Origin of the sequence: Streptomyces monomycini (assembly GCF_022271435.1) — a bacterium.
Classification (GTDB): domain Bacteria; phylum Actinomycetota; class Actinomycetes; order Streptomycetales; family Streptomycetaceae; genus Streptomyces; species Streptomyces monomycini.
This window is the reverse complement of sequence record NZ_JAFIQY010000041.1, coordinates 1-56,099: the sequence shown is the minus strand read 5'-3', so window position 1 is coordinate 56,099 and position 56,099 is coordinate 1. Positions and strand designations below refer to the sequence as shown.

General features: G+C 71.8%; 53 protein-coding genes and 2 pseudogenes (1 of these 55 running past the window's edge). 15 read left to right on the top strand and 40 right to left on the bottom strand.

Annotation, left to right across the window (positions count from 1 at the left end):
- Together JXZ78_RS32685 and JXZ78_RS32680 are read right to left on the bottom strand one after the other, a co-directional pair.
- Positions 1 to 537, bottom strand: the 5' portion of a protein-coding gene (locus tag JXZ78_RS32685) for a hypothetical protein (protein WP_030020953.1). 558 nt of this gene lie to the left of the window's left edge; the window shows 537 of its 1,095 coding nt (coding positions 1-537); its start codon is at positions 535 to 537; the stop codon falls past the left edge of the window.
- 25 nt (positions 538 to 562) lie between these two features.
- The gene (locus tag JXZ78_RS32680) at positions 563 to 823 is read right to left on the bottom strand and encodes a hypothetical protein (protein WP_238783518.1); all 261 of its coding nucleotides are present in this window, start codon (positions 821 to 823) and stop codon (positions 563 to 565) included.
- A gap of 145 nt (positions 824 to 968) precedes the next feature.
- Between JXZ78_RS32680 and JXZ78_RS32675 the strand changes: the two are divergent.
- A pseudogene (locus JXZ78_RS32675) lies at positions 969 to 1,433 on the top strand (PPOX class F420-dependent oxidoreductase); the annotation flags it as partial.
- A 261-nt stretch (positions 1,434 to 1,694) separates the two neighbouring features.
- Here the strand turns inward: JXZ78_RS32675 and JXZ78_RS32670 are convergent.
- Entirely contained in the window at positions 1,695 to 2,420 is a 726-nt protein-coding gene (locus JXZ78_RS32670; protein ID WP_030020950.1) for an SDR family NAD(P)-dependent oxidoreductase, read from the bottom strand.
- 81 nt (positions 2,421 to 2,501) lie between these two features.
- Between JXZ78_RS32670 and JXZ78_RS32665 the strand changes: the two genes are divergently transcribed.
- Positions 2,502 to 3,041: a MarR family winged helix-turn-helix transcriptional regulator gene (locus JXZ78_RS32665; protein ID WP_030020949.1), complete on the top strand. Its 540-nt coding sequence runs from the start codon at positions 2,502 to 2,504 to the stop codon at positions 3,039 to 3,041.
- A gap of 287 nt (positions 3,042 to 3,328) precedes the next feature.
- Entirely contained in the window at positions 3,329 to 4,300 is a 972-nt protein-coding gene (locus tag JXZ78_RS32660) for a serine hydrolase (RefSeq protein WP_238783517.1), read from the top strand.
- Positions 4,301 to 4,425: 125 nt separating this feature from the next.
- Here the strand turns inward: JXZ78_RS32660 and JXZ78_RS32655 are convergent, their stop codons facing one another.
- The 3 genes from JXZ78_RS32655 to JXZ78_RS32645 all read right to left on the bottom strand — a co-directional run bounded on the left by JXZ78_RS32655 (position 4,426) and on the right by JXZ78_RS32645 (position 11,602).
- The gene (locus JXZ78_RS32655) at positions 4,426 to 5,886 is read right to left on the bottom strand and encodes a glutamate synthase subunit beta (protein WP_030020947.1); all 1,461 of its coding nucleotides are present in this window, start codon (positions 5,884 to 5,886) and stop codon (positions 4,426 to 4,428) included.
- Positions 5,879 to 10,528 (bottom strand): glutamate synthase large subunit, encoded by a 4,650-nt coding sequence (gene gltB, locus JXZ78_RS32650; protein ID WP_050502593.1) that lies wholly within the window; start codon positions 10,526 to 10,528, stop codon positions 5,879 to 5,881. The genes JXZ78_RS32655 and gltB overlap by 8 nt, the downstream gene beginning before the upstream one ends.
- Positions 10,529 to 10,870: 342 nt before the next feature.
- Positions 10,871 to 11,602, bottom strand: a complete 732-nt coding sequence (locus JXZ78_RS32645) for a VIT1/CCC1 transporter family protein (RefSeq protein ID WP_030020945.1) — start codon at positions 11,600 to 11,602, stop codon at positions 10,871 to 10,873.
- 446 nt (positions 11,603 to 12,048) lie between these two features.
- Between JXZ78_RS32645 and JXZ78_RS32640 the strand changes: the two genes are divergently transcribed.
- Positions 12,049 to 12,987: an aminoglycoside phosphotransferase family protein gene (locus tag JXZ78_RS32640; RefSeq protein WP_078624342.1), complete on the top strand. Its 939-nt coding sequence runs from the start codon at positions 12,049 to 12,051 to the stop codon at positions 12,985 to 12,987.
- Positions 12,988 to 13,286: 299 nt separating this feature from the next.
- Positions 13,287 to 13,640: a beta/gamma crystallin domain-containing protein gene (locus tag JXZ78_RS32635; protein ID WP_030020943.1), complete on the top strand. Its 354-nt coding sequence runs from the start codon at positions 13,287 to 13,289 to the stop codon at positions 13,638 to 13,640.
- Between the two features lie 214 nt (positions 13,641 to 13,854).
- Here the strand turns inward: JXZ78_RS32635 and lgt are convergent, their stop codons facing one another.
- The 11 genes from lgt to hisI all read right to left on the bottom strand — a co-directional run bounded on the left by lgt (position 13,855) and on the right by hisI (position 24,159).
- Positions 13,855 to 14,898 (bottom strand): prolipoprotein diacylglyceryl transferase, encoded by a 1,044-nt coding sequence (lgt, locus tag JXZ78_RS32630; RefSeq protein ID WP_030020942.1) that lies wholly within the window; start codon positions 14,896 to 14,898, stop codon positions 13,855 to 13,857.
- Between the two features lie 203 nt (positions 14,899 to 15,101).
- A complete protein-coding gene (locus JXZ78_RS32620) occupies positions 15,102 to 16,223 on the bottom strand; it encodes a DsbA family protein (protein WP_033038192.1) in 1,122 nt (373 codons plus the stop codon).
- Positions 16,224 to 16,463: 240 nt separating this feature from the next.
- A complete protein-coding gene (trpA, locus tag JXZ78_RS32615; RefSeq protein ID WP_030020940.1) occupies positions 16,464 to 17,282 on the bottom strand; it encodes a tryptophan synthase subunit alpha in 819 nt (272 codons plus the stop codon).
- Positions 17,282 to 18,586, bottom strand: a complete 1,305-nt coding sequence (gene trpB, locus JXZ78_RS32610; protein ID WP_030020939.1) for a tryptophan synthase subunit beta — start codon at positions 18,584 to 18,586, stop codon at positions 17,282 to 17,284. The genes trpA and trpB overlap by 1 nt, the downstream gene beginning before the upstream one ends.
- Positions 18,587 to 18,937: 351 nt before the next feature.
- Complete coding sequence (gene trpM, locus JXZ78_RS40880; RefSeq protein WP_033038190.1) at positions 18,938 to 19,159, bottom strand: tryptophan biosynthesis modulator TrpM; 222 nt, start codon at positions 19,157 to 19,159, stop codon at positions 18,938 to 18,940.
- A 9-nt stretch (positions 19,160 to 19,168) separates the two neighbouring features.
- Positions 19,169 to 19,978 (bottom strand): indole-3-glycerol phosphate synthase TrpC, encoded by an 810-nt coding sequence (gene trpC / locus JXZ78_RS32605; RefSeq protein ID WP_030020938.1) that lies wholly within the window; start codon positions 19,976 to 19,978, stop codon positions 19,169 to 19,171.
- 318 nt (positions 19,979 to 20,296) lie between these two features.
- Positions 20,297 to 20,659: a DUF2752 domain-containing protein gene (locus tag JXZ78_RS32600; protein WP_078624347.1), complete on the bottom strand. Its 363-nt coding sequence runs from the start codon at positions 20,657 to 20,659 to the stop codon at positions 20,297 to 20,299.
- 429 nt (positions 20,660 to 21,088) lie between these two features.
- A complete protein-coding gene (locus JXZ78_RS32595) occupies positions 21,089 to 21,334 on the bottom strand; it encodes an HGxxPAAW family protein (RefSeq protein ID WP_030020936.1) in 246 nt (81 codons plus the stop codon).
- An 86-nt stretch (positions 21,335 to 21,420) separates the two neighbouring features.
- Positions 21,421 to 22,083: a TIGR02234 family membrane protein gene (locus JXZ78_RS32590; RefSeq protein WP_030020935.1), complete on the bottom strand. Its 663-nt coding sequence runs from the start codon at positions 22,081 to 22,083 to the stop codon at positions 21,421 to 21,423.
- A 176-nt stretch (positions 22,084 to 22,259) separates the two neighbouring features.
- Positions 22,260 to 23,783: an anthranilate synthase component I gene (locus JXZ78_RS32585; protein ID WP_030020934.1), complete on the bottom strand. Its 1,524-nt coding sequence runs from the start codon at positions 23,781 to 23,783 to the stop codon at positions 22,260 to 22,262.
- Positions 23,784 to 23,793: 10 nt separating this feature from the next.
- The gene (gene hisI / locus JXZ78_RS32580; RefSeq protein WP_030020933.1) at positions 23,794 to 24,159 is read right to left on the bottom strand and encodes a phosphoribosyl-AMP cyclohydrolase; all 366 of its coding nucleotides are present in this window, start codon (positions 24,157 to 24,159) and stop codon (positions 23,794 to 23,796) included.
- Between the two features lie 321 nt (positions 24,160 to 24,480).
- On the opposite strand from hisI, the gene JXZ78_RS32575 reads away from it, so the two are divergent.
- Positions 24,481 to 25,113, top strand: a complete 633-nt coding sequence (locus tag JXZ78_RS32575; RefSeq protein WP_030020932.1) for a TIGR03085 family metal-binding protein — start codon at positions 24,481 to 24,483, stop codon at positions 25,111 to 25,113.
- 44 nt (positions 25,114 to 25,157) lie between these two features.
- Here the strand turns inward: JXZ78_RS32575 and JXZ78_RS32570 are convergent, their stop codons facing one another.
- The 6 genes from JXZ78_RS32570 to JXZ78_RS32545 form a co-directional block, all read right to left on the bottom strand.
- On the bottom strand, positions 25,158 to 26,414 hold the full coding sequence (locus JXZ78_RS32570) for an ATP-grasp domain-containing protein (protein WP_030020931.1): 1,257 nt from the start codon (positions 26,412 to 26,414) through the stop codon (positions 25,158 to 25,160).
- Positions 26,395 to 27,330 carry an EamA family transporter gene (locus tag JXZ78_RS32565; RefSeq protein WP_050502591.1) on the bottom strand — a complete coding sequence of 312 codons (936 nt, stop codon included), beginning with the start codon at positions 27,328 to 27,330 and terminating at the stop codon, positions 26,395 to 26,397. The genes JXZ78_RS32570 and JXZ78_RS32565 overlap by 20 nt, the downstream gene beginning before the upstream one ends.
- A 9-nt stretch (positions 27,331 to 27,339) precedes the next feature.
- On the bottom strand, positions 27,340 to 28,038 hold the full coding sequence (locus JXZ78_RS32560) for a YggS family pyridoxal phosphate-dependent enzyme (protein WP_030020930.1): 699 nt from the start codon (positions 28,036 to 28,038) through the stop codon (positions 27,340 to 27,342).
- On the bottom strand, positions 28,035 to 29,003 hold the full coding sequence (locus tag JXZ78_RS32555) for a PLP-dependent cysteine synthase family protein (protein WP_030020929.1): 969 nt from the start codon (positions 29,001 to 29,003) through the stop codon (positions 28,035 to 28,037). Before JXZ78_RS32555 ends, JXZ78_RS32560 begins: the two co-directional genes overlap by 4 nt.
- A gap of 105 nt (positions 29,004 to 29,108) precedes the next feature.
- Entirely contained in the window at positions 29,109 to 29,675 is a 567-nt protein-coding gene (locus JXZ78_RS32550) for a phosphoribosyltransferase family protein (protein ID WP_030020928.1), read from the bottom strand.
- 274 nt (positions 29,676 to 29,949) lie between these two features.
- Entirely contained in the window at positions 29,950 to 30,852 is a 903-nt protein-coding gene (locus tag JXZ78_RS32545; protein ID WP_030020927.1) for a LysR family transcriptional regulator, read from the bottom strand.
- A gap of 95 nt (positions 30,853 to 30,947) precedes the next feature.
- Here JXZ78_RS32545 and JXZ78_RS32540 point away from each other — a divergent pair, with 95 nt between their 5' ends.
- Genes JXZ78_RS32540 through JXZ78_RS32530 form a run of 3 tightly spaced genes read left to right on the top strand, consistent with a single transcriptional unit; the run spans position 30,948 to position 34,346 of the window.
- Entirely contained in the window at positions 30,948 to 31,652 is a 705-nt protein-coding gene (locus JXZ78_RS32540; RefSeq protein WP_030020926.1) for a succinate dehydrogenase cytochrome b subunit, read from the top strand.
- A gap of 1 nt (position 31,653) precedes the next feature.
- Positions 31,654 to 33,603 (top strand): fumarate reductase/succinate dehydrogenase flavoprotein subunit, encoded by a 1,950-nt coding sequence (locus tag JXZ78_RS32535; protein ID WP_030020925.1) that lies wholly within the window; start codon positions 31,654 to 31,656, stop codon positions 33,601 to 33,603.
- On the top strand, positions 33,600 to 34,346 hold the full coding sequence (locus JXZ78_RS32530; RefSeq protein ID WP_030020924.1) for a succinate dehydrogenase/fumarate reductase iron-sulfur subunit: 747 nt from the start codon (positions 33,600 to 33,602) through the stop codon (positions 34,344 to 34,346). The genes JXZ78_RS32535 and JXZ78_RS32530 overlap by 4 nt, the downstream gene beginning before the upstream one ends.
- A gap of 16 nt (positions 34,347 to 34,362) precedes the next feature.
- Here JXZ78_RS32530 and JXZ78_RS32525 read toward each other — a convergent pair whose 3' ends face one another.
- The 10 genes from JXZ78_RS32525 to hisD form a co-directional block, all read right to left on the bottom strand.
- On the bottom strand, positions 34,363 to 35,130 hold the full coding sequence (locus JXZ78_RS32525) for a M23 family metallopeptidase (RefSeq protein ID WP_208870164.1): 768 nt from the start codon (positions 35,128 to 35,130) through the stop codon (positions 34,363 to 34,365).
- A gap of 168 nt (positions 35,131 to 35,298) precedes the next feature.
- Entirely contained in the window at positions 35,299 to 35,508 is a 210-nt protein-coding gene (locus JXZ78_RS32520) for a hypothetical protein (RefSeq protein ID WP_033038183.1), read from the bottom strand.
- A 100-nt stretch (positions 35,509 to 35,608) separates the two neighbouring features.
- Positions 35,609 to 36,364: an imidazole glycerol phosphate synthase subunit HisF gene (gene hisF, locus JXZ78_RS32515; RefSeq protein ID WP_030020922.1), complete on the bottom strand. Its 756-nt coding sequence runs from the start codon at positions 36,362 to 36,364 to the stop codon at positions 35,609 to 35,611.
- Complete coding sequence (locus JXZ78_RS32510) at positions 36,361 to 36,756, bottom strand: RidA family protein (RefSeq protein ID WP_030020921.1); 396 nt, start codon at positions 36,754 to 36,756, stop codon at positions 36,361 to 36,363. The genes hisF and JXZ78_RS32510 overlap by 4 nt, the downstream gene beginning before the upstream one ends.
- A complete protein-coding gene (gene priA, locus JXZ78_RS32505) occupies positions 36,753 to 37,478 on the bottom strand; it encodes a bifunctional 1-(5-phosphoribosyl)-5-((5-phosphoribosylamino)methylideneamino)imidazole-4-carboxamide isomerase/phosphoribosylanthranilate isomerase PriA (RefSeq protein WP_030020920.1) in 726 nt (241 codons plus the stop codon). The genes JXZ78_RS32510 and priA overlap by 4 nt, the downstream gene beginning before the upstream one ends.
- Before the next feature lie 11 nt (positions 37,479 to 37,489).
- A complete protein-coding gene (hisH, locus tag JXZ78_RS32500) occupies positions 37,490 to 38,143 on the bottom strand; it encodes an imidazole glycerol phosphate synthase subunit HisH (protein WP_030020919.1) in 654 nt (217 codons plus the stop codon).
- Positions 38,134 to 38,298 (bottom strand): CG2302 family histidine operon protein, encoded by a 165-nt coding sequence (locus tag JXZ78_RS32495; RefSeq protein ID WP_030020918.1) that lies wholly within the window; start codon positions 38,296 to 38,298, stop codon positions 38,134 to 38,136. Before JXZ78_RS32495 ends, hisH begins: the two co-directional genes overlap by 10 nt.
- A complete protein-coding gene (gene hisB / locus JXZ78_RS32490; RefSeq protein ID WP_030020917.1) occupies positions 38,295 to 38,888 on the bottom strand; it encodes an imidazoleglycerol-phosphate dehydratase HisB in 594 nt (197 codons plus the stop codon). Before hisB ends, JXZ78_RS32495 begins: the two co-directional genes overlap by 4 nt.
- On the bottom strand, positions 38,885 to 40,000 hold the full coding sequence (locus tag JXZ78_RS32485; RefSeq protein WP_030020916.1) for a histidinol-phosphate transaminase: 1,116 nt from the start codon (positions 39,998 to 40,000) through the stop codon (positions 38,885 to 38,887). The genes hisB and JXZ78_RS32485 overlap by 4 nt, the downstream gene beginning before the upstream one ends.
- A gap of 8 nt (positions 40,001 to 40,008) precedes the next feature.
- Complete coding sequence (gene hisD, locus JXZ78_RS32480; RefSeq protein WP_030020915.1) at positions 40,009 to 41,331, bottom strand: histidinol dehydrogenase; 1,323 nt, start codon at positions 41,329 to 41,331, stop codon at positions 40,009 to 40,011.
- Between the two features lie 329 nt (positions 41,332 to 41,660).
- Here hisD and JXZ78_RS32475 point away from each other — a divergent pair, with 329 nt between their 5' ends.
- From JXZ78_RS32475 to JXZ78_RS41325, 4 genes are all read left to right on the top strand, one after another.
- On the top strand, positions 41,661 to 43,265 hold the full coding sequence (locus JXZ78_RS32475) for a hypothetical protein (RefSeq protein WP_030020914.1): 1,605 nt from the start codon (positions 41,661 to 41,663) through the stop codon (positions 43,263 to 43,265).
- A 256-nt stretch (positions 43,266 to 43,521) separates the two neighbouring features.
- The gene (locus JXZ78_RS32470; RefSeq protein WP_030020913.1) at positions 43,522 to 44,343 is read left to right on the top strand and encodes an LON peptidase substrate-binding domain-containing protein; all 822 of its coding nucleotides are present in this window, start codon (positions 43,522 to 43,524) and stop codon (positions 44,341 to 44,343) included.
- 74 nt (positions 44,344 to 44,417) lie between these two features.
- Positions 44,418 to 44,948, top strand: a complete 531-nt coding sequence (ybaK, locus tag JXZ78_RS32465) for a Cys-tRNA(Pro) deacylase (RefSeq protein WP_030020912.1) — start codon at positions 44,418 to 44,420, stop codon at positions 44,946 to 44,948.
- A gap of 300 nt (positions 44,949 to 45,248) precedes the next feature.
- Positions 45,249 to 45,323: a hypothetical protein gene (locus tag JXZ78_RS41325; protein WP_465270599.1), complete on the top strand. Its 75-nt coding sequence runs from the start codon at positions 45,249 to 45,251 to the stop codon at positions 45,321 to 45,323.
- A gap of 39 nt (positions 45,324 to 45,362) precedes the next feature.
- Here JXZ78_RS41325 and JXZ78_RS32460 read toward each other — a convergent pair whose 3' ends face one another.
- The 4 genes from JXZ78_RS32460 to JXZ78_RS32445 form a co-directional block, all read right to left on the bottom strand.
- Positions 45,363 to 46,070 (bottom strand): hypothetical protein, encoded by a 708-nt coding sequence (locus JXZ78_RS32460; protein WP_033038200.1) that lies wholly within the window; start codon positions 46,068 to 46,070, stop codon positions 45,363 to 45,365.
- A 134-nt stretch (positions 46,071 to 46,204) separates the two neighbouring features.
- A complete protein-coding gene (locus JXZ78_RS32455; RefSeq protein ID WP_050502602.1) occupies positions 46,205 to 46,951 on the bottom strand; it encodes an ABC transporter permease in 747 nt (248 codons plus the stop codon).
- A 173-nt stretch (positions 46,952 to 47,124) separates the two neighbouring features.
- The gene (locus JXZ78_RS32450) at positions 47,125 to 48,132 is read right to left on the bottom strand and encodes an ABC transporter ATP-binding protein (protein ID WP_238783520.1); all 1,008 of its coding nucleotides are present in this window, start codon (positions 48,130 to 48,132) and stop codon (positions 47,125 to 47,127) included.
- 268 nt (positions 48,133 to 48,400) lie between these two features.
- Entirely contained in the window at positions 48,401 to 49,741 is a 1,341-nt protein-coding gene (locus JXZ78_RS32445; protein ID WP_030020906.1) for an NYN domain-containing protein, read from the bottom strand.
- Between the two features lie 273 nt (positions 49,742 to 50,014).
- Here JXZ78_RS32445 and JXZ78_RS32440 point away from each other — a divergent pair, with 273 nt between their 5' ends.
- On the top strand, positions 50,015 to 50,191 hold the full coding sequence (locus JXZ78_RS32440; RefSeq protein WP_167745434.1) for a hypothetical protein: 177 nt from the start codon (positions 50,015 to 50,017) through the stop codon (positions 50,189 to 50,191).
- 92 nt (positions 50,192 to 50,283) lie between these two features.
- Here JXZ78_RS32440 and JXZ78_RS32435 read toward each other — a convergent pair whose 3' ends face one another.
- Positions 50,284 to 50,529, bottom strand: coding sequence for a hypothetical protein (locus JXZ78_RS32435; RefSeq protein WP_157851616.1), 246 nt, complete (start codon positions 50,527 to 50,529; stop codon positions 50,284 to 50,286).
- A gap of 176 nt (positions 50,530 to 50,705) precedes the next feature.
- Positions 50,706 to 54,248 (bottom strand): DNA polymerase III subunit alpha, encoded by a 3,543-nt coding sequence (dnaE, locus tag JXZ78_RS32430; RefSeq protein ID WP_030020904.1) that lies wholly within the window; start codon positions 54,246 to 54,248, stop codon positions 50,706 to 50,708.
- A gap of 334 nt (positions 54,249 to 54,582) precedes the next feature.
- Between dnaE and JXZ78_RS32425 the strand changes: the two genes are divergently transcribed.
- Positions 54,583 to 55,926, top strand: a complete 1,344-nt coding sequence (locus JXZ78_RS32425; protein ID WP_030020903.1) for a DUF2252 domain-containing protein — start codon at positions 54,583 to 54,585, stop codon at positions 55,924 to 55,926.
- Between the two features lie 56 nt (positions 55,927 to 55,982).
- On the opposite strand, the pseudogene JXZ78_RS32420 reads toward JXZ78_RS32425, so the two are convergent.
- Positions 55,983 to 56,099, bottom strand: a pseudogene (locus tag JXZ78_RS32420) (IS5/IS1182 family transposase); the annotation flags it as partial.

The window sequence follows — 56,099 nt, the reverse complement described above, 5'->3', positions numbered from 1 at the left end:
CAGGTCGATGAAGAACCCGACGCGCAGCACCACCTCGTCGTCGATGAGCTGGAGGATCCGCTCCAGGGCCCGGTCGCGCAGGTGGCCGACGAAGCGTCCCATCGTCAGGTGGTCGCCGCGTTCGGCGAGGGCGACGGCGATACGGACCACGAGGTCCTCGTCCAGCCGGTCGACGATCCCGGCGATCCGGCGGGGGTCCAGATGGCCGCAGGACTCGGCGGTGAAGGCGACCGGCAGCTTCTCGATGATGTCGGCGGCGCGGCCGGGGTCCAGCCGCCCGGCCACGGAGGCGGCCAGCCGCGGCCCGAGCGCCTTCTGCGAGATCGCGGCGGCGACACCGGCCGGTACGAGCTTGGTGGCGGCGGCGATCCGGTCGAGCATGTCCGGTACGTCGTCGAAGAGCGTGTCGACGGTACGGGCGCGGAGCTGCCGTACGTCCTCGGCAGGCAGGCCGTGCAGGAACTCCAGCTGTTCCGGCAGGACATCGAGCAGCTGGGCGATCTTCTGTGCCTCGGCGCGATTGCTGAGCGTGTCCATGGGGACCACCGTCCGGTCGGCTGGGTCAGCGGAACAGGATGCGGCGCACGGGGCCGCGGGCGAGGGCGGGCACCAGCTTCAGGGCCTCTTCGGCCGCGTCGTTGAGGCCGGCCGCGCGGCTCTCCTTACGGGCGCGCAACGCGCGCGTCAGCACGCCGAGGTCTTCGGGTGCAACAGCAGCGAGGCCGGGCGGCGCCGGGGCGCCGAGTGCTTCGGCCAGGGCCCGGAACGCGTCACTGTCCCCGCCCGCGCCGGTCCGTGCGTCGGTGCTCGAACCTGTACCCACCAGTCCTCCCGGGGTGCGGCTACGACGGCTGCCCAGCAGCGTCGTTCCCGGCTGACTTTTAGTCAATAGCGCGGACACGACGGACCGCGCCGCTCCCCGGGACGTCGCCCCCTTCGAGCGCACTCCACGGCCTAGGCTCGCCGGTATGAGCCCTTCCATCGCCACCAACACCCGCGTGGACCTCGACGGCCTGCTGGAGTTCGTACGTCCCCGGCACCGGGCGGTCCTGCTCACCCGGCGCTCCGACGGCACGCCCCAGGCATCGCCGCTGACCTGCGGCGTCGACGACTCCGGGCGGCTGGTGATGGCGACGTACCCGGAGCGCGCCAAGGTCCGCAACGCCCGCCGGGCGCCGTCGGTGAGCGTGCTCGTGCTGTCCGACGAGTGGAACGGTCCCTGGGTGCAGGTCGACGGCGAGGCGGAGGTCCTGGACGCGCCGGACTCGGTCGAGCCGCTGGTCGAGTACTACCGCAACGTCGCGGGCGAGCACCCGGACTGGCACGAGTACCGCGCCGCGATGATCACGCAGGGCAAGTCGCTGATCCGGGTGACGCCACTGCGGTGGGGGCCGATCGCCACGGGCGGCTTCCCGCCCCGGCTCGCCGAAGAGGAGGACCGGACCGGGGAGGGCCGGCCCGAGGGAGACCGAGCCGGGGAGAGCCGGCCCGAGGGAGACCGACCCGGGGAGAGTCGGCCCGAGGGAGACCGACCCGGGGAGGGCCGTCCCGAGGAGTCGGACTAGCCCCCACGGGCCGCCCCCTCCTTGCCCTCTCGCCCTCTCCCCTCGGCCTCTCCCGGAGAGGCCTTCTCCCCTTCTCCCCCGGCCTCTCCCCCTCGCCCCGTCCGCCCCGGCAGCCCCCGCGACCGCCCCTCACCGCGTCCTGTACGCGCCCCCGTTGACGTTGAGTACCTGCCCCGTGATGTGCCGCGCCCCCTCGGACGCCAGGAACGCGACCGCCGCCGCGACGTCCCCCGGCCGCCCGGCCCGCCCCGTGGCGGTGGCGTCCACCAGCCAGGTACGCCGCTCGTCGGCGAGCCGGTCCCGGAAGAACTCGGTGTCCTCGATGTAGCCGGGCGAGACGACGTTGGCGGTGATGCCGCGCGGGCCGAGCTCCTTCGCCAGGTCGAGGTTCCAGGTGGTGAGTCCGGCCTTGGCCGCTCCGTACGCGCCGGAGCCCGAGCCCTGGTCGGCGGCGATCGAGCCGATGTGCACGACGGCGCCACCCTCGGCGAGCCGGCCCTCCACGGCCTTGGTGGTGAGGGCCGCGGTGAGCAGGTTCGCGTCGAGGTTGGCGCGGAAGGCCCGTGCGTACGAGGCCAGGTCGTCGCCCGGCGCGTCGTCGAAGTCGGTGTTGCCGCCGGCGTTGTTGACCAGGACGTCGATCCGCTCGGGCAGCTCGTCCAGGAGGCGGGCCAGCGCGGCGGGATCGGTGTGGTCGCAGACGACCGCGCGGGCGCCGGTCTCCTCGGCGGCCTTCTCCAGGGGCGCGGGACGGCGGCCGGTGACGGTGACCGCGTCGCCCTGGGCGGCGAAGTGGCGGGCGACGGCCAGGCCGATGCCGGTGGCGCCGCCGGTGACCAGGATGGTGCGTGACATAAGGTAGCTCCCGACGTCATACGTTCAGACCTAAATTTAGGCCTGAATTTAGGTCTGAACATAACACTCGCAGGAGGGCCCATGGCAAGCGCGGACGCCCCGTATCCCGTCCAGGAGATCGCCGACGCCTGGGAACGCGAGCGCCCCGGCATGCCCGTCTCGTCCATCGGGATCGTCACGCCCCTGTGGCAGCTGGCCAAGCTGCTGGGCGACGACCGGCGCCGGGTACTGGCCCGCGCCGGCGTGGACACCGCCACCCTCGACCTGCTGAGCGTGCTGCGCCGCGCCGGCACCCCGTACACCCTCAGCACCCGCGAACTCGCGGCCCGCTCCATGGTGACGGCCGGCGCGATCTCCCAGCGCGTGGCCCGCGCCGAGCGCGAGGGCCTGGTCGTCCGCCGCCCGGGCGAGGGCCGCCCCCGCACGGTGTGGGTCGAGCTGACCCCGGCCGGACACACTCTCGTGGAAGAGACCGTGGACCGGGTGCTGCACCGTGAGACGGAGCTGGTCAGCGGCCTGAAGCCGGACCAGCAGGAGCAGCTGGCCGACCTGCTGAAGTTGCTGCTCCAGGACGTCCAGACGCGCCTGGGCGACGACCGGATCACACAGGTCGGGGAATAGCGCCCACCCCGGCCCCGGCCCCTGCCCGCCCTCCACGCGGGCAGCCGCACGTCTCCCCCGGCGGCCGGTACGCGACCCCTGTGGCGTTATTTTCACCATTGACACAGAAACGTTCGTGCTGGATGCTCCTGCGGCGTGAATTGCACTGATCCGACGGGTCGGTGCGCAACCGGACCCTACGCCCGGTCAACGACTGAATTCCCCGCGCAACGACTGGCAGCACCCTGCCGCCATGCCTCCTTTCCACGCCCTGTCGGTGAACACGAGCAGAAAGACGAAGGAACACTTTGCGCCATCGAATACGCACCCTGGATTCCACCCGGCGGCGTTTCGCCGCCGTGCCGGTGCTCACCGCCGCCCTTTCCTCGCTCCTCGCGGCCGCGGCCCCGGCGACGGCCGCCGCGGCGACCCCGGCGGAGCCGGGGGCCCCGGAGGTGACCTGCACGTCTGCCAAGAACGGGCTCGCCGACCGGCTCTCGAAGGATCTCGGCCAGGTGCTGAGTTCACACCCTTCCGGCCATACCTCGTTCGCCCTGTACGACCGCACGAGCGACACCCGGTGCGCGTACGACGCGGACCGGCAGTACGACTCGGCGAGTGTCGTGAAGGTCGTGGTGCTGGGCACCCTCTTGCGGCAGGCCCAGGATGAACAGCGCGCTCTGACCGCGGACGAGAAAAAGCTCGCGGAAAAAATGATTACGCGGTCGGACAACGACGCCACGACCACGCTGTGGAAGCGGGCCGGCCTCGGGCGGATAAACAGCTTCCTGCGGCTCGCCGGAATGCACAACACCGTTCCGGACACGGAAGGGTACTGGGGCCTGGCCCAGATCAACGCCGCCGATCAGCTCACCCTGATGCGGCTCCTCACCTCCGAGAACTCCGTGCTCGGCGGCGCCTCCCGCGCCTACGCCCTGGACCTCATGGGCCGGGTGGTGCCCGAGCAGCGCTGGGGCGTGCCGGCCGGCGCACCGGCCGGGGCGAAGGTGCACGTCAAGAACGGCTGGCTGCAACGGAGCAGCGGCGGCTGGCGGGTGCACAGCGTCGGCGCGGTCACCGGTGGAGGACATGACTACGGGCTCGTCGTCCTGACCGCGGACCACCCGAACATGGACGCCGGTGTCCGAACGATCGAAGACCTCGCCCGCACCCTGCACCAGGACCTCGACGGGACGGCGCGTCCGGTCCGGGAAGCCCGTGCCGCCAGGGCTCTCCCCGACACGTCGGACGGCTCACTGGTGCCCGAAACCGGACGCTGAATCCGGCACGTATGAGCTGAATCCGGCACGTATGGATCGCGGCGCCTGCCCTCCGGTCGGGGAGGGAGGCAGGCGCCGCGGGTGTTCCGCACGTCGTTGTACGGGACATCTGTGAGCCGGGGCCGCTACACGGTCAGTGCGCGGTCCGTCGGCTTGACGGGGGCGGGCAGCGCACTGGCGCCCGCCAGGAAGCGGTCCACACCGCGGGCGGCGGAGCGGCCCTCGGCGATGGCCCACACGATCAGCGACTGGCCGCGGCCCGCGTCACCCGCAACGTACACGCCAGGGACGTTGGTCGCGAAGTCGGCATCGCGGGCGATGTTGCCGCGTGCGTCCAGCTCCAGTCCGAACTGTGAGACGAGGCCGTTGTCCTGGTCGGTGCCGGTGAAGCCCATGGCCAGGGTGACCAGCTGCGCGGGGATCCGGCGCTCGGTGCCCGGCTTCGTCTCGGGACGGCCGTCCTTGAACTCCACCTCGGCCAGGTGCAGCCACTGGACGTTGCCGTCCTCGTCGCCCTCGAAGTGGGTGGTGGAGACGGAGTACAGCCGCTCGCCGCCCTCCTCGTGCGCGGAGGTGACCTTGTAGAGCATCGGGAAGGTCGGCCAGGGCTGGTCCGGGTTCCGCTCGTCGCCCGGCTTGCCCATGATCTCCAGCTGGGTGACCGAGGCCGCGCCCTGGCGGTGCGCCGTGCCGACGCAGTCCGCGCCGGTGTCGCCGCCGCCGATGACCACGACGTGCTTGCCCTCGGCAGTGATCGGGGAGACGGTCAGGTCGCCCTCCTGCACCTTGTTGGCGAGCGGCAGGTACTCCATCGCGAAGTGGACACCGTTCAGCTCGCGCCCGGGGACCTTCAGGTCGCGGGAGGTGGTGGCACCGGCGGCGATCACGACGGCGTCGTAGCGCTTGCGCAGCTTGGCGGCGTCGATGTCCCGGCCGATCTCCACCTCCGTACGGAACTTGGTGCCTTCCGCCCGCATCTGTTCGATACGGCGGTTGATGTGGCGCTTCTCCATCTTGAACTCGGGGATGCCGTAGCGGAGGAGCCCGCCGATACGGTCTGCGCGCTCGTAGACGGCGACGGTGTGGCCCGCCCGGGTGAGCTGCTGGGCGGCGGCCAGGCCGGCCGGGCCCGAGCCGATGACGGCGACGGTCTTGCCGGACAGCCGCTCCGGCGGCTGCGGGGTGACGTCCCCGCTGTCCCACGCCTTGTCGATGATGGTGACCTCGACGTTCTTGATGGTCACCGGCGGCTGGTTGATGCCCAGCACACACGCCGACTCGCAGGGGGCCGGGCACAGGCGACCGGTGAACTCCGGGAAGTTGTTGGTCGCGTGCAGCCGCTCGCTGGCGGCCGTCCAGTCCTCGCGGTAGGCGTAGTCGTTCCACTCGGGGATGAGGTTTCCGAGCGGACAGCCGTTGTGGCAGAAGGGAATGCCGCAGTCCATGCAGCGCCCGGCCTGCTTGCTGATGATCGGCAGCAGCGAACCGGGGACGTAGACCTCGTTCCAGTCCCGGACGCGCTCCTCGACGGGGCGGGTCTTCGCGACCTCGCGGCCGGTGGTCAGGAAACCCTTGGGGTCAGCCATTGATCGCCGCCTCCATCATCTTCTCGTGGGTCTCGGACTCGGAGAGCCCGGCTCGCTCGGCGGCGTCCTTGGCGGCGAGCACTGCCTGGTAGGTGGCCGGAATGACCTTGCTGAAGCGGGGCAGCGCGGCGTCCCAGTCGGCCAGCAGCTTCGCGGCGACGGTGGAGCCGGTCTCCTCCTGGTGGCGGCGCACGACGTCGTGCAGCCACTGCCGGTCGGTGGCGTCCAGCTCGGTGGAGACGGCCGCGGACAGCTCACGGTTGACGTTGGCCGGGTCCAGGTCGATGACGTACGCGATGCCGCCGGACATACCGGCCGCGAAGTTGCGCCCGGTCTCGCCCAGGACGACGGCGTGGCCGCCGGTCATGTACTCGCAGCCGTGGTCGCCGACGCCCTCGGACACCACCGTGGCGCCGGAGTTGCGGACGCAGAACCGCTCGCCGACGCGGCCGCGCAGGAACAGTTCGCCGCCGGTGGCGCCGTAGGCGAGGGTGTTGCCCGCGATGGTCGAGTACTCGGCCAGGTGGTCGGCGCCGCGGTCCGGGCGGACCACGATCCGGCCGCCCGACAGGCCCTTGCCGACGTAGTCGTTGGCGTCGCCCTCCAGGCGCAGCGTGACGCCGGGCGGCAGGAACGCGCCGAAGGACTGGCCGGCCGAGCCGGTGAAGGTGATGTCGATCGTGTCGTCGGGCAGGCCCGCGCCGCCGAACTTCTTGGTCACCTCATGGCCGAGCATGGTGCCGACGGTCCGGTTGATGTTCCGGATCGCGACCTGCGCCCGTACGGGCTGCGCGGCCTCGGCGGTGTCCGCGGACAGCGCGTCGGCGGACAGCTTGATCAGCTCGTTGTCGAGCGCCTTCGCCAGGCCGTGGTCCTGGACGGTGACCTGGTGGCGTACGGCGCCCTCGGGCAGCTCGGGCACGTGCAGCAGCGGGGCCAGGTCCAGGCCCTGCGCCTTCCAGTGGTTGACGGCCTTGGACGTGTCCAGCAGGCCGGCGTGACCGACCGCCTCCTCCAGCGAGCGGAAGCCCAGCTCGGCGAGGATCTCGCGGACCTCCTCGGCGATGAACTGGAAGAAGTTGACGATGTACTCGGCCTTGCCGCTGAAGCGTTCGCGCAGCGTCGGGTTCTGGGTGGCGATGCCGACCGGGCAGGTGTCCAGGTGGCACACGCGCATCATGACGCAGCCGGAGACCACCAGCGGCGCGGTCGCGAAGCCGTACTCCTCGGCGCCCAGCAGGGCGGCGATGACCACGTCGCGGCCGGTCTTGAGCTGGCCGTCGGTCTGCACCACGATCCGGTCGCGCAGGCCGTTGAGCAGCAGCGTCTGCTGGGTCTCGGCCAGGCCCAGCTCCCAGGGGCCACCCGCGTGCTTCAGGGAGGTCAGCGGGGAGGCACCCGTACCGCCGTCGTGTCCGGAGATCAGGACGACATCCGCGTGCGCCTTGGAGACGCCCGCGGCGACGGTGCCAACGCCGACCTCGGAGACCAGCTTCACGTGGATGCGGGCCTGCGGGTTGGCGTTCTTCAGGTCGTGGATGAGCTGGGCGAGGTCTTCGATGGAGTAGATGTCGTGGTGCGGCGGCGGCGAGATCAGGCCCACGCCGGGCGTCGAGTGCCGCGTCTTGGCGACCCACGGGTAGACCTTGTGGCCGGGCAGCTGGCCGCCCTCGCCGGGCTTGGCGCCCTGCGCCATCTTGATCTGGATGTCGTCGGAGTTGACCAGGTATTCGCTGGTCACACCGAAGCGGCCGGAGGCGACCTGCTTGATCGAGGAGCGGCGCGCCGGGTCGTACAGGCGCTCCGGGTCCTCGCCGCCCTCACCGGTGTTGGACTTGCCGCCCAGCTGGTTCATGGCGATGGCGAGGGTCTCGTGCGCCTCCTGGGAGATGGAGCCGTACGACATCGCGCCGGTGGAGAAGCGCTTGACGATCTCGGAGGCGGGCTCGACCTCCTCCAGCGGCACCGCGGGCCGGTCGGACTTGAAGGAGAACAGGCCGCGCAGCGTCATCAGGCGCTCGGACTGCTCGTTCACCCGGTCCGTGTACTGCTTGAAGATGTCGTAGCGGCGCGAGCGGGTGGAGTGCTGGAGGCGGAAGACCGTGTCCGGGTCGAACAGGTGCGGCTCGCCCTCGCGGCGCCACTGGTACTCGCCGCCGATGTCCAGCGCGCGGTGGGTGGCGGCGATGCCGGTGGCCGGGTACGCCTTGGCGTGCCGGGCGGCGACCTCCTTGGCGATCACGTCGAGGCCGGCGCCGCCGATCTTCGTGGTGGTGCCGTGGAAGTACGCGTCCACGAAGGCCTGGTCCAGGCCGACGGCCTCGAAGACCTGCGCGCCCCGGTAGGAGGCGACGGTGGAGATGCCCATCTTGGACATCACCTTCAGGACGCCCTTGCCCAGCGCCTTGATCAGGTTCTTGATCGCGGGCTCGGGGTCGGTGTCCTTCGGCAGGAACGTACCGGCGCGGACCAGGTCCTCGACGGACTCCATCGCCAGGTACGGGTTGACGGCCGCGGCGCCGTACCCGATGAGCAGCGCGACGTGGTGCACCTCGCGCACGTCACCGGCCTCGACGAGCAGCCCGACCTGGGTGCGCTGCTTGGTGCCGATGAGGTGGTGGTGCACCGCGGCGGTGAGCAGCAGGGACGGGATCGGGGCGTGCTCGGCGTCCGAGTGCCGGTCGGAGAGCACGATCAGGCGGGCGCCGTCCTCGATGGCGGCGTCGGCCTCGGCGCAGATCCGGGCGATCCGGGCGGCCAGTGCCTCGCCACCGCCGGAGACCCGGTACAGACCGGACAGGGTGACGGCCTTCATGCCCGGCATGTCGCCGTCGGCGTTGATGTGGATGAGCTTGGCCAGCTCGTCGTTGTCGATCACCGGGAAGGGCAGCATGACGCTGCGGCAGGAGGCCGCGGTCGGCTCCAGCAGGTTGCCCTGCGGGCCGAGCGAGGAGATCAGCGAGGTGACCAGTTCCTCGCGGATGGCGTCCAGCGGCGGGTTGGTGACCTGCGCGAACAGCTGGGTGAAGTAGTCGAACAACAGCCGCGGGCGCTCGGAGAGGGCGGCGATCGGCGAGTCGGTGCCCATCGAGCCGATGGGCTCGGCACCGGCCTTGGCCATCGGCGCGAGGATGACGCGCAGTTCCTCCTCGGTGTAGCCGAAGGTCTGCTGACGGCGGGTGACCGAGGCGTGGGTGTGCACGATGTGCTCACGCTCGGGCAGGTCGGCCAGCTCGATCAGGCCCGCGTCCAACCATTCCTGGTACGGGTGCTCGGCGGCGAGCTGCGCCTTGATCTCGTCGTCCTCGATGATGCGGTGCTCGGCGGTGTCCACCAGGAACATCCGGCCGGGCTGCAGGCGGCCCTTGCGGACGACCCTGGACGGGTCGATGTCCAGGACGCCGACCTCGGAGGAGAGGACCACCAGGCCGTCGTCGGTGACCCAGTAGCGGCCGGGGCGCAGGCCGTTGCGGTCCAGGACCGCGCCGACCTGGGTGCCGTCGGTGAAGGTGACACAGGCCGGGCCGTCCCAGGGCTCCATCATCGTGGAGTGGTACGCGTAGAAGGCCCGTCGCGCGGGGTCCATCGAGGTGCTGTTCTCCCAGGCCTCCGGGACCATCATCAGCACCGAGTGCGGCAGCGAGCGGCCGCCGAGGTGCAGCAGCTCCAGGACCTCGTCGAAGGAGGCGGAGTCGGAGGCGTCCGGCGTGCAGACCGGGAAGAGGCGCTCCAGGTTCGTGCTGTCGCCGGTGGCGTCCGCGAAGAGCTTGCTGGCGAGCTGGGACTCGCGGGCGCGCATCCAGTTGCGGTTGCCCTGGACGGTGTTGATCTCACCGTTGTGGGCGACGAAGCGGTACGGGTGGGCCAGCGGCCAGCTCGGGAAGGTGTTCGTGGAGAAGCGGGAGTGCACCAGCGCGATCGCGGTGGCGAAGCGGCGGTCGGACAGGTCCGGGAAGAACGGCTCCAGCTGCCCGGTCGTCAGCATGCCCTTGTAGACGATGGTGCGGGCCGACAGCGAAGGGAAGTACACGCCCGCTTCGCGCTCGCAGCGCTTGCGCAGCACGAACGCCTTGCGGTCCAGGGCGAGGCCGGTGTCCTGGCCGTGCTTGTCGCCCACGCCGCGCTTGTCGGTGACGAAGAGCTGGGAGAAGGCGGGCATCGTGGCGCGGGCGCCGTTGCCGAGCAGCTGCGGGGCCACCGGGACGACCCGCCAGCCGAGGACGTCCAGACCCTCTTCGGACGCGATCGTCTCGATTCGTGAGACAGCGGCCGCGGCGTCCTCGGCCACGGACGGCAGGAAGGCGATGCCCACGGCGTACGCGCCGGCGTCGGGCAGGGCGAAGGTGACGCTCTCGCGCAGGAAGGCGTCCGGGACCTGGAGGAGGATGCCGGCACCGTCTCCGGAGTCGGGCTCGGAGCCGGTCGCGCCGCGGTGCTCCAGGTTGCGCAGGACGGTGAGGGCCTGTTCGACCAGTGCGTGGCTGGGCTCGCCGGTGAGGGTCGCCACGAAGCCGACGCCGCAGGCGTCGTGCTCGTTGCGGGGGTCGTACATTCCCTGCGGGGCGGGGCGCCCGTCCATGGGCGACCAGGCGGCGGCGCTGGCGCTGCCGGTGGTCGCGGAGTGCGTGGACGCGGAACGCATCGGCTCTCCCAACGTCGTCGTGGCAATGGGGGTCCCTCCCAGGCGCTCGGCTCTGGGGGGCAGTACCGAGGGACGACGTTGGCCCTCCGCGAAATTTCGTGCAGGTTACAGGATGGCTCGCTTCTCGAAAAGCGGATAGAGCCTTCCAGGATGCGGACACCACTCGTGGCGGTGGACCGAGGACGCGGGCGGACGGATCGGCCTCCACCGGCGTCGTGTGCGTCGTTTTCGAGCAGGCGACATTGCCCGCAACGCTTGGGCCTTATGCCCGGCCCCTCATCGAACGAAACCGTCTGGTAACGCTTTAGTTATACGGGGGTCCGCATAGTGCTGCACGAAGGGTCACCCTACGGCCGTACCGAACAATGTGCCCAGGACGTACGTCACACCCGCCGCCGCGCCGCCGAGGGCCAGCTGCCGCAGACCGCTGAACCACCAGGACCGTGCCGTCACCCGCGCCACGACGGCTCCGCACCCGAAGAGCCCCACCAGTGCCAGCAGCACCGCGGGCCACAGCTGGGAGGCGCCCAGCAGATAGGGCAGGACGGGCAGCAGGGCGCCCAGCGCGAAGGAACCGAAGGACGAGACGGCGGCGACCGTCGGCGAGGGCAGGTCGGACGGGTCGATGCCCAGCTCCTCGCGGGCATGGATCTCCAGCGCCTGCTCCGGGTCCTTCGACAGCTGCCTGGCCACCTCACGGGCCAGCTCCGGCTCCACACCGCGCGACTCGTACAGCGCGGCCAGCTCCTCCAGCTCGTCCTTGGGGTGCTTGCGCAGCTCCCGCCGCTCCACGTCCAGTTCGGCGAGGACCAGCTCCCGCTGGGAGGCCACCGAGGTGTACTCGCCGGCCGCCATGGAGAACGCGCCCGCGGCCAGCCCCGCGAGGCCGGTGATGATGATGGTCTGCTGGGAGACCGCGCCGCCGGCGACGCCGGTCATCAGGGCGAGGTTGGAGACCAGCCCGTCCATCGCGCCGAAGACGGCGGGGCGCAGCCAGCCGCCGTTCACGTCGCGGTGGGTGTGGTTGTCGCGGTGGGCTATGTGCGTGGGCGCCGAAGCGTCCATGACATCCATGACAGACATATGGGGACCCGTTCCCTTCTCGCGAGGTGTGGGCCGATGCCGGCGCTTCCCCCTCCAACTCCTCGAAGCTATGCGCCGCACGCCCCGTCGCGCTAGCAAGGAAGGCCGAACTTACTGCGCTGACCTGCGGGTTTGCGGGCGGGTCAGGTGGTGGTGAGGGGTGGATCACATCGCGAGGGACGGCGGGGCGGGGCGGGGTGCGGGAAACCGCAGACGATCCTGCGGAAAACCTCAATGCGGCCGGGAGGCCCGGCGCGGGATTCTGATCACAGGTTCACCGACGGTGGGCGAACTGCCGGTGTACGGACCGCACGTGTACGTACCGCATGTGTACGTACCGCATGTGTACGTACCGCCGGTGAACGGACTGCACGTGTACGGACTGCCGGTGTACGGACCGACGGCCCGTGAACTGACGACGCGCGAGGGGGCGGGACATGAACGGACGGCATCATCCGACTGCGGGAGCCGCGGAGCGAGAGCTGACGCGTGTCACGCCGGAGGTTCGCGACCGGCTCGTCGTCCGGTTCGGGGGGAAGGTGCGCGCCTGGTGCGAGTCCCTGCCGGATCTCGTGGGCGCCCTCACCGCCCGCTGGCGCCTGGACCTTGTCGAGGCGAACGGCGGCGGCACCTCGCGGGTGTTCCGCTGCCGGCGCCAGGACACCGGCACCTCGGCATGGCTGAAGCTCACACCGGAGCCCGCCATCGCCCGCGAGGAGGCCGAAGCCCTGTCCGCCTGGGCAGGGACCCCGTCGGTCGTCCCACTGCTGGCGCACGACCTCCCGGCCGGCGCCCTGTTGCTGGAGGACGTGAAGCCGGGTGTGCCGGTGAGGCAACTGGACTGGCGCCTACCCGAGGTCGCGGCCCTGCTGCGGGACCTGCGGGCCCCCGCTCCCACACCGGAGGAATCCTCGGCGGTGCAACCCCTGGCGCACCGGGTCGACTCCCTGTTCCACCTGACGGGCCGCAGACTGGCAGCGTCCGGCGTCAGCGGCCCACTCGATCCGGTGGTGCTCGGCCGGGCGCGGGCAGCGGCCCTGGATCTCGCCACCAGCGGGCCCCGAGCCCTGGTGCACGGCGATCTTCACCCGGGCAACGTGCTGTCAGGGCCGGGCGCCCGCATGGTGGCCATCGATCCGCGGCCCGCGTGGGGCGATCCCGACTTCGACGCGGTGGACTGGGTGCTGGGCGGAGTCACGACGCCCGCCGCGCTGGAAGAGCGGGCCGAGGCACTGGCCGCGTCGGTGCCCGGCCAGTCCCCCGACCGCGTACTGGGCTGGTGCCGGGCCCTGGCCGCCCTCAACGCGGCCCTCGCGATCTGTGCGCGGCGGGACGACCCGGAGACGCGGTTCCTCATAGCCCTGGCCGGCGGCTGAACCACCCGAGACCGGCGCGGAGCAGGGCTTTTACGGCGGTAGCCACGTCAGCTGACACTGAGGTTCGAAGCTGACAACTCATCAGAGATAGAGTCGATCCGGACAATCGGGGGCGTATTCCAGCCGGGGACCAGGAAGAAGATTGCCATGTACAGGAGATTTACAGGATCGTCTTTTTTGTCAGGACGAGACGATCTGATGGCCGCGGTTCCGGGTCATTCAGATATTCGTTCGGCACGCTGCGATGTACGTCGGTCGCCGCGTGCCCTCCGGTTCGACATTCGAATTGAGGAGAACACATGCTGTCCAAGACGAAAAGGGTCGGGCGTTCCGTAGCCGTGGCGTGCGCCGCGGCTGCCATGTTCACCGTGGCCATGCCGACCGGCAACGCATTCGCCATCAACAAGGTCGAGTGCCGCGCCGGGGAGAACTTCCTGAAGATCTGGTCGCACAGCGGCAACAAGAACAGCGTGGACTGCTACGCCAACGGCGGGCGGATCGACTTCGGCAACTGGTGGGTCGACAGGATCTACACGGGCAACAACGACCTGATTTACTACGACGACAACGGCGATTCGGTGCGGGTCAACCGGTGGACCGACATTTCCTACCCCAACCGTCCGCCGAAGGTGAAGGCCATCGAAATCCTGTGACGGCAGCGCATGAAACCGGCCGGTACCGGGAATGGACATTTCCCCTGACTGCCCATTTCTGACACGGCCGCGTTCCGGGCGGGAAAATGAATTCCCGTGACGCGCGTACCGCCGGAAACGGCGGAGGCCGCCCCGGCCCCGCTGGGGTCCGGGCGGCCTCTGCCGGTCTTCGGCGGTGTGCCGCGCGGCGTGACGCCGGGCGCCACGACCGGCGTCAGGAGTCCTTGCCGCTCCGGCTCCCGGAGTCGGCGTCCTTCGTCAGTTTCGCGGGACTGCCGGCCGCGCTCCCCTTGCCGCTGCCCGCGGCCTTGGGCGCTCCCTCGGCCGTCTTGGGCGCCGCCTTGGTGGTCTCGGGTTCGGCCTTCGCCGCCTTGGCGCCGGCCTTCTTCGACTCGGTGCCGGTCTCCCCCGTCCCGGCGTCGTCCGCGGCCGCGTCCGGCGCGCCCGGCTCGACGGCCTCCTCACGGCCCGGGATCTTCTTCGCGGAGACCACGATGTAGACGACGGACACGACGAGACCGAGGAGTGCGGTCCAGACGTTCAGGCGCAGGCCCAGGATGTGGTGGGCCTCGTCGACCCGCATGTACTCGATCCAGGCGCGGCCGGCGCAGTAGGACGCCACGTACAGCGCGAACGCCCGTCCGTGGCCCAGCTTGAAGCGCTTGTCCGCCCAGATGACGAGCACCGCGACACCGATGCACCACAGCGACTCGTACAGGAACGTCGGGTGGTAGGTGCCGCCGACCCGGCCGATGGACGGGTCGTCGCTGATCTTCAGCGCCCATGGGAGGTCGGTGGCGCGGCCGTAGAGCTCCTGGTTGAACCAGTTGCCCCAGCGGCCGATCGCCTGGCCCAGGGCGAGGCCGGGCGCCAGCGCGTCCATGTAGGCGGGCAGCGGGATGCCACGCCGGCGGCAGCCGATCCAGGCGCCCACCGCGCCGAGCGCGACGGCGCCCCAGATCCCGAGGCCGCCCTCCCAGACCTTGAAGGCGTTGAGGGGGTGACCGCCCTCGCCGAAGTACGGCTCGTACGTCGTGATGACGTGGTAGAGGCGGCCGCCGACGAGCCCGAAGGGCACGGCCCACACGGCGATGTCCGCGACGGTCCCGGAGCGGCCACCGCGCTGGATCCAGCGCTTGTTGCCGAGCCAGACGCCGATGAAGACGCCGATGATGATGCAGAAGGCGTACCCGCGCAGCGGAATCGGGCCGAGGTGTACGACGCCCGTCGACGGGCTGGGAATGAATGCGAGGTCCATGGCAGGGACGACGCTACCGCGCCAGGTGGGCGCGGCGACAACCCACCCGGCTACGGCTGTGTAACGACCGGCACGGCGGGAGGTCGGTTACGTGCCCGCCCGGCGCCCGGAACACGGACAGCGCCGGCGCCCGCCCGGCACCGGCAGGTGCGCGGACACGGGTACGGAAGGCACCACGCCGAACCGCCGCCTCACGGTGCCGGTCAAGGGGCCGGAACCCGGCCCGCGCTCCCCCCTGTGTGCCCGGCGTCCGCCCCGGAACCGTGGCCCGTACCGGACCCCTGCCCGGCACCGGCACCCTGTCCCGTTCCGGCTCCTTGACCGGCACCGTGGCCCGTACCGGCCGAGGCGCCCGCCGAGTGTCCTGATCCGCTGCCCGCCGAGTGCCCGGCGCTGCTGCCCGCCGAGGCGCCGACCGTGCCGCCGCCGGGCTTCGCCCCGGACGCCTTGTCCCCCGCGGATCCGGAGGACCCAGCGGATCCGGAGGACCCAGCGGCCCCGGAGGACCCAGCGGACCCGGAGGACCCTGCGGCCCCGGAAGCCCCGCCCGCCTTCTTGTCCTTGGCGGCGTCCCGCACCTTCTGCTTGAGCCCGTCGGGGGTGAGGTTCTTCTCCTCCGCGAGGTTCTTGCCGTCCAGCAGGACCGTCGGGGTGCCCTGGTGGCCGGAGTTGGTGAAGGCGGAGTTGGACTTGTACACGAAGTCCATGTAGGTGCCCTTGTCGACACACTGCTCGAAGGTATCGCTGACCAGCCCGTTCACCTTGCCGGCCAGCTGGATCAGGTACTTCTTGTCGGCGAACCGGTCCTGTTGCTCCGGCGGCTGGTTCTCGTACAGCACGTCGTGGTACTCGCGGAAGCGGCCCGCGTCCTGGGCGCAGAGCGCGGCGTTGGCGGCGGTGGCCGATCCCTTGCCGCGCATGCTGCCGTCGATGATCGTCGCGAGGTGGTAGTCGGTCCTGAGCAGTCCGGCGTCCTCCAGCTCGTGGATGGCGCCGCGGAAGCCCTTCTCGAACTGAGCGCAGGCGGGGCAGCGGAAGTCCTCCCACACCGTGAGCGTGGACGGGGCCTCCTTCTTGCCGACCGGCACCGCGGGCTTGTCGCTGTCCTGGGTGCCCTTGGGCAGGGCCACCTTGCCGCTGCCGGAGTCGTCGTCCGAGGAGGAGGCGGCCCAGACGCCGACGCCGCCGGCGACGGCCAGCACCGCCACCACCGCCCCGGCGACCTTCAGCTGGCGGCCGCGCCGTTCGCGCGCCTTCTCCTTCGCGCGCTGGGCCTGCAGCCGCTCACGGGCGCTGCTCTTTTTGTCTTGATTGTTCTGGCTCACGCCCCTGAACAACGAAACGGAGGGGCGCCCTCGCACCCCTCCGCCGCGTTCTTCGTCCTAACGAGGGACAGCCTCGCCGGGCACCGGCCCGGACACGCGCCGGCGCCCACTCAGACGTACGACCGCATCAGCCGTCCGATCACAGCAGGCGACCGGCCACAGCAAGCCTCCGACCACAGCGGGCGAGCGACCAAGCAGGCGAGCGACCACAGCCGACACGCGACCGCACGCCGCCCGGAGTCACCCCCGCTTGCGTACGCCCGCCGCCAGGTCACCGGCCAGTGCGCGGACGCCCGCGAGGCCGGCCTCCAGGTCGTCCCCGGCCTCCAGCAGCCGCTTGACGAAGGCGGTCCCCACGATGACCCCGTCCGCGAACCGCGCGACCTCCGCGGCCTGTTCGGCGTTGGAGACGCCGAGGCCGACGCAGACCGGCAGGTCGGTGGTGGCCCGGGTGCGCTCGACCAGGCCCTGCGCCTCGCGGCCGACCGACTCACGGGTGCCGGTGACCCCCATCAGCGAGGCCGCGTACACGAAGCCGCTGCCCGCCTCGGTGATCTTCGCGAGGCGTTCGTCCCGGCTGCTCGGCGCGACCACGAACACGGTGGCCAGGCCGTGCTGTTCGGCCGCCGCGCGCCACACCCCGGACTCCTCGACCGGCAGGTCGGGCAGGATGCAGCCGGCCCCGCCCGCCGCGGCCAGGTCGGCGGCGAAGCGCTCGACGCCGTACGCGTCCACCGGGTTCCAGTACGTCATGCACAGCACCGGCGCGCCGGTCGCCGCGTGGGCCTCGCCGACCGTGCGGATGACGTCCTTGATCTTGACGCCGCCGCGCAGCGCGATGTCGTCGGCGGTCTGGATGACCGGGCCGTCCAGGACCGGGTCGCTGTGCGGCAGCCCGACCTCGACGACGTCGCAGCCGCCCTCGATCATCGCGGTGACGGCCCGTACCCCGCCGTCCACGGTCGGGAAGCCGGCCGGCAGATAGCCGACCAGCGCGGCCCGGTTCTCCTCCTTGGCCGCGGCCAGGGTGCTGCTGAGCAGCCCGACGTTGCCCGCCATCACTTGCTCCCCTCGTCGTGCGCGCCGAGCGCGGTGTCCGTGGCGTCGGTGTCGTCGGCCTCCACCGTGTCGTCGGCGGGCGACCCGTACAGCCCGAAGTAGCGGGCCGCGGTGTCCATGTCCTTGTCGCCGCGCCCGGACAGGTTGACCAGGATCAGCCCGTCCGTGCCCAGGTCCCGGCCGATCTCCAGGGCGCCCGCCAGTGCGTGGGCGCTCTCGATGGCCGGGATGATGCCCTCGGTCTGCGACAGCAGCCGCAGGGCCTGCATGGCCGCGTCGTCGGTGACGGCGCGATATTCGCCGCGGCCGGAGTCCTTGAGGTAGGAGTGCTCCGGGCCGATGCCCGGGTAGTCCAGTCCGGCGGAGATCGAGTACGGCTCGGTGATCTGTCCGTCCTCGTCCTGGAGGACGTAGGAGCGGGAGCCGTGCAGGATGCCGGGGGTGCCCTCGGTGAGGGTGGCGGCGTGTTCACCGGTCGCCACGCCGTGGCCGCCGGGTTCGCAGCCGACGAGCCGTACGGAGGCGTCCTGAAGGAACGCGTGGAACAGGCCGATGGCGTTGGAGCCGCCGCCGACACAGGCCACCGCGGCGTCCGGGAGGCGCCCGGCACGCTCCAGGATCTGGCGGCGGGCCTCGACGCCGATGACCCGGTGGAAGTCGCGGACCAGGGCCGGGAAGGGGTGCGGTCCGGCGACCGTGCCGAAGAGGTAGTGGGTGCGGTCGACGTTGGCGACCCAGTCCCGGAACGCCTCGTTGATGGCGTCCTTGAGGGTGCGGCTGCCGGACTTCACGGCGATGACCTCGGCGCCGAGCATCCGCATCCGGGCGACGTTCAGGGCCTGCCGTTCGGTGTCGATCTCGCCCATGTAGATGGTGCATTCGAGGCCGAAGAGGGCGCAGGCGGTGGCGGTGGCCACGCCGTGCTGGCCCGCGCCGGTCTCGGCGATGACGCGGGTCTTGCCCATGCGCCGGGTGAGCAGCGCCTGGCCCAGCACGTTGTTGATCTTGTGCGAGCCGGTGTGGTTCAGGTCCTCGCGCTTGAGGAAGATCCGGGCGCCGCCGGCGTGCTCGGCGAACCGCGGCACCTCGGTCAGGGCGCTGGGCCGCCCGGTGTAGTTGACCATCAGGTCGTTCAGCTCGGCGGCGAAGGCCGGGTCCGCCTTGGCCTTCTCGTACTCGGCGGCCACCTCGTCCACCGCGGCGACCAGCGCCTCGGGGATGAACTTGCCGCCGAAGTCGCCGAAATAGCCTCGGGCGTTCGGGACCTGACCCTCCGGGTCCGGGATGAAGAAGTCAGAAGACATCCGACGTACTCCTTGAACGGGGCGACTGCCCCGGAAGTCTGGATCTACGGGCATCACGGTGTGCGGTGCGCCCCGCGCCCGACGCGCCCCTCGCACGGCACCACGGGTGCGCCGCATACGGCGACGACGTGGAGACGGAATGGCGGGGCATGGACGGAAGCGGGGCCGCGGAGCGTTGCGCACGCCACGGTCTGCGGGCGGACGGTCCGTCGGGCCACCCTGCCGGACAGGCAGGGAGCGGGACGGAACGGCACACAGGCCGACATGGCGCGAAGGAACGGACACTGAGGACGGAACCCCCGTACGGGGATCAATCACCCACGCCCGGCAACGAGCGGCTACAGCGCGCCGTCACGACCGCCATCGGCGGCCGTTGATCTGGCCCGGCTCCGCGCCGATGTGATACCTGACCCGCCGCCCGCGCACCCGGCGGGCCGGCGCCCGGCAGCCACGCGGCCGGCACCCGCGCCCCAGCGCCGCGTGCGGATCGCGCGCGGCACCGGCCGCGGCGAGCACGCCGGCCGGCCCCGGGACGGGTCCCGGGCCGGGGCGGTGGAGGCGGGCGGTGATCATGGGGAGCGGTCAGCTCCGTCCGTGCCGGATGGCGGGGTGCGAGCCGGCCGCGACCAGGTCGGCGACGGCGGCCTTCGGGTCCTTGCCGGTGACCAGCGACTCGCCCACCAGGACGGCGTCGGCGCCCTCGTTGGCGTAGGCGATCAGGTCGTGTGGCCCGCGCACGCCCGATTCGGCGATCTTGACGATGTGGTCCGGGATCTCCGGCGCGATCCGCGCGAAGTTGCCGCGGTCGACTTCGAGGGTCTTCAGGTTGCGGGCGTTCACCCCGATGATCCGCGCACCGGCGTCCACGGCCCGCTGGACCTCTTCCTCGTCGTGCACCTCGACCAGCGGCGTCAGCCCGATCGACTCGGCGCGCTCGATCAGCGAGACCAGGGCCTCCTGCTCCAGCGCGGCGACGATCAGCAGCGCCAGGTCGGCGCCGTACGCGCGGGCCTCCCACAGCTGGTAGGCGGTGACGATGAAGTCCTTGCGCAGGACGGGGATGTCGACCCGGGCCCGTACGGCCTCCAGGTCGGCGAGCGAGCCGCCGAACTTGCGCTGCTCCGTCAGGACGGAGATGACCGCCGCGCCGCCCGCCTCGTAGTCGGCGGCGAGGCCGGCCGGGTCGGCGATGGCGGCGAGCGCGCCCTTGGACGGGCTGGAGCGCTTGACCTCGCAGATCACCGTGACGCTGTCGCCCTTGAGGGCCGCGACTCCGTCCTTGGCCGGGCGCGCCTTGAGGGCCCGCTCCTTGAGCTCGTCGAGGCCGACACGCGCCTGCCGCTCGGCGAGGTCGGCGCGGACTCCCTCGATGATCTCGTCGAGCACACTCACGCGAGCGGCCTCCTTCTTGAGCGGTGGAGGGTGACAGTCGCCCTCCGGGTCAGTGTCACCCCGTCAGGCTCTCCGATGGTATCCGGCGAGGGGCAAAGGTCTCACATCCGGTTGACGGCAGTCCCACCAGGTGGACGCGGACACCTCGCGGAGAACGATGAATCCGCAGGTCAGATGGGCTTTCGGCGCCCCGCCGCACGGATCTCCGCGACCGTGATCCAGATGCCGTGACAGGCTTCCCGTACCGCGTCCGGAGACGGTACGGAAACGGAGGGAAACCCTCCTGCCCACCCCGCCCCACCGGGCGGCCCGGGGCCTTCACGGAGTCAACGCTTGCCCGAACGGAAGATTGCGTACGGCCGTGAAGACGAGCAGCAGCCCGGCCAGCGTCCACCAGTGCACCGCTGCGGGCCGTGGCCCCGCCATCGGGAGCCCGCGTGCCGCCCGTACGGTCCAGGCGGCCCAGAAGAGCGCGAAGGCCGCGTAACCGGCGACTGCCAGCACGTTTGCTCGGGCGGCCGTGGCGAGGTCGCCGTGCGCGACGGCGTGCGCGCTGCGCAGCCCGCCGCAGGCCGGGCAGTAGATGCCGGTGAGGGCGAGCAGGGGGCAGGCCGGGTAGTGACCGGGCTCGTTGGGGTCGACGAGCCCCACGAAGGCGAAGGAGGCGACGACGGCCGCCATGGCGCCGAGCGGCGCCGCGAGCCGCCGGACGGCCGGTGCCACGGGTTCACTCACGTGGCGATTGTGCGGCCGGGCGGGCGGGGGCGCAGCGCGGCGGCCGCCGTACGGGCGACCGCACCGCGCCCGTTCCGGCTCCGGTGCGGCGGCGGCCGTCCTACGGGGCGAATCGAACGTGATCGTCCCCCCGGCGGGGGAATACCCGGGGGTGGCAGGCGGGAACCGCGCTGGGCGGCCCCGAATCGACCCGTCGCGCGCCCCGCGACGCCTCGCCTGACCGCCGACCGCATCGAACACGCAACCCCGCCGGACGCGCGAACGGCGCGGTCCCGGGCCACCGTACGGGTGGTGCCACCGGGGCACTCCTCCGTACGGGCCGCGAGGCCGCGCCGTCACAGGATCCGCTGCCGCCGGGCCGGGCCCGGCGGGGACTCAGCCCTCCTGGGGCCGGACCTTGGCCGGACCGTGGCCGGTCGAGGCCTTCTTGCCGCCCTGGCCCATGCCGGCCAGCCGCATCACGCCGCCCACCACGGCACCGAGGCCGATCAGGACCATGCCCGCCCAGAAACCGGGCACGTTCGCCAGCACGATGAAGACGCCGGCGACGCAGAAGCCGATGAACGAGATGATGACGCCGGTCCAGGCGGCGGGAGTGTGTCCGTGGCCACTGCTCGACATGAGTGCTCCTCGTAGCTTTTTCGCGCCTGAGTCGGGGCGCGGTGATCCCTCGCGGTCCATTGTCCCCGATGGCCGGGGTGCGGCCACTACCGGGTCGGGTCCTCGCCCCGGTCCAGGGACTTCCACATCTCTTCCGGGCGGTCCGGGTCCGCGGCGGCGGAGCGGCGCGGGCTGCGGGGAGCCGCGCCGGCGCGCTCGTAGCGCGCGGACATCGCGGGCCAGTGGCGCCCGTACAGCAGCGCCAGCACCCCCGCGATCAGCAGCAGGACGCCGCCGACGACCGCCACCCAGGGCCAGAAGGTGTGCGAGACGTCCTGCACGCCGGCGTCGGACAGTCCGGTGGCGGTGGCCGCCTTCTCGCGGAGCGCCGCGGTGTCGGAGATGCCGAGGTACGCGCCGGCCACGGTGCCCAGGCCGCTGAGGGTGAGCAGCACGGCGACCGCCGTCCGGCCCGCGCCGCGGACGGCGAAGAGGGCGACCAGGGCGGCCAGCCCGACGATGGCGAGCGCGCCGGGCACGCCCGTGACGTCCTGCCCCGACGCGGTCTGCGGCAGTTGCCCCTGGGCGACGACGGCGGTGGCCTTCGCCCAGGTGCGGCCGGAGGCCAGCAGCACGACGGCGGCGCCGGCCGCGCCGGCGATCAGCGCGAGGGCCAGGCTCTTGCCGCTGCGTGCGGGCTTGGGCGGCGAGGACGACGAGGCCGACGAAGCCGCTGTCGCGCCGGTACGGGAAGGGTCTACGGCAGTCACACCCACCACTGTACGGAGGCGGCGCGCCCGCTTCCCGCGCGCGGTCCCCCCGCCCCGCGAAGGCCCTGCTCAGAACCCGGTCCGCCAGCCGCCGCGCTCAGGCTCCCGGTCCGTCGGCCGCGATCAAGGCCCCGGTCCGTCGGCCGCGCCCGAGCCCCCCGGTCCGTCGGCCGCGCTCAGGCCCCCAGCCCGTTGGCCGTGTGCACCGCCCGCAGTACGGCGGCCGCCTTGTTGCGGCACTCCGTGTCCTCCGCCACCGGGTCGGAGTCCGCGACGACGCCCGCGCCCGCCTGGACGTACGCGGTGCCGTCCCGCAGCAGCGCGGTGCGGATCGCGATGGCGGTGTCGGAGTCGCCGGCGAAGTCGAGGTAGCCGACGCAGCCGCCGTACAGGCCGCGCCGGGTCGGCTCCAGCTCCTCGATGATCTGCATCGCGCGCGGCTTGGGGGCGCCGGACAGGGTGCCCGCGGGGAAGCAGGCGGTGAGCACGTCGAAGGCGGTACGGCCGGGCGCCAGCCGCCCGGTCACGGTGGAGACGATGTGCATGACATGGCTGTAGCGCTCGACGGACATGAAGTCGACGACCTCGACGCTGCCGGGCTCGCAGACCCGGCCCAGGTCGTTGCGGCCGAGGTCGACGAGCATCAGGTGCTCGGCGCGTTCCTTCGGGTCGGCCATCAGCTCGTCGGCGAGGGCCTGGTCCTCCGGGACGGTCGCGCCGCGCGGCCGGGTGCCCGCGATGGGGTGCAGCGTGGCCTGTCCGTTCTCGACCTTGACCAGCGCCTCGGGGCTGGAGCCGACGATGTCGATGCCGTCCTCGAAGCGGAGCAGGTACATGTACGGGCTGGGGTTGGTGGCCCGCAGCACCCGGTAGACGTCCAACGCGGAGGCGGTGCAGGCGGTTTCGAAGCGCTGCGAGGGCACCACCTGGAAGGCGTCGCCCGCGCGGATGCGCTCCTTCACGTCCTCGACCGCCTCCTGGTAGGCGGGGCCGCCCCACTGCGCGGTGTACGGGGGCAGTTCGGAGGGCGGCAGGGCCGCGGCGCTCGCGGGGGCCGGGCGGGCCAGGTCGTAGGCCATCGCGTCCAGCCGGGCCACGGCGTCCGCGTACGCCTCGTCCACGCCGGTGTCCAGGTCGTTGTGGTTGATGGCGTTGGCGATCAGCAGGACCGTGCCGTTCCAGTGGTCCAGTACGGCCAGGTCGGAGGTGAGCAGCATGGTCAGCTCGGGCAGTCCGAGGTCGTCCGTGGTGCTGTCGCCGATCTTCTCCAGCCGGCGCACGATGTCGTAGCCGAGGTAGCCGACCATGCCGCCGGTGAAGGGCGGCAGGCCCTCGCCCTCGATCAGGTCGCGCGGGGTGTGCAGCGCCTCGACGGTGGCGCGCAGGGCGGCGAGCGGGTCGCCTCCGTCGGGCATGCCGACCGGCGGGGTGCCCAGCCAGTGCGCCTGACCGTCGCGCACGGTCAGGGTGGCGGCGCTGCGGACGCCGATGAAGGAATACCGGGACCAGGTACGGCCGTTCTCGGCCGATTCGAGCAGGAAGGTGCCCGGCCGTTCGGCGGCCAGCTTGCGGTAGAGGCCCACCGGGGTGTCGCCGTCGGCGAGCAGGCGCCGGGTGACGGGGATGACCCGCCGGTCCTTGGCGAGCGTGCGGAAGTTCTCCAGGTCCGGCGTGGCGGTGCCGGTGGTTCCCGAGGTCATGGCGCGGAGCCTACTGCCCTTCGGTGAGCACATCCTCATCGAAGCAGGTACGGGCTCCGGTGTGACAGGCCGCGCCGACCTGGTCGACCTTCACCAGGACCGTGTCCGCGTCGCAGTCCAGGGCGACGGACTTCACGTGCTGGACGTGTCCGGAGGTGTCGCCCTTGACCCAGTACTCCTGGCGGCTGCGGCTCCAGTACGTGCAGCGGCCGGTGGTCAGCGTGCGGTGCAGCGCCTCGTCGTCCATCCAGCCGAGCATCAGCACCTCGCCGGTGTCGTACTGCTGGGCGATGGCGGGGACCAGACCGTCGGCGTCGCGCTTGAGGCGGGCGGCGACGGCCGGGTCGAGCTGGGAATTCGGGACGCGGCTGCTCATGCGTCCATTGTGCCGTGTCCCGCGTGCCCGACGGCGCGCGCGGTGCGGGTGGCGTACGGCATCCTGCCTCCATGAACCGCCAGCCGCCGCCTCCGGACGCCGACCGTACGGCGAAGGTCGCGTCGGCGGTACTGCTCGCGATCTTCATCGCCGGGCTGCTGGTCACGGTCGTCCTGCTGCTGCGGGGCTGACGCCGTACAGCCCAGGTGCCCGGCGAGCCGATATCCGACCTCACGTCCGGCCACGATCCGGACACAGCCGACGCGGCAGCCGGAGCGCGGCGCCGTGGCACCTGCCGCACCCCGGTCGTAGGCTGGTCCCATGTCGACCCATGCGAAGCGCGAACGGCTGCTGCTTGCCGACCTGTTGGAGAGCGCCGGATCCGAGGCGCCGACGCTGTGCGAGGGCTGGACCGCGCGGGACCTCGCCGCACACGTCGTGGTGCGCGAGCGGCGTGCGGACGCCGCCGGCGGTCTGCTGCTCAAACCGCTGGCGAGCCGCCTGGAGCGGGTGCAGCGGGAGTTCGCCGCGAAGCCGTTCGACGAGCTGTTGCAGCTGATCAGGACCGGTCCGCCCAAGCTGTCGCCGTTCTCGCTCAAGCAGATCGACGAGGCGTCCAACACGGTCGAGTTCTTCGTCCACTCCGAGGACGTACGGCGGGCGCAGACCGACTGGACGCCGCGTGAGCTGGACCCGGTCTTCTCGGACGCCCTGTGGTCCCGCCTGGAGAAGATGGCGCGGCTGCTGGGGCGCAAGTCGCCGGTGGGGCTGGTGCTGCGGCGGCCGGACGGCCGGACCGCGGTGGCCCACCGGGGCACGCCGGTCGTCACGGCCACCGGGGAGCCGGGCGAACTGCTGCTGTTCACGTTCGGCCGGCAGACGGTGGCCGATGTGCGGTTGGACGGGGACAAGGACGCCGTGGCCAAGGTGCTGGAGGCCGGGCTCGGCCTGTAGGCAGGCGGGCCCGGGGGCCGCTCCGAAGGCCCCGGGCCCGCGTTTCACCGTTCCCTGTCGACCTCGTAGAGCCCGCCCGGCTCCTGGAGTTCCAGCGCGCGCAGCCGCCGGTAGTCCGTCTCGATCTGCCGCTCGTCCTCGTGCAGGAGGTAGCAGACGCCGGGTGACGTCGCCGAGTCCACCGTGGGGCTGAGGAAGTCACCGGCCCGGACGCCGAGGTGGTGGTCGGCGTACGACGGCAGCTCGCGCAGCCGCTCGAAGCCGTCCAGGGACGTCAGCCGCCCCGCGAACGGGGAGATCAGCGAGACGTAGCGCAGTCCGGTGCGCGGCTCGGCCGGGACGGCGGCGCGGGTGGCGAAGGCCGCCGGGTCGCTGCCGGCCAGGGCGGTCAGTTCCACGTGGTTGGTGCCGAAGCAGCGGCTGACCACGTGCGGCAGGATGCTGCCGGCCAGCCGGGCGCCGGTCTCGATCAGGACGGGCCCCTCGTCGGTCAGCATGACCTCCGAGTGGGCGGGCCCCCACCGCACGCCGAGCGCGTCCAGGACGCCCAGCAGGTACGGGACGAGGGCGGCGGCAGCGGGGTCGTGCGCGGTCAGCGGCTCCTCGTAGTCGTAGATCGCCGCCCCGCTGCGGCCGCGCCGCTTGTGGTAGCGCCAGATCTCGGCGATGTGGTGGCGGCCGTCGACACTGACGCTGTTGGCGAAGTACTCGGTGCCGGTCAGGCGTTCCTGGAGGACGACGGTCTCGTTGCGGTTGCCCTGGATGTTGGACGAGCTGAGGATGTGGCCGAACGAGGTGCACAGTTCGACCGGGTCGGCGCAGAAGAAGACGTTGTCGGTGCCCGCGCTGTCGGCGGGCTTGACGACCAGCGGCCAGCGGCCGTGGGCCCGCGCCCAGCCGAGGGCGGTGTCGAAGCGCGAGGTGCGCAGGGTGTCGGGGGCGCGCAGCCCGTGGGCCCGGACGGCCATCGCCATGTCGTACTTGTCGCGCCGTACCCGCCGCTCGTCCGGGGCGTTGCCTGGCAGGCCGAGGCGGCGGGCGAGGGTGTCGGCGAGGTCGACGCCGCTCTCGTTGCCGGGCAGGACGAAGGCGGGGGCGGCCGGGCGCACCGCGTCCAGCAACGCCTCCAGGTCGCCGTCGTGCACCAGGCATTCGGTGAAGGCGCCCTGCGGGAAGGTCCGTGTGAGGTAGGAGGGAAGGTCCGGGGTGCTCTGCACATGGACGCACTTGACGCCGCGTTCGGCGAGGGCGGCGGGCAGGAAACGGCCGGTGGAGTAGGCGTCAACGATCAGACACTGCATGGGTCCTGCTTTCCTGCGCCACCGCGGCCGGGGGCGCGCCCCGGCGGGCCAGCAGCCCGATCGCGATGAAGACGGTGATCACGGCGATGCCGAGGGTCGACGGCACCGAGAACGTCAGCCGGGAGTCGGCCAGCTGGAGGAGGAGGGTCATGGCGGGCGCGAGCGCGCAGATCATGGAGGCGGTCATCGGGGTCACCTTGCGCACCCCGATCTGCACCAGATAGGCGGGGATCGAGACGCCGATGACGGCCACCACCGCGCCGGGCACCAGCGCCCGGCCCAGCTGTTCGGCCCCGGAGAAGGACGCCAGCGTCCAGCCGACCGCCGCCACCAGGCCGAACCGCAGCCCCATGACGGTGGGCACGTCCACCCCGGCCGCGCCCAGGCGGGCGGAGAAGACGACGTTGGCGGCCCCGCCGGCGCCGGAGACGACCGCGGCGCACAGCCCCAGCGTCATGGCCAGGGCGGCCCGGTCGCCCACGCCGCTGCGGCCGTCCAGCGACGCCCAGACCAGCCCGGCCAGGGTGAGCAGGATGCCGGCCGCGGAGAGGATCTCGCCGGGCAGGACACGGTCCCGTTTCCACCACAGGGCCTGGAGCAGGACGGTGAAGGCGGGGCCGATGGCGATGGACACGACGTTGGTGACGGCCGGTTCCATGAGCTTGAGGGCGTAGAGGAGCGTCAGCCAGGTCACGGCGGTGGTGATGTTGAGGACGAGGAGGTCGGCGGCGTGCGCCCGGACGACGGCCAGCAGCCGGGCCGGGCGCAGCCGCACGACGGTGAGCAGGCAGAAGAACGCCCCGGTCAGGGTGAAGGCGACCGCGGCCACGCTCCCCGGATCCACGTGTTGCAGGCGTTCGGCGGCGAAGACGTCCACCAGGGCGGAGAACAGACTGAAGACGAACAGCGCGGTCACGGCGCCTCCTCAGCGCCGCGGACGCGGCCCGAAGACCGCCTCGCCGACCCGCACCGTGGTCGCGCCTTCGGCCACCGCGGTCTCGAAGTCGGCGCTCATCCCCATGCTGAGCTGCCGCAGGCCCGACGCGGCGGCCAGGGCGCGCAGCGTTCTGAAGTGCGGGCGGGGGTCGCTCCCGTAGGGCGGGATGCACATCAGGCCGACGACGGGCAGGCCGTGGGTGTCCACGCACTCCTTGACGAACGCGTCCGTCCCGGCGACGGGCACGCCGCTCTTGTGCGGTTCGTCGCCGGTGTTGACCTGGACGAAGCAGTCCGGGCGGCGCCCGGCGCGGTCCATGGCGGCGGCCAGCGCCGCGGCCAGGCGTGGCCGGTCCACGCTGTGCAGCACGTCGAAGGCCCGGACGGCCGCCCCGGCCTTGTTGGTCTGCAACGGGCCGATGAGGTGGAGCCGGGTGCCGGGAAAGCGTTCCCGCAGTGGCGGCCACTTGCCCAGCACCTCCTGCACCCGGCTCTCGCCGAAGTGCCGGTGTCCGGCCTCCAGGGCGGCGGTGATCGCGGGCGGGCCGTGGAACTTGCTGACGGCGACGAACCGTACGTCCCGGGGCGGCACCCCGGCCCGCGTACAGGCCAGGTCCAGCCGGCCGGTGACGGCGGCCAGGCGCGCCGCGAGGTCCGGCTCCGCCGTGGACAGCTGCTCGGCGCTCATGAGTCCGTCCCCGCCCCGTACTGCTCGTACCGGCCGTCCCAGATGCTGAGGTACTTCCAGGCGGAGTCGAACAGCACGGTGACCACGATCTCTTCGGGCGGCAGGGTCCTGGCCAGCCGCTGGGCGGCGAAGATGTTGCCGCCGGCGGTGGGCCCGACGGGCAGCCCCTCCTCGGAGATGAGGCGCTTCATGGTGTTCCAGCCGTCGTCGCCGGTGATCAGCTCGACCTCGTCGACGAGTTCTTCGCGCAGGTTGGCGGGTACCTTGCCCGGGCCCAGGCCCATCAGGTTGTGGCTGTGGTGCTCGAAGGGCAGGCCGTGGCGCTTGGCGTACAGGGCGGCCGAGCGGTCCACCTCGACGGCCCACGTCCGCAGGGCGGGGTGGGCGCTCTTGAGGACGTCGGCGATGCCGGTGAAGGTGCCGCCGGTGCCGATGGAGCAGATGAAGTGGCCGGGGGTCTCGCCCGCCGCGTGCAGGTCGGCGACGAGTTCGCGGCCGCAGGAGCGCCAGGCGCGCCAGTTGAGCTGGTTGGTGGACTGGTCGAGGAAGTGGCTGCCGGGGTGTTCGGCCACGTACCGCCGGGCGGTCTCCTCGCCCTCCAGCAGGAAGCCGTCGGCGGAGGTTTCCACGACCGTGCCGCCCCAGGAGGCGATCTGTTTCCGGCGTTCTTCGGTCATGCCTTCCGGCATGATGACGACGATGCGGTATCCGCGTTGGGCGCCGACGCGGGACAGCGCGGCGCCACCATTTCCGGTCGAACATTCGACCAAGGTCATTCCGGGGCTGATCGTCTTGGCCCGCTCCAGTTCATCGATCATGTAGGAGAAGACGCGGTCCTTGTGACTTCCGGTGGGATTACGGAATTCGCATTTGGCGAATATGCGTGCGGCTCCGGGTTCGGCGATGTGGCGCAGTTCGTACAGCGGCGTGCGGCCGGTATCGGCGCCGGGGCTGGTCGTGCTCACACGAAACTCCTCGGGCGGGTGTGAACGGTGGTGTTCCGGCATGCGGACGAAAGGGCGGGGACGCGACGCGCGCGAGGGCGTGCGGCGGCGTGCCCCGCACGGCGTTCAGCCCAGGACGGCCACGCGGCCGGACTCCGGGTCGACCGCGATACGGATGACCGAGCGGACCTCGATGCCGAAGCGCTCGGCGACCCGCTGCCGGCCGCCGTTCTCCGGCTTCTCCACCGCCACCAGGACTTCCTCCACCCGGGCACCGGCCGCCCGGACGGCCTCGATCAGGGCGATCAGGGTGCCGCCGGTGCTGATGGTGTCGTCGACGATCGTCACCCGGTCGCCCGGCTCGACGCCGTTGACGAAGAGCGTGCCCGCGAAGTACTCGCTGTCCAGCGGCACCGAGATGCCGTGCCCGCTCAGGTCGTAGGTGTACCAGCGGGCGACGGCGAGCGGCAGCCCGACGGCCAGCGACACCGCGCTGCCGAGAATCGCGCCCTTGTCCTCCTCGACCAGGATCTTCCCGGTCTCGAAACTGCCCAGTTCGATCAGTCGGCTGGTCGCCTCCGCGAGTACTTCCGGACGGAGTGCGGGTGATTGGTCGGTGAATTCATTGACCGTGGTCAGATGCCGGCCCGATTTGACGGTCGGCGCGCCCGCGTAAACCTCTTCCAGCAACATCGGCTTTCCTGTGCCTTTCCCCCGTGGCGCCCATCGCTGTGCCGTTGTTCGGCAAGTGCAGCTTTTTTACCGCCGCAAACGTAGAAAAGGCAATGGTCGCCCTGGATTGTGCCTGGAAACAGCCTGTTCTCGTTGGGACCACTGTGCCTCGCGCCGGTTCACGCCCCCTGCCACCTGGTCGGCACCCCGGGTGGGGGCGCGCGTTTTCCCGGCCGGGTGGCCGAAAAGCACCCTTTACCCGGAGCCCGGCGGGGTCGTCGGCGTGCAGGCCGCGTCATCCGCCCGGCCGCTCCAGCCCCAGTTGCGTCAGCAGGATGCGCCGGAGTTCCCGGGCGGCCCGGGGTGGCGAGACGTCCCCCCGGTGCGCCACCGAGATCACCCGGTGCATGCCCGGCGTCGCGAAGCGGTCGACGCGCAGCCCCGAGCGTGCGGCGACCATGCTGGGCACGACCGCGACGCCCAGCCCGGCCCGTACGAAGCCCAGTACCGCGTCCATCTCGCCGCCCTCCACGGTGAAGACCGGCTCGAACCCGGCCGCCCGGCACGCCGCCGTGGTGAACTCCCGCAGGTCGTAGCCGCGACGGAACATCGCCAGCGGCCGGTCCCGCAGATCCTCGACGCGCATCCGCCGGCCGCCGCCCACCGGGGCCGGGCGGTCCGGCGCGGAGACCACGACCAGTTCCTCGCGCAGCAGCTCGGCGGTGGCCAGGGCCGGGGCCTGCTCGGGCAGCGGCGTGATGATGAGGGCCAGGTCCAGTTCACCGGCCGCCAGGACCCGCACGAGATCCTGCGAACCGTCCTCGTGGACGACCAGTTCCACGCCCGGGTAGGCGGCGTGGAAGACGCTCAGCACGTCCGGGACCAGGCTCGCGCACAGGCTGGGCGGCGCGCCGAGCCGCAGCCGGCCGCGCCTGAGCTGCGCGACCTCCTGCACCTCGCGCCGGGCGGTCTCGGTGTCGGCGAGGATGCGCCGGGCCAGCGGGAGCAGGGTCCGGCCCGCGTCGGTGAGGGTGATGTGGCCGCGCGCCCGGTGGAACAGGTCCGCGCCCAGCTCCCGCTCCAGGGCCTTGATCTGCTGCGAGAGGGAGGGCTGCGCGACATGCTCGCGCTCGGCGGCGCGGGTGAAGTGGCGGGTGTCCGCGACCGCCACGAAATAGCGGAGCTGCTGGGGCTGCATATGGCCGATGATAGGCGCCGATAGGCATTGCCTATGGAGATGAGCCGGACCATGTCTTGGACTGATGGGCCGGCCGGTCCTTACCGTCGGGACCCATGGCACTGGACACCCGGACGGAACGACGGCCGTCCTTCGCGGGCCTGCTGTGGCGCTCGACCGTCGGCAAGAAGACCGCGATGGCGGTCAGCGGCGTGGTGATGCTGCTGTACCTGGTCGCGCACATGATGGGCAACCTCAAGATTTTCTTCGGCTCCGACGAGTTCAACGGGTACGCGCACTGGCTGCGGACCGTCGGCGAGCCCTTCCTGCACCACGAGTGGTTCCTGTGGATCGCCCGGGTGGTGCTGCTGGCCGCCGTCGTCACGCACGGCGTGGCCGCCTTCCAGCTCAGCCGCCGCGACATCAGGGCGCGGCCGAGCAAGTACGTGCACAAGAAGCCGCGACAGAGCTACGCCACCCGCACCATGCGCTGGGGCGGCGTCATTCTCGCCCTGTTCATCGTCTGGCACATCCTGGACCTGACGACGCTGACGGTGAACCCGCGGGCCGAGGCCGGGCACCCGTACCAGAACCTGATCGCCTCCTTCGACCGCTGGCCCGTCACCACGCTCTACATCGTGGCGATGCTCGCCCTCGGCCTGCACGTACGGCACGGGTTCTGGAGCGCCGCACAGACGCTGGGCGTCGGCAGCGCCGCCCGCGACCGGGTGCTCAAGACCGTCGCCAACCTCCTCGCCCTGGTGCTGACGGCGGGCTTCGTCGCCGTACCGGTGGCCGTCGTGACCGGAGCAGTGAGCTGACATGACCTCCTACACCGAGTACGCGACCGGGGAACCGGTCGCCGACCGCAAGGCGCCCGAGGGCCCGGTCGCCGACCGCTGGGACACCCGCCGCTTCCAGGCGAAGCTGGTCAACCCGGCCAACCGCCGCAAGCACACCGTCATCGTGGTCGGCACCGGCCTCGCGGGCGGCTCCGCGGGCGCCACGCTCGCCGAGCAGGGCTACCACGTCGTGCAGTTCTGCTACCAGGACTCGCCGCGCCGCGCCCACTCCATCGCCGCGCAGGGCGGCATCAACGCGGCGAAGAACTACCGCAACGACGGCGACTCCGTGCACCGCCTGTTCTACGACACCGTCAAGGGCGGCGACTTCCGCGCCCGCGAGTCCAACGTGCACCGCCTGGCGCAGATCTCCGTCGAGATCATCGACCAGTGCGTCGCCCAGGGTGTGCCCTTCGCCCGGGAGTACGGCGGCCTGCTCGACACCCGCTCCTTCGGCGGCGTCCAGGTCTCCCGTACGTTCTACGCCCGCGGCCAGACGGGACAGCAGCTGCTGCTCGGCGCCTACCAGGCGCTCTCCCGGCAGATCGCCGCCGGAAACGTCGAGATGCACCCGCGCACGGAGATGCTCGACCTGATCGTCGTGGCCGGCCGGGCCCGCGGCATCGTGGCCCGCGACCTGGTCACCGGCCGGATCGACACGTACTTCGCGGACGCCGTGGTCCTCGCCTCGGGCGGCTACGGCAACGTCTTCTACCTGTCGACCAACGCCATGAACTCCAACGCCACCGCGATCTGGCGCGCCCACCGGCGCGGCGCGTACTTCGCCAACCCCTGCTTCACCCAGATCCACCCCACCTGCATCCCGCGCACCGGCGACCACCAGTCCAAGCTGACGCTGATGAGCGAGTCGCTGCGCAACGACGGCCGTATCTGGGTCCCGAAGGAGAAGGGCGACGACCGCCCGCCCCACAAGATCCCCGAGGCGGAGCGCGACTACTACCTGGAGCGGATCTACCCCTCCTTCGGCAACCTCGTCCCCCGCGACATCGCCTCCCGCGCCGCCAAGAACGTCTGCGACGAGGGACGCGGCGTCGGCCCCGGCGGCCAGGGCGTCTACCTGGACTTCGCCGACGCCATCGCCCGGATGGGCCGCAAGGCCGTCGAGGACAAGTACGGCAACCTCTTCGACATGTACGAGCGGATCACCGCGGAGAACCCGTACGAGGTCCCGATGCGGATCTACCCCGCCGTGCACTACACGATGGGCGGACTGTGGGTCGACTACGACCTCCAGACCACCGTGCCCGGCCTGTTCGCCGTCGGGGAGGCCAACTTCTCCGACCACGGCGCCAACCGGCTCGGCGCGTCCGCCCTCATGCAGGGCCTCGCCGACGGCTACTTCGTGCTGCCGTCCACGATCAACGACTACCTGGCCCGCAACCCGCACCACGACGAGATCACCGCCGACCACCCCGCCGTCCAGGAAGCCCTCGCCGAGACGGAGGACCAGCTCAACCTCCTGCTGTCCGTCGACGGCGACCGCACCCCCGACTCCTTCCACCGCGAACTGGGCGAGCTGATGTGGGAGCTGTGCGGCATGGCCCGTACGGAATCCGGCCTGCGCAAGGCGCTCGACCGCATCCCGCAGATCCGCGAGGAGTTCTGGCGCCGTATCAAGGTGCCCGGCACCGGCGAAGAGTTCAACCAGTCGCTGGAGAAGGCCAACCGCATCGTCGACTACCTGGAGCTGGCCGAGCTGATGTGCCTCGACGCGCTGCACCGCGCCGAGTCCTGCGGCGGCCACTTCCGCGAGGAGTCGCAGACCCCCGACGGCGAGGCCGAGCGCCGCGACGAGGAGTTCTCCTACGCCGCCGCCTGGGAGTTCACCGGCACCGGCGCCGCACCCGTCCTGCACAAGGAAGACCTGGTCTTCGAGTACGTCCACCCCACCCAGCGGAGCTACGCATGAAGCTCACCCTGCGCGTCTGGCGGCAGCGCGACGCCGACGCCGACGGCGGCATGTCCACCTACGACGTGGACGGCATCTCCCCCGACATGTCCTTCCTGGAGATGCTCGACACCCTCAACGAGGAACTCATCCTCAAGGGCGACGACCCGGTCGCCTTCGACCACGACTGCCGCGAGGGCATCTGCGGCGCGTGCAGCCTGGTCATCAACGGCGAGGCGCACGGACCGGAGCGCACCACCAGCTGCCAGCTGCACATGCGGTCCTTCCGGGACGGCGACACCATCGACGTCGAGCCGTGGCGCGCGGCGGCCTTCCCCGTCGTACGGGACCTGGTGGTCGACCGCTCCGCCTTCGACCGGATCATCCAGTCCGGCGGCTACGTCACCGCGCCGACCGGCGCCGCCCCCGAGGCCCACGCCACGCCCGTACCGAAGCCGGACGCCGACTTCGCCTTCGAACACGCGGAGTGCATCGGCTGCGGCGCGTGCGTGGCGGCCTGCCCGAACGGCTCGGCGATGCTGTTCACCTCGGCGAAGGTGAACCATCTGAACGTGCTGCCGCAGGGCGCACCGGAACGCGAGACACGGGTCCTGGACATGGTGGCCACCATGGACGACGAGGGCTTCGGCGGCTGCACCCTCGCCGGGGAGTGCGCCACCGCCTGCCCGAAGGGCATCCCGCTGTTCAGCATCACGAAGATGAACCGGGAGTACGTACGGGCGGCCCGCAAGGGCAGGCGATGACGCGTACGCCGTCGCCTCAGCCGAACGCTCCGTGCCGGCGCAGCCAGGCCATCGGGTCGACCGCCGACCCGTAGGCGGGCGTCGACCGTACCTCGAAGTGCAGATGCGGTCCGGTGACGTTGCCGGTGGCACCGGACCGCCCGATGCGCTCGCCGGCGCCGACGGTGGCGCCCACCGGCACCCGGATCTGCGAGAGATGCGCGTACTGCGTGTACGACCCGCTGTGGTGCCGGACGACGACCTCGTACCCGTACGCGCCGCCCCAGCCCGCCTTCACCACGGTCCCGCCGCGGGCGGCGCGGACGGCGGTGCCGACCGGTACGGCGAAGTCCTGCCCGGTGTGCCCGTTGGCCCAGTGGCCGCCACCGGCCCCGTACCCGGCGGTGAGGGTGCCGCCGCGCACCGGCCGCACGGCGTCGCCGGACGCCGCGCGCACGGAGGGCCGGGCGGCGGAGCGCGAGGCGTGCCGCTGCGGTGTCGCGGCCTTACCGCTGAGCTTCAGTTTCGTACCGACCTTGATCAGGTCAGGATCGCCGCCGACCGCCGAGCGGTTGCTCGCGTACAGCTTCGCCCAGCCCCCCTTGACCCCCTGCTTCGCGGCGATCCCGGAGAGGCTGTCACCGGGGGCGACGGTGTACGTCCCGCCGTCCGCGGCGGAGGCGACGGACGCGCCGACGACCGGCAGCGCGAGGGTCGCGGCCGCGGTCGAGGCGCGGGTGAGTAATCGGCCCGCACCTCTGCGGCAACGGGGTGCTCGGTGACGGCCGGTCGGGGAGAACATCATCACGGGGGCGTCCTTCCGGTGGGCATCCGGGATCCGAACGCGAGAACGGTAGGGAGCCCCCGTCCATGAACACAAGCACCACGGGCGAATCGGTCAGCGGCTGTCCCGATAGGCCCGTTACGCGCCCGGGTTCCGGCCCTTCGCAGTCGCGGTCACGTTCCCTTTCCGTCACTCGGGCGCACCATGGCCCGTCTCGAACGGACCGGTGTCGCCGCTGCGGGCCTGGCACTCGGCGGTACGCCGCTGCTGCCTTCTGCGTATGACATCGCGGCGGACGATGCCATACGCCAGGCGCTCGACCGACAGACCCGATTTCTCGGCCTCGGCGCACAGCCCGGCCAGTTCTTCCTCAGTGAGATCCACCGTGATCGCAGGCATGACCGCAGGCTAGGACGTCCATCGGTGGGCTCGCCGCCTCGGTGACCACCACGGGTGACTGGGCGCACCCGCGTTCGCCCCCTCGGCCCTGCCGACCGGCTCACCGCACCGGATGCCCCGCCCCCCGCAGCGTCTCCTTGACCTCGCCGATCCGCAGATCCCCGAAGTGGAAGACGGACGCGGCCAGCACCGCGTCGGCGCCTGCCTCGACGGCGGGCGGGAAGTCCGCCAGGCGGCCCGCGCCGCCGCTGGCGATGACCGGGACCGTGACGTGCTTGCGGACGGCGGCGATCATCTCGGTGTCGTAGCCGTCCTTGGTGCCGTCGGCGTCCATGGAGTTCAGGAGGATCTCGCCGGCGCCGAGCTCCGCGGCGCGGTGGGCCCATTCGACGGCGTCGATGCCGGTGCCGCGGCGGCCGCCGTGCGTGGTGACCTCGAAGGAGCCGGTCTCGGTGCGGCGGGCGTCCACGGACAGGACCAGGACCTGGCTGCCGAAGCGTTCGGCGATCTCGCGGATCAGGTCGGGGCGGGCGATGGCGGCGGTGTTGACACCGACCTTGTCCGCGCCGGCGCGCAGGAGTTTGTCGACGTCCTCGGGGGTACGGACGCCGCCGCCGACGGTGAGGGGGATGAAGACCTGTTCGGCGGTGCGGCGGACCACGTCGTAGGTGGTCTCGCGGTTGCCGGAGGAGGCCGTGATGTCGAGGAAGGTCAGCTCGTCGGCGCCCTCCTGGCCGTAGACCTTGGCCATCTCGACGGGGTCGCCGGCGTCGCGGAGGTTCTGGAAGTTGACGCCCTTGACGACCCGGCCGTTGTCGACGTCCAGGCAGGGGATGACTCGGACCGCCAGGGTCATGTGCTCGTGGCCTCTCTGCATGCTTCGAGTTCGACTTCGACCAGTACGCGCGAGTCGGCGAAGCCGGAGACCACGACCAGGGTCGTGGCGGGCCGTACGGCGTCGAAGAGTTCCTTGTGGGCGCGGGCCGCCTCGTCCACGTCCCGCGCGTGGGTCAGGTACATCCGGGTGCGGACGACCGAACCGGCCCCGAGCCCGAACGGCTCCAGGGCCTCCAGCGCGCTGGTGAAGGCGACCTTCGTCTGCTCGTACGGGTCGCCCTCCCCGTACAGCACGCCGTCGACCAGTGGCATCGTGCCGGCGACCAGGACGCGGTCGCCGGCCGCCACGGCGCGCGCGAAGCCGATGATCTCTTCCCAGGAACTGTCGGTCTGCGCGCGCTCGATGGTCATGACGAAACGGCCTCCAATGCCTCTTCCAGGGTGAACGCCTTGGCGTAGAGCGCCTTGCCGACGATGGCGCCTTCGACGCCTTCCGGTACCAGGGTGGCGATCGCGCGCAGGTCGTCAAGGGAGGAGACGCCGCCGGACGCGACGACGGGCTTGTCGGTCGCGGCGCAGACGTTCCGCAGCAGCTCCAGGTTGGGGCCCTGGAGCGTGCCGTCCTTGTTGATGTCGGTGACGACGTAGCGGGCACAGCCCTCGGAGTCCAGGCGGGCCAGCGTCTCGTAGAGGTCGCCGCCGTCGCGGGTCCAGCCGCGGCCGCGCAGGGTGGTGCCGCGGACGTCCAGGCCGACCGCGATCTTGTCGCCGTGCTCGGCGATGACCTTGGCGACCCACTCGGGGGTCTCCAGCGCGGCCGTACCGAGGTTGACGCGCTTGCAGCCGGTGGCGAGCGCGGCCTCCAGGGAGGCGTCGTCGCGGATGCCGCCGGAGAGTTCGACCTTGATGTCCATGCTCTGGGCGACCTCGGCGATCCGCGCGCGGTTGTCGCCGGTGCCGAACGCCGCGTCGAGGTCGACCAGGTGCAGCCACTCGGCGCCGGAGCGCTGCCAGGCCAGCGCGGCCTGGAGCGGGTCGCCGTAGGACGTCTCGGAGCCGGACTCGCCGTGCACGAGGCGGACCGCCTGGCCGTCGCGGACGTCGACGGCGGGGAGGAGTTCGAGCTTGCTCATCGCGGAGGGTCCTAGAGGGTCTTGGTCCAGTTGGACAGCAGCTGGGCGCCGGCGTCGCCGGACTTCTCGGGGTGGAACTGCGTGGCCCACAGGGGGCCGTTCTCGACGGCGGCCACGAACGGCTCGCCGTGTGTGGCCCAGGTGACCTGGGGCGCGCGCATGTTGGGGTTGCCGACTTCCAGTTCCCAGTCGCTCACGGCGTAGGAGTGCACGAAGTAGTAGCGGGCGTCGGCGGGCAGGCCCTCGAAGAGCCGCGTGCCCTCGGGTGCCTGGACGGTGTTCCAGCCCATGTGCGGCACGACGTCGGCCTTGAGCGGGCCGACCGTGCCGGGCCACTCGTCCAGGCCCTCGGTCTCCACGCCGTGCTCGATGCCGCGGGAGAAGAGGATCTGCATACCGACGCAGATGCCCATGACCGGGCGCCCGCCGGACAGGCGGCGGCCGATGACCCAGTCGCCGCGGGCCTCGCGCAGGCCCTTCATGCAGGCGGCGAAGGCGCCGACGCCGGGGACGAGCAGGCCGTCGGCGTTCATCGCCTTGTCGTAGTCACCGGTGATCTCCACGTCGGCGCCGACGTGGGCGAGGGCGCGCTCGGCGGAGCGGACGTTGCCGAAGCCGTAGTCGAAGACCACGACCTTCTTCGCGGGTGCGGTACTCAATTCCACACATCCAGACGGAGAACGCCGGCGACCAGGCACATGGCCGAGCCGATGCCCAGCAGGACGAGCACGCTCTTGCCCATCCCCTGCTTCCAGAAGGAGTAGAGCCCGCCGAGCAGGAAGAGGCCGAGGACGATGAAGACGGTGGACAGGCCGTTCACAGCGCTCCCTTGGTGGACGGGAGGATGCCGGCGGCGCGCGGGTCGCGCTCGCTGGCGTAGCGCAGCGCGCGGGCCAGCGCCTTGAACTGGCACTCCACGATGTGGTGGGCGTTGCGCCCGTACGGGACGTGGACGTGCAGGGCGATCTGCGCCTGCGCGACGAAGGACTCCAGGATGTGCCGGGTCATCGTCGTGTCGTACGTGCCGATCATCGGCGCGATGTTCTCCGGCTCGGTGTGCACCAGGTAGGGGCGGCCGGAGAGATCGACGGTCACCTGGGCCAGCGACTCGTCCAGCGGGACGGTGCAGTTGCCGAAGCGGTAGATGCCGACCTTGTCGCCGAGGGCCTGCTTGAAGGCGGCGCCCAGCGCGAGGGCGGTGTCCTCGATGGTGTGGTGGGTGTCGATGTGCAGGTCGCCGTCGGTCTTGACCTTGAGGTCGAACAGGCCGTGCCGGCCGAGCTGGTCGAGCATGTGGTCGTAGAAGCCGACGCCTGTCGACACCTCGACCTGCCCGGTGCCGTCGAGATCGATCTCGACCAGCACCGAGGTCTCCTTCGTGGTGCGCTCCACGCGCCCAACGCGGTTCATCGGTTCTCCTTCAGTACTGCACGGACCGCGTCGAGGAACGCGTCGTTCTCGGCGGGAGTTCCCGCGGTGACCCGCAGCCAGCCCGGCACGCCGTTGTCCCGGACCAGGACGCCGTGGTCGAGGAGCGCCTGCCAGAAGGCGTGCTGGTCCTCGAACGAGCCGAACTGGACGAAGTTGGCGTCGGAGTCGACCACCTCGCAGCCGGCCGCGCGCAGCTCGTCCACCAGCCGGTCGCGCTCGGTCTTGAGCTGGTCGACGTACTTGAGGAGCGTGTCGGTGTGCTCCAGGGCGGCGAGCGCGGTGGCCTGGGTGACGGACGAGAGGTGGTACGGCAGGCGGACGAGCTGGACGGCGTCGACCACGGCCGGATCGGCGGCCAGGTAGCCGAGGCGCAGCCCGGCGGCACCGAACGCCTTGGACATGGTGCGCGAGACGACCAGGTTGGGGCGGCCCTCGATCAGCGGGAGCAGCGAGGGGCGGTGGCTGAACTCGCCGTACGCCTCGTCCACGACGACCAGTGCGCCGCCGGTGTCCGCGCGGGCGGCCTGCGCGGCCTCGTACAGCGCGAGGACCGTTTCGGCGGCGACGGCGGTGCCGGTGGGGTTGTTGGGCGAGCAGACGAAGACCACGTCGGGCCGCTGCTCGCCGATGGCCGCCACGGCCGCCTCGACGTCGATGGTGAAGTCGTCGTTGCGCGGGCCGGAGATCCAGCCGGTGCCGGTGCCGCGCGAGATCAGGCCGTGCATGGAGTACGACGGCTCGAAGCCGATGGCGGTGCGGCCCGGTCCGCCGAAGGTCTGGAGCAGCTGCTGGATGACCTCGTTGGAGCCGTTGGCGGCCCAGACGTGGGCCGCGGTGACCTCGTGGCCGCCGGTGCGCGTCAGGTAGGCGGCCAGTTCGGTGCGCAGCTCCACCGCGTCCCGGTCGGGGTAGCGGTTCAGCTCGCGGGCGGCCTCGGTGACCCGCTCGGCGATCCGCCGTACCAGCGGCTCGGGCAGCGGGTACGGGTTCTCGTTGGTGTTCAGGCGTACGGGGACGTCCAGCTGGGGCGCGCCGTACGGGGACTTGCCGCGCAGCTCGTCCCGGATGGGGAGGTCGTCGATCTTCGTCACGTGCTCGCTCACTTGCCCTGCGGGACCTTCCAGTCGAACCTGGCCTTCAGCGCGGCGCCGTGGGCCGGGAGGTCCTCGGCCTCGGCGAGGGTCACCACGTGGTGGGCGACCTCGGCCAGCGCGTCGCGGCTGTAGTCCACGACGTGGATGCCGCGCAGGAACGACTGGACGGACAGGCCCGAGGAGTGGCAGGCGCAGCCGCCGGTGGGCAGGACGTGGTTGGAGCCGGCGCAGTAGTCGCCGAGCGAGACGGGCGCGTACGGACCGACGAAGACCGCACCGGCGTTGCGGACCCGGGCGGCGACGGCGGAGGCGTCGGCGGTCTGGATCTCCAGGTGTTCGGCGCCGTACGCGTCGACGACCTTCAGGCCCTCGTCCACGCCGTCCACCAGCACGATCGCGGACTGCCGGCCGGCCAGCGCGGTGCTGATCCGCTCGGTGTGCTTCGTCGCGGCCACCTGGGTCTTCAGCTCGGTCTCGACGGCGGCGGCCAGTTCGGCCGAGTCGGTGACCAGGACGGCGGCGGCCAGCGTGTCGTGCTCGGCCTGGCTGATCAGGTCGGCGGCGACGTGCGCGGCGTCGGCGGTGGCGTCCGCGAGGACCGCGATCTCGGTGGGCCCGGCCTCGGCGTCGATGCCGATCCGGCCCTTGAGCAGGCGCTTGGCGGCGGCGACGTAGATGTTGCCGGGGCCGGTGACCAGGTTGACCGGGCGGCACTCCTCGGTGCCGTACGCGAACATGGCGATCGCCTGGGCGCCGCCGGCCGCGTACACCTCGTCCACGCCGAGCAGGGCGCAGGCGGCGAGGATGGTCGGGTGCGGCAGGCCGCCGAACTCCGCCTGCGGCGGGGAGGTGACGGCGACGCCTTCGACGCCCGCCTCCTGGGCCGGAACCACGTTCATGACCACGGAGGACGGGTAAACCGCCAGGCCACCGGGTACATACAGGCCGACGCGCTCGACCGGGACCCAGCGCTCGGTGACCGTGCCGCCGGGGACGACCTTGGTGGTGACGTCCGTGCGGCGCTGTTCGCGGTGGACGATCCGGGCGCGCCGGATCGACTCCTCCAGGGCGGCCCGGACGGCCGGGTCCAGCTCCGCGAGCGCCCGCTGAAGCGCTTCCACGGGCACGCGTACGCGCTCGATGGCCACCCCGTCGAACCGATGGGCGTACTCGATCAGCGCGGCCGTCCCACGATGGCGCACGTCCTCGCAGATGGGCCGCACCTTCTCCAGGGCGGCTTCCACGTCGAACTCGGCACGGGGCAGCAGGTCGCGCAGGGCGCCGCCCTCGGGGAGGGCGTCACCGCGCAGATCGATTCGGGAGATCACCCCTCCAGTGTCTCAGACCCGTTCCCGCGCCCGAGCGCCCGTATCAGTCGGTGATACACAGCACCGGGCCCGCACGGGGCCCGTCGGGCCGCGAGCCTCGGCGCGCCGCCGGACCGTCTCGAACCATTCCTCACTTTACGTGTTCACACGGTCACGCAGCGGGCATGTGGTTCGTACGGGCGTGCGGAGTGACGGGGAGGACGCACGGGGGGGGGCGGACACGGCACGCGGCAGCGGACGGGCGGCGCGCAGAAACGGTTGGACGCGCGCCCCGCACACGCGGGACCGTACGGACCCGCTCGGGGGAGCGGGGAAAGGGGGAAGGCACGGTGACCACGCCGGAAGAGGGCGACGCACCCGCGGCGCTGATGCTGAACCCTGCCGAGTGGAGCCTGTGGCAGGCATTCCGCAACGGCAGCACCTGCGACCTTCGCACCGGCGACCCCGCCAGGGACGACCCGCACGGGCAGTTCCGGTGGGGCCCGGAGCGGCGGGTGCGCGCCCGGATCGTCGCGCTCCTGCTGCTGGAAGGGCCGCCCGCACAGCCCGGACGGGTCTCCGCGCTGAAACTGGCAGGTGCGTACATCACCGACACTCTCGACCTTGCGGGCGGCACGATCAAGCCATTCGTGGAGCTGCGCGACTGCCGCTTCCAGAACGAGGTCGTGCTGCCCGAGAGCCGCTTCACCACCCTGCGGATGGTCGGCTGCGCGATTCCCCGGGTCGAGGCGGCCCGGCTGCACACCGAAGGCGACCTGCACCTGCCGCGCTGCGTCGTCCGCTCCGGCATCCGCCTGACGGACGCGCACATCGGTACGGACCTGCTGCTCAACCAGACGGTGGTGCACAAGGACCGGCAGGGCCGCTCGGTGATGGCGGACGGACTCACCGTCGCCCAGGACCTCCAGGCCGAGATGATGGAGTCCTACGGCGAGCTGTCGCTGCGCGGCGCGACCATCGGCGTGTCGCTGAGCCTGCGCGGCAGCCGGCTGAGCAACCCGTACGGGCGGCGCGCCCTGAACGCCCCCCAGATGACGGTCGAGCGCACCCTGTACCTGACCGGCGCCGGCCTGGCCAGCTCGCCGTTCTCCAGCACCACCGCCACACCCCCGTACGGCATCGCCCACACCCCCACCCGCGGCACCCGTATGCAGCGCTTCGAGTGCGAGGGCGGGATGCGGCTGGACGACGGCCGCTTCGGCGACGCCGTCGACTTCGAACAGGCCCGCTTCATCATGGAGGCCGACCAGGAACTGTCGCTGCGCCGCATCCAGACGCCGGAGCTGCGCTTCCTGGGCGAGCGGCCGCAGCGCGGACGGGTCATCCTCTCCGGCGCGCGGGTCGTCAACCTGGTCGACAAGGCGGCGAGCTGGCCCGGGCTCGGCGGCCTGTGGATGGCGGGCTTCAACTACGAGACGCTCATCCCGCGCGGCCACTTCCCGCTGTCCCGGCGGCTGGAGTGGGTGGCCGCCGCCACGCCGGAGTACGCGCCGGAGCCGTACGAGATGCTGGCCACCGCGCTGCGCAGCGGCGGCGAGGACTCCGACGCGCGCGAGGTGCTGCTCGCCAAGCAGCGGCGGCGGCGCGAGACGCTGCCGATGGCCGCCAAGCTGTGGGGCTTCCTCCAGGACTGGACGGTGGCGTACGGCTACCGGCCCGGGCGGGCCGCGGTGTGGATGGCGATCCTGTGGGCCCTCGGCACGGTGTACTTCGCCCAGTCCCCGCCCCCGGCCCTCAAGCCCGGCGAGGCGCCGCCCTGGAATCCGTACCTCTACTCCCTCGACCTGCTGCTGCCGGTGATCGATCTCTACCAGGGCTCGTCGTGGAAACCGGACGGCGGCTCCCAGTGGGTCGCCGCGGTGATGATCCTGGCCGGGTGGGTCCTGGCGACGACGGTCGCGGCGGGCGCGTCGCGGCTGCTGCGACGGCAGTAGCCGGGGGTGCCGCGGCGGGCGGGTCACCGCTGCCACGGCAGCCACGTCACTGCCGCTGGGGCGGGCGCGTCAGGCCTGCGGCGGGCGGGCGCGGGAGCGCGTGGGGGCGCGCGGGACGGGCCGGGCTCCGGAACCCGCGCGAGGCCGGTCCGGGGCCGTACGCCGCCGGAAGAGGGGCCACTCCGCCCTTCCCCGCGCGTCCCGGATCGCGGGCCGCGAACCACTCCCGTCTCCACAGGCTCTAGGCTTACGGGCTGTGACCTCCGTGCGCCTACCGCTCTTCCCGCTGAACTCGGTGTTGTTCCCGGGACTCGTCCTCCCGCTCAACGTCTTCGAGGCGCGGTACCGGGCGATGATGCGCGACCTCCTCGCCCTGCCCGAAGACGAACGCCGTTTCGGCGTCGTCGCGATCCGCGACGGCCGCGAAGTGGCACCCTCCGCCCCCGGTCTGCCGGACAGCACCGCGCTGCCCGCCGACGGTCCCGGCGCCGGCTTCGGCCCCGACCCGATCAGCGCCTTCCACACCGTGGGATGCGTGGCCGACGCGGCCACCATCCGCGAGAAGAGCGGCGCCCCCGGCTCGGCCCTCGCCTCCGACGAGGGCGCCGAGGCCACCGCCGACCCGGCGCTCTCCCCCGGCTCCGGGCCCGACGCCTCCGGATACGAGGTGCTGGCCACCGGCACCACCCGTTTCAGGCTGCTGTCGGTGGACGCCTCGGGCCCGTATCTGATGGGCGAGGTGGAGGAGCTGGCGGAGACCGAGGGCGAGGGCGCCGGCGCGCTGGCCTCCGGTGTCGTACGGGCCTTCCGCACCTACCAGAAGCGGCTGGCCTGGGCGAACGAGCGCACCCTCGCCGGCAGTCAGGACCTGCCCGGCGAGCCGTCGGTGCTGTCGTACCTGGTGGCGGCCGCCGCCGTGCTCGACATCCCGGCCAAGCAGCGGCTCCTGGAGGCGCCGGACGTCGCGGCCCGGCTCACGCAGGAGCTGAAACTCCTTCGCCAGGAGACCGCGGTGATCGGTAAGCTCCCGTCGCTGCCCGCGGTGGACCTGACCCGCCACCCGACCAGCCCCAACTGAGCGCGCGGGCACCGCCCCGCAGCCGTACCCGTACCCCTACCGACGACTTACGAGCGAGCCGAGGCGCGACGATCATGTCCAAGAAGCCGAAGCGGACCAAGCAGCCGAAGAACGGGAAGCAGCCGGCCGGCGCCGGCGGCACCCCGGCGACGGTCGTTCTCACCGAGGCGGGCGTCGACTTCACCCTCCACGCGTACGAGCACGACCCGGCCGCCGCCTCGTACGGCGAGGAGGCCGCCGAAGCCCTCGGGGTCTCCCCCGACCAGGTCTTCAAGACGCTCCTCGCCGAGGTGGACGGCGCGCTGACCGTCGCCGTCGTACCGGTCTCCGGCTCCCTCGACCTCAAGGCCCTGGCCGCCGCGGCCGGCGGCAAGCGCGCCACGATGGCCGACCCCGCCGCCGCGGAACGCAGCACCGGCTACGTACGCGGCGGCATCTCCCCGCTCGGCCAGCGCAAGCGCCTGCGGACGGTGCTCGACGCGTCGGCGGCCGCGCACGGGACGGTGTGCGTGTCGGCCGGCCGCCGCGGCCTGGAGGTCGAGCTGGCCCCCGCCGATCTCCAGAAGCTCACGGAGGCGACGCTCGCGGAGATCGCGCGCGGCTGAGGGCGCAGGGCGCGGCGCCGGCCGGTAGGCGTGCGCCGCGAGCCGGGGCGCCTGGACGCCGGATGCCTCGATGCCAGGGAGCCTGGATGTCGGGGCACCTGGGGTTGTCGGGGCGCTTGGGGATGCCGGGGCGCTTGGGGATGCCGGGGCGCTTGGGCGTGCCAGGGCGTCTGGGAGTGCCCCGCGCGCCGTACCCCGTACCGCGCGCGGCCGGATGCACCCCGTACGCCCCGCCCGTCACGACGCCGGGTCTGGACGCCTGCTCCGTCCTCCGCTACGACCCGTGGAGGAGGTACGCCCATGTCGAAGAAGACCCGTAAGCGGAAGTGGCGCATCAAGAAGGGCAAGGCCAACCACGGGCGCCGACCCGCCTGAAAAAGCGGACGGAGCCGCGCGGAGCGACCCCGTCAGCCGTCAGCTGTCCGAAGGCGGCGGGGTCTGCGGGCTCTGCTGCCCTCCGGGGTACCACTCCGGCTGCGGCGGCTCCGGGTCGCGGGGGCCGAAGAGTCCGGTCAGCAGCAGATGCGCGATCATGGCACCGGCCGGCCAGGCGATCAGCGCGCCCTTGGCCTGGAGGCGCAGCGGCGCGTCGAACGGGACGCCCTTGCCGGCCTCCTTCGCGAGCTCCGCCAGGTCCGACGTCGGGCCCAGCCAGATGCCGAACCGCCAGGCCACCACGGAGCCGAGCAGTCCGCCCACCACCAGCGCCACCACCAGCGGGATGCCCCCGCCCCGGCGGAAGAGGAACGCGCCCGCCGCGCACACCACGCCGAAGCCGAGGGCCAGCAGGATGAACGTACCGTCCCCGCCGATGGCCTCCTCGCCCTCGATGTTCTTGAGGTAGACGTTGCCGCTGCCGTCCGCGATCAGCGGGACGTGCGGCGCCAGCCACGCCCACAGGGCGCCCAGCAGTACGCCGAACACCGTCACCACGAGCGCGATCAGCGCGGCCTCCAGCAGTTCACGGCGGAACTCGGCCCGGTCCTGCACGGCGGACCCCCCGGAGGTCGGATGGTCGGACGTCGCCCCGGACGCACTGGCCCAGGGGTTGTACGTCTGCTCGGTCGCCCGGTTGTCGTGCGGCTGGTTCTCGTGCGGCTGCGGCGTCTGCGGTGCGGTCACCCTGTCATCGTGCCAGGTGGTTGCGGTGCCGCTGTCGGCAGGACGGCTGCGCGGCCGGTTCCGGCCGGTCTGCCCGGCACCGTCGGCGGGGCCGCCGGAGGCCCCGCGCCCCGCCGGGCCGTCCGCCGGATCCGTCACCGTACGGCCGCCCGGCGGTACGCCCACGTCGCCACAGCCAGCGACAGCACACCGACCGCCGCACAGACCCCCAGGTCCACGAGGACCGCCAGCCAGTCGGGACGGGCGTCGAACCCGCGCGCCAGGGCCTCGACCCCGTACGTCGACGGCAGCAGGTCCCGTGCGTACGAGATCGGCACGGGCAGCCGGGCGGCCGGCAGCACGCCCAGCAGCAGGGCTGCCGACATGCCCAACTGACCGCAGAGTGTGGCCAGTTCCGGTCGCGGCGCGAGCAGGCCCAGCGCCGCGCCGAGCCCGGCGAGGGCCGCGCCGGCCAGCGGGATCACCGCGATCAGCACCCAGAGGTTCGTCATCGGCAGCTGGAACAGCAGACAGCCGGTCACGGCCGTGACCACGGTCCCCGGCGCGGTGAACGAGGCGTACGCGGCGGCCGCGCCGAGCACCACGGCGGCGGGCGGCACCGGCAGCGTGGCGTAGTGGTCGAGCCCGCCGCTGGCGCGCAGCTGCCCGAAGTACTGGGCCAGCAGGTTGAGCGCCACGAACGCCACGACCAGCACGCTGGAGCCGGCGACGACGGCCCGCGCGGCGTCGCCGCCGTCGACCACACCGCGCATCAGGACCATGATCCCGACGGACTGGAAGGTGGCCACGAACAGCAGCGGGATCCGCGCGACCCGGGCCCGGGACAGCTGGGCCCGGTACACGGCGGCGAGCGCGGGCAGCAGCCGGGCGGCGGGCGCCAGGGGCGCGGCGGACGGGGTGCCCGGGTCCGCAGCGCTCGCCGGCCCGGCGACAGGCCCGGAAGCGCTCTCCGGACCGGCCGCGGCCGGTGCCGCCGTCCGTGCCCGTGTCTCCGTCTCCGCCGTCGCCTCCGCCTGCTCCGCCGCCTTCGCCTGCGCCTCCGCGGGAACCACGCTCACGCCTTCACCAAGCCTTCCTCCGTACGGCCCCCCAGCGCGAGATACACATCTTCCAGGCTCGGCGTCGCGAGCGTGAAGTCGTCCAGCGCGGCGAAGGCCGGGCCGGCCGTCACGGCGGCCACCGCCTCCCGCGCCCGGTCCGGGGCCAGTCTCAGGGTCCAGCGCCGTCCGTTGGTCCGCGCGGCCTCGCCCAGGGCGGCCACCTCGGGCACGTCCAGCGGCGCCCGCTCCCGCCACACCAGCTCCAGCCGGACCTCTTCGCCCACCAGGTCCTTCAGCCCGCCGGGCGTGTCGCAGGCGATGACCTTGCCCCGGTCGATCACCGCGACCCGGTCCAGGACGCTCTCCGCCTCGATGACGTTGTGGGTGACGAGCAGCACGGTGGCGCCGCGTTCCGCCCGGCGCCGGTCCACGGCGGCCCAGACGGCACGGCGCGCCACCGGGTCCATGCCGGTGGTCGGCTCGTCCAGGACCAGCAGCGGCCGCTCGCCGACCAGGACGGCGGCGAAGCACGCGAGGCGGCGCTGGCCCCCGGAGAGCCGCTTGAGCGGGCGCCCGGCGATGTCGCCGAGCCCCAGTTCCTCCACGACGGCGTCGCGCTCGGCGCGGGCCTCCCGGGCCGGCAGGCCGCGCAGCCGGCCGGTGGTCTCCACGGCGAGGGCGACCGTCATCTCGTCCAGGGCGCTGGACTCCTGGCCCAGGTAGCCGAGCAGACGGGCGGCGCGCTCCGGGTGGCGGACGAGGTCGTGGCCCAGCACGGTGACACTGCCGGAGTCGGGGCGCAGCAGCCCGGTGAGCTGCCGGACCAGCGTCGATTTGCCGGCTCCGTTCGGCCCGAGCAGCCCGAAGATCTCCCCCTGGCGCACGTCCAGGCTGATCCCGTCACTGGCCCGTACGGCCGGCGCCCCCGCCGCTCCCCGCCGCCCGCGTACCGCGGGGTACGTCTTGACCAGGTCGCGCACGGCACACACCGGCTCGCCGCACTCCACCCGCTTCGCACCCATCCTCACGAGCAACGAGCGTACGCGCTGCCGGGGCCGCGGCTGTCCGCACCCCCTGCGCGCGGCGGCCGCACCGCCCCGGCCGGCCCGGCGGTCAGGGGCGCACCGCCGCCCGCCGGGCGGTGGCCGCCGTGCCTGTCGCGAGGGCTCGGGCGCCGCCATCGGGTGAAGCGCCCACCCGGGTGACCGGCGTCCGCCCCCCCGGCCGGGACCGGGCGACGCGCGGGGACTCCGTACCCGGCCCGTACCCGGGACGACCCCTCCGGTGCCCCTACTCCCCCGCCGACACGTGCGACGCCGCCGTCCGAAGGTCGACTTCGCGCCAGAATCCGGCGCGAATCGCATAGCGGTCGTGTTCGTCGATCTGGTCGTCCTTGTGGGCGAGCAGGCCGAAGCGGGCGGCATAGCGGAGAAGTTCGCCGTCGATGCGGTGCGGGATGCGGGGGTACTCCGTGGAGATCTGCTGGAGGTGGGCCGTGTCGGAGAGCCGTTCCGTCCAGCGGCGGGCGAAGACCTGGCCTACTTCGAAGGGGTCGCCGCTGACAGCCGTGATGTCCTCCTCCCGGTCGGCCCAGCGCTGCTCGGCGCTGGTGAGCTGGGCGAGGGTCGGGAGCGAGGCGGTTTCGGGCGGTTCTCCCACCGGGCCGCCGCGCTCGACCCAGCCCTTGTCCGAGGACCAGCGCAGCGTCGCGCTCGGCACGGGCGCCGGGGCCGCGGCGGACCCGCCCGGTCCGGCGCCGGGACCGCGGTTGAGGTCGGCGAGGTCCTTCGGGGTGGGGACCGGGGTGCCCCTGCCGCCCGCCGCGCCGCCGTCACCGTCCCGTTCGGCGGCGGTCCCCGGCCGGTCGCAGGGGCCCGTGGGGCCGGTCCGCTCCGCGGGCGCGGGTGCCGGGCGCGCCGTTCCGTTCGCGCCGTTGCGCTCCCGGGCGGCGGCCCGCTCGGCGTCGTGCGCGGCGGAGGCCGCGGCCGCGGCGGCCGCGACGGCGGACTCGGGCAGCGGCGCCGAGAGGATGGCGGCGATCTCGGGCCGCGGTACGGGCGGCGGCGCGCAGGGGCCGCCGAGCTCCTTCAGCCGTACGGCGCGGGTGATCCACGCGCGGTCGAGCACCCGCCGCTCGTCCGCCTCGGCGACGAGGTCCTCCGACTGGTTGTAGTCACCGTCGGCGGCCTGCACCGCCCACAGGTGCACGGCGACGCCGTGCTCCTTGGCCGACATCAGGCCGGGCAGCAGGTCGCCGTCACCGGTGACCAGGACGATGTCGGAGCAGGCGCGGTTACGGGCCAGTTCGGTCAACTCCGCGTGCATCGCGGCGTCGACCCCCTTCTGTGCCCAGCGGCCGTCGCTGCGGGTCAGCGCGCCGAGCCGGACGGTGACCCGGGGCATGACGCGCAGCCGCCGGTGCTCGGGCTGCGGCACGCGGTCGGGCGCGCCGTCGAACCAGTAGATGCGCAGCAGCGGCCGCTCGGTGTCGGCTTCGGCGCGCTGGCGCAGGCCCTGGATGAGGGCGGCGTGATCTACGGTGATCCGGGACCGGGTGGGTTCTCCGGCGAGCAGGCTCGCGGCGGCGCCCAGCAAGTATCCGGCGTCCACCAGGACGACGCAGCGATCCACGTTCCACCCTCTTCCCTGAGGTGCTGAAGTCGGACGCCCCCCGGCTCGGCCTGTGGCACGAGGTTTCCTCCCGCTTTACCTTCGAGTCTGCCCGACCGTACGGGGGTTAACTGCCGGAACTCGATCATCGGCGTGGCGGATTCGGCATCCAGGGCGAACACCGCACACGACACGGCGCATTACGCACGGTAATTGCCCGAAATGCGCGCATCAACGGCCCGTGTAAGCCTGGTCACGGCCCCGATCCCAGGATCCCCCTCAGGAGGCACGGTCATGGCCAAGAACAAGAATCGCGACCGTAATCAGCAGCAGAAGGGCGCTCAGTCCGCCGAGCGCGGCCAGGAGGACGCCCAGCAGTCGGCGATGGAGGCGCAGGCGGCGTCCCAGGCCGTGGCGGCGACCCCGCGCGACGTCGCCCGTAAGCACCAGCGCCGCTTTGGTCACAACTGACCTTCGCCGTACAGCAGTAGAGGGGCGCACCCGTGTGGGGTGCGCCCCTCTTGCGCGCTGTGCGCCGTCTGCGCTCCGGCGGCCTTCCGGATTCAGTCCGTGAAGCCGTGCCGTTCGTGGGCCGCCGCGAAGTAGCGGGGCTGCGTCAGGTCGGACGCCTTGGCCCGGGGTGCCGGCCGGCCGCCGCTGACGATGTCGTAGGCGGCCTGGACGTGCCGTACCCGGTCGGTCATGCCCAAGCCCGGGAAGTAGGCGGCCAGGCCGCGGCGGGCCTGTAGGGGCGAGAGGTGAGCGTCCCTGAGAAGAAAAACGGCCTTGCTGATCACTGCTGCGTTCATCGACGAAACCATCCCTCACGCGAAAGTTCGTTCCTGCTGGGAACGCTACTCGCGTAGATGTCCGGTTTACTCCATGACTTCGCACCGGTTGGGTAAATGAGTTTCGCGGTTGTACAAAGCCGGACACTCGCGAAAGCGCGGTGCCCGGAGCCGGAGCCCCGGGCACCGCGCACGGCTCAGCCCGCCAGGCAGGACGGTCCCAGCAGCACCTTCAGGTCCCCGAAGAGCGACGGGTCCGGTGTCACCCGGTGCCGGTCCAGCCGGAGCACCGTCGTCTTGCGCGTCCCCTGGAGCTTGATCCGCACCTCGGTCGATCCGCGGTGGCTGGTGAGGACCTCACCCAGCTTCTCGACCAGCGGCGGAGTGACCTTGACCGTGGGAATCGTGATCGTCACGGGGGCGTTGGCGCCGGCCTCCGAGAGGTCGGGGACCATCATCTCCATGGCGACCAGCCGCGGGATGTCCTCGCGCTTGTCCAGGCGCCCCTTGACGAAGACGACGGTGTCCTCGACGAGTTGGGTGGAGACCAGCTGGTAGGTGGCCGGGAAGAACATGCACTCGATGGAACCGGCCAGGTCCTCGACGGTGGCGATGGCCCAGGCGTTGCCCTGCTTGGTCATCTTGCGCTGGAGGCCGGAGATGATGCCGCCGATGGTGACGATCGAGCCGTCCGAATAGTCACCGCCGGTCAGCTGGGAGATCGCCGCGTCCGCCTTGTCGGACAGCACGTGCTCCAGGCCGAACAGGGGGTGGTCGGAGACGTACAGCCCGAGCATCTCGCGCTCCTGGGCGAGCAGGTACGTCTTGTCCCACTCGATGTCCGAGAACTCGATGTCCAGGCCGAAGCCGGGGCCGTCGTCGGCGGTGTCGTCGCCCATCCCGCCGAAGAGGTCGAACTGTCCCTCGGCCTCCTTGCGCTTGACCTGCACCACGTTGTCGATCATGGGTTCGTAGTGCGCGGTCAGGCCCTTGCGGGTGTGCCCCATCTCGTCGAAGGCGCCCGCCTTGATCAGGGACTCGGTGGTGCGCTTGTTGCACACGACCGCCTCGACCTTGTCGAGGTAGTCGGGGAAGGAGGTGTACTTCCCCTTGGCCTTGCGGCAGCGGATGATCGAGTCCACCACGTTCTGGCCGACGTTGCGGACGGCGGTCAGGCCGAAGAGGATCACGTCGTCGCCCTGGGCGGCGAAGTTCGCCAGCGACTCGTTGACGTTCGGCGGGAGCACCTTGATGCCCATGCGGCGGCACTCGTTGAGGTAGACCGCCGACTTGTCCTTGTCGTCGCGCACCGAGGTGAGCAGCGCGGACATGTACTCCGCCGGGTAGTTCGCCTTGAGGTAGGCGGTCCAGTACGTGACGAGCCCGTAGGCGGAGGAGTGCGCCTTGTTGAAGGCGTAGCCGGCGAAGGGGACCAGCACGTCCCACAGGGCCTGGATCGCCTCGTCGCTGAATCCGTTCTTCCGGGCACCGGCCTGGAAGAGGACGAAGTTCTTCTCCAGCTCCTCGGGCTTCTTCTTGCCCATCACGCGGCGCAGGACGTCGGCCTCGCCGAGGGAGTACCCGGCGACGATCTGGGCGGCCTTCTGGACCTGCTCCTGGTAGACGATCAGGCCGTAGGTCAGGCCCAGGACCTCCTTGAGCGGCTCCTCCAGCTCCTTGTGGATCGGCGTGATCTCCTGGCGGCCGTTCTTGCGCTCCGCGTAGTTGATGTGCGAGTTCATGCCCATCGGGCCCGGACGGTACAGGGCCGACACGGCGGAAATGTCCTCGAAGTTGTCGGGCTGCATCTGGCGCAGCAGCGAACGCATCGGGCCGCCGTCGAACTGGAAGACGCCGAGGGTGTCACCGCGGCAGAGCAGCTCATAGGTCTTGGGGTCGTCCAGCGGGAGCTCCAGGAGCTCCAGCTTCTTGCCCTTGTTCGCCTCCACCATCTTGACGGCGTCGTCCATGATGGTGAGGTTGCGCAGGCCCAGGAAGTCCATCTTCAGCAGGCCGAGCGACTCGCACTGCGGGTAGTCCCACTGTGTGATGGTCACGCCGTCGGTGTGCCGGGTCCAGAGCGGGGCGTGGTCGACGATCGGCTCGCTGGACATGATCACGCCGGCCGCGTGCACGCCCATCTGCCGGACCAGGCCCTCCACGCCCTTGGCGGTGTCGATGACCTTCTTCACGTCCGGCTCGTTCTCGTACATCCCCCGGATCTCGCCGGCCTCGCTGTAACGCGGGTGGGTGGGGTCGGTGATGCCGGAGAGGTCGATGCCCTTGCCGAGGACGTCGGCGGGCATGGCCTTGGTGAGGCGGTCACCCATGGCGTACGGGTAGCCCAGCACACGGGCCGAGTCCTTGATCGCGTTCTTGGCCTTGATCTTGCCGTACGTACCGATCATGGCGACCTTGTCGGCGCCGTACTTCTCCGTGACGTACCGGATCACCTCGACGCGCCGGCGCTCGTCGAAGTCGATGTCGACATCGGGCATGGAGACGCGCTCGGGGTTGAGGAACCGCTCGAAGATCAGTCCATGGGTGATCGGGTCGAGGTCGGTGATGCCCATGGCGTACGCGACGATCGAGCCGGCCGCGGAGCCTCGGCCCGGGCCCACCGCGATGCCGTTGTTCTTCGCCCACATGATGAAGTCCGCGACCACGAGGAAGTACCCCGGGAACCCCATCTGCAGGATGATGTCCATCTCGTAGTCGGCCTGCCGCTGCCGGTCCTCGGGGACCCCGTCGGGGTAACGGCGGGCCATGCCGCGCCGCACTTCCTCCTTGAACCAGGTGACCTCGGTGTAGCCCTCCGGGATGTCGAACTTCGGCATCAGGTCGCGCTTCTCGAACATGCCGGTGGTGTCGATCTGCTCGGCGACCAGGAGGGTGTTGCGGCAGCCCTCCTGCCAGGCGTCCGAGGAGTCGATGGCGTACATCTCGTCCGTGGACTTCAGGTAGTAGCCGGTGCCGTCGAACCGGAAGCGGTCGGGGTCCGAGAGGTTCTTGCCGGTCTGGATGCACAGCAGCGCGTCGTGGGCGGTCGCCTCGTGCGCGTAGGTGTAGTGCGAGTCGTTGGTGACCAGCGGCGGGATGCCGAGCTTCTTGCCGATCTCCAGCAGGCCGTCGCGGACCCGGCGCTCGATCTCGATGCCGTGGTCCATCAGCTCCAGGAAGTAGCGGTCCTTCCCGAAGATGTCCTGGTACTCCGAGGCGGCCTTCAGGGCCTCGTCGAACTGGCCGAGGCGCAGCCGGGTCTGCAGCTCACCGGAGGGGCAGCCGGTGGAGGCGATCAGGCCCTCGGACCACTGGGAGATCGTCTCCTTGTCCATCCGGGGCCACTTCTGGAGCCAGCCTTCCTTGTACGCGTCGGAGGAGAGCTTGAAGAGGTTGTGCAGCCCGGTGCTGTTCGACGCCCAGATCGTCTTGTGGGTGTAACCACCGGAACCGGAGACGTCGTCGCGCTTCTGGTGCGGCTGGCCCCACTGGATCTTGCGCTTGGTGCGCCGCGACTCGGGCGCCACGTACGCCTCGATACCGATGATCGGCGTGACGCCGGCCTTCTGGGCGGAGTGGAAGAAGTCGTAGGCGCCGTGGAGGTTGCCGTGGTCGGACATGGCGATGTGGGTCATCCCCATCTCCTTGCACGCCTCGAACATGTCCTTCAGCCGCGCGGCGCCGTCCAGCAGCGAGTACTGGGTGTGCACGTGCAGGTGCGTGAAGGGCGGCTTGGCCACGGCGGAAGACCTCCGGAGACTGGGTGCTGCGGGCACGCCGGCGCCTCGGCCGAGGGGGCCGGGCCGCGGCGGCGGGAACGGGGACGGTTTTGAAGTCTACGACCCTCCGCCGACAACCCGACGGGGGCGGCGGCCCGGCCGGGGCCGGGCGACGGGCGGAGAGCGGACCCCGGCGCGCAGCGCCTCCGCGAGGGGCGGCGGGCGGGCTGCGGCGCGCAGCGCCTCCATGAGGGGCGGTGGTCGGGCGACGGGCGGGCGGGCACTCGTGAGTAGCCTCGGCCGTTGGAAGAGGCGGCACAACCGTCTGCAGCACCTGCCTCAGGAGGCACCCGCGATGTCGTCCCAGCTCGTCCCGGCGCCGGACGCCGCTCAGCGCGGCGAGGAGATCCTCGCCGTCTTCGACACCGCCTTCGGCCAGCTGCTCGCCGCCGACCCGGCGGCCTTCCGCGTCAAATTCCGGAAGATGGCCGCCTCCGCCTTCGCCTTCTACCGGGGCACGGCCTGCCTCTTCTACCACGACCTCCACACCCGGGACGGCGGCCCGGGCAGCGGTCCGTACGAGGACGAACGCACGGGCCAGGTGTGGATCCACGGCGATCTGCACGCCGAGAACTTCGGCACGTACATGGACGCCACCGGCCGGCTGATCTTCAACGTCAACGACTTCGACGAGGCGTACGTCGGCCCCTTCACCTGGGACCTCAAGCGCTTCGCCGCCTCCGTCGCCCTGATCGGCTACGCCAAGGCGCTGAGCGACGAGCAGATCAGCGAGCTGGTGGGGATCTACGCCACCGCCTACCGCGAGCGCATCCACGCCCTGGCCACCGGTGCCAAGGACGACGACGCGCCGCCGTTCACCCTGGACACGGCCGAGGGGCCGCTGCTGGGCGCGCTGCGGGTGGCCCGTTCGCTGACCCGCTTCGGCCTGCTGGACTCGATGACGGAGATCCGCGACTTCGAGCGCCGCTTCACCGCGGGCGGCGGCACGGTCGAGCTGGACGCCGCGACCCGCTACAAGGTCCTGGCGGCCTTCGACGGCTATCTGGAGACGCTGCCCGAGTCCAGCCTGACCCGCCCGGACTCCTACCGCGTCAAGGACGTGGTGGGCCGCCGCGGCATCGGCATCGGGTCGGCGGGCCTGCCCTCGTACAACATCCTGCTGGAGGGCAACAGCGACGCCCTGGAGAACGACGTCGTGATCTACATGAAGCAGGCGCAGACCCCGGCGGTCTCCCGGCACATCACCGACCCGCGGGTGCGCGGCTACTTCCAGCACGAGGGGCACCGCACGGTGATCTCGCAGCGGGCCCTCCAGGACCACGCCGACCCGTGGCTGGGCTGGACCGAGCTGGACGGCGCCGGCCAGCTGGTGGCCGAGATCTCCCCGTACGCGGTCGATCTGGACTGGTCGGACATCGACGACCTGGCGGAGATCGCGGCGGTCGTCGCGGACCTGGGCCGGGCGACCGCGGCGATGCACGCCGCGGCGGACGACGAGAGCGGCCACTCCCTGGTGCCGTTCTCCACCGAGCGCGCCATCGACGCGGCCATCGCCGCCGACGAGGACGGTTTCGGCCGGCTGCTGGTGGACTTCGCGCACGCGTACGGCGCCCGGGCCCGCGCCGATCACCAGACGTTCGTGGATCTCTTCCGCAACGGCCGCATACCCGGCCTGTGAGCCGCGCCACCGGGTGAGGGGGCGCACAGGCGACGAGTTCACGCCTCTTAGAGCTCCTAACGCAATGTGGGACGCAGGCGTCGCCAGCAGATGAGTGAGCAGGCGAGTTTCAGGAATGCTTCGTGGATGTCGTCGCGGGTTTCCCAGCGGATGCGCAGGCGGCTGAACCAGTG

Bases quoted from the DNA above. Each gene is read 5' to 3' on its own strand.
- JXZ78_RS32550 (WP_030020928.1), bottom strand. From the start codon at position 29,675: ATGTTGCTGGAAGAGGTTTACGCGGGCGCGCCGACCGTCAAATCGGGC.
- JXZ78_RS32535 (WP_030020925.1), top strand. From the start codon at position 31,654: ATGACCTCCTACACCGAGTACGCGACCGGGGAACCGGTCGCCGACCGC.
- hisI (WP_030020933.1), bottom strand. From the start codon at position 24,159: ATGAGCAGCCGCGTCCCGAATTCCCAGCTCGACCCGGCCGTCGCCGCC.
- trpB (WP_030020939.1), bottom strand. From the start codon at position 18,586: ATGTCTTCTGACTTCTTCATCCCGGACCCGGAGGGTCAGGTCCCGAAC.
- JXZ78_RS32440 (WP_167745434.1), top strand. From the start codon at position 50,015: ATGGCCAAGAACAAGAATCGCGACCGTAATCAGCAGCAGAAGGGCGCT.
- JXZ78_RS32585 (WP_030020934.1), bottom strand. From the start codon at position 23,783: ATGACCTCGGGAACCACCGGCACCGCCACGCCGGACCTGGAGAACTTC.
- JXZ78_RS32520 (WP_033038183.1), bottom strand. From the start codon at position 35,508: ATGCCTGCGATCACGGTGGATCTCACTGAGGAAGAACTGGCCGGGCTG.
- JXZ78_RS32425 (WP_030020903.1), top strand. From the start codon at position 54,583: ATGTCGTCCCAGCTCGTCCCGGCGCCGGACGCCGCTCAGCGCGGCGAG.
- lgt (WP_030020942.1), bottom strand. From the start codon at position 14,898: ATGGACCTCGCATTCATTCCCAGCCCGTCGACGGGCGTCGTACACCTC.
- JXZ78_RS32435 (WP_157851616.1), bottom strand. From the start codon at position 50,529: ATGAACGCAGCAGTGATCAGCAAGGCCGTTTTTCTTCTCAGGGACGCT.
- JXZ78_RS32450 (WP_238783520.1), bottom strand. From the start codon at position 48,132: ATGGGTGCGAAGCGGGTGGAGTGCGGCGAGCCGGTGTGTGCCGTGCGC.
- JXZ78_RS32510 (WP_030020921.1), bottom strand. From the start codon at position 36,756: ATGACCATCGAGCGCGCGCAGACCGACAGTTCCTGGGAAGAGATCATC.
- JXZ78_RS32545 (WP_030020927.1), bottom strand. From the start codon at position 30,852: ATGCAGCCCCAGCAGCTCCGCTATTTCGTGGCGGTCGCGGACACCCGC.
- ybaK (WP_030020912.1), top strand. From the start codon at position 44,418: ATGTCCAAGAAGCCGAAGCGGACCAAGCAGCCGAAGAACGGGAAGCAG.
- JXZ78_RS32575 (WP_030020932.1), top strand. From the start codon at position 24,481: ATGTCGACCCATGCGAAGCGCGAACGGCTGCTGCTTGCCGACCTGTTG.
- JXZ78_RS32670 (WP_030020950.1), bottom strand. From the start codon at position 2,420: ATGTCACGCACCATCCTGGTCACCGGCGGCGCCACCGGCATCGGCCTG.
- JXZ78_RS32560 (WP_030020930.1), bottom strand. From the start codon at position 28,038: ATGAGCGCCGAGCAGCTGTCCACGGCGGAGCCGGACCTCGCGGCGCGC.
- JXZ78_RS32570 (WP_030020931.1), bottom strand. From the start codon at position 26,414: ATGCAGTGTCTGATCGTTGACGCCTACTCCACCGGCCGTTTCCTGCCC.
- JXZ78_RS32665 (WP_030020949.1), top strand. From the start codon at position 2,502: ATGGCAAGCGCGGACGCCCCGTATCCCGTCCAGGAGATCGCCGACGCC.
- JXZ78_RS32600 (WP_078624347.1), bottom strand. From the start codon at position 20,659: ATGGCGGCCGTCGTCGCCTCCTTCGCCTTCGTGGGGCTCGTCGACCCC.
- hisB (WP_030020917.1), bottom strand. From the start codon at position 38,888: ATGAACCGCGTTGGGCGCGTGGAGCGCACCACGAAGGAGACCTCGGTG.
- JXZ78_RS32640 (WP_078624342.1), top strand. From the start codon at position 12,049: ATGAACGGACGGCATCATCCGACTGCGGGAGCCGCGGAGCGAGAGCTG.
- trpM (WP_033038190.1), bottom strand. From the start codon at position 19,159: ATGATCACCGCCCGCCTCCACCGCCCCGGCCCGGGACCCGTCCCGGGG.
- hisF (WP_030020922.1), bottom strand. From the start codon at position 36,364: ATGACCCTGGCGGTCCGAGTCATCCCCTGCCTGGACGTCGACAACGGC.
- JXZ78_RS32525 (WP_208870164.1), bottom strand. From the start codon at position 35,130: ATGATGTTCTCCCCGACCGGCCGTCACCGAGCACCCCGTTGCCGCAGA.
- JXZ78_RS32635 (WP_030020943.1), top strand. From the start codon at position 13,287: ATGCTGTCCAAGACGAAAAGGGTCGGGCGTTCCGTAGCCGTGGCGTGC.
- JXZ78_RS32595 (WP_030020936.1), bottom strand. From the start codon at position 21,334: ATGTCGAGCAGTGGCCACGGACACACTCCCGCCGCCTGGACCGGCGTC.
- gltB (WP_050502593.1), bottom strand. From the start codon at position 10,528: ATGCGTTCCGCGTCCACGCACTCCGCGACCACCGGCAGCGCCAGCGCC.
- JXZ78_RS32530 (WP_030020924.1), top strand. From the start codon at position 33,600: ATGAAGCTCACCCTGCGCGTCTGGCGGCAGCGCGACGCCGACGCCGAC.
- trpA (WP_030020940.1), bottom strand. From the start codon at position 17,282: ATGGCGGGCAACGTCGGGCTGCTCAGCAGCACCCTGGCCGCGGCCAAG.
- JXZ78_RS32540 (WP_030020926.1), top strand. From the start codon at position 30,948: ATGGCACTGGACACCCGGACGGAACGACGGCCGTCCTTCGCGGGCCTG.
- JXZ78_RS32655 (WP_030020947.1), bottom strand. From the start codon at position 5,886: ATGGCTGACCCCAAGGGTTTCCTGACCACCGGCCGCGAGGTCGCGAAG.
- priA (WP_030020920.1), bottom strand. From the start codon at position 37,478: ATGAGCAAGCTCGAACTCCTCCCCGCCGTCGACGTCCGCGACGGCCAG.
- JXZ78_RS32645 (WP_030020945.1), bottom strand. From the start codon at position 11,602: ATGGATGTCATGGACGCTTCGGCGCCCACGCACATAGCCCACCGCGAC.